54 protein-coding genes, 2 tRNA genes and 3 pseudogenes are annotated in these 56,437 nt (G+C 76.0%); 15 read left to right on the forward strand and 44 right to left on the reverse strand.

The genetic code is table 11. The features are described from left to right. Positions 1–72: 72 nt before the first annotated feature. Positions 73–146, reverse strand: a tRNA-Ile gene (locus WAA21_RS14715). A 161-nt stretch (positions 147–307) separates the two neighbouring features. Here WAA21_RS14715 and WAA21_RS14720 point away from each other — a divergent pair. Then, positions 308–505 (forward strand): hypothetical protein, encoded by a 198-nt coding sequence (locus WAA21_RS14720; RefSeq protein WP_336923585.1) that lies wholly within the window; start codon positions 308–310, stop codon positions 503–505. 20 nt (positions 506–525) lie between these two features. Here the strand turns inward: WAA21_RS14720 and WAA21_RS14725 are convergent. From WAA21_RS14725 to WAA21_RS14760, 8 genes are all read right to left on the reverse strand, one after another. Then, positions 526–598 (reverse strand) — tRNA-Asn (locus WAA21_RS14725). Between the two features lie 109 nt (positions 599–707). Then, a complete protein-coding gene (locus WAA21_RS14730) occupies positions 708–1,232 on the reverse strand; it encodes a hypothetical protein (RefSeq protein ID WP_336923586.1) in 525 nt (174 codons plus the stop codon). Then, positions 1,229–3,085, reverse strand: a complete 1,857-nt coding sequence (dnaG, locus tag WAA21_RS14735) for a DNA primase (RefSeq protein ID WP_336923587.1) — start codon at positions 3,083–3,085, stop codon at positions 1,229–1,231. Before dnaG ends, WAA21_RS14730 begins: the two co-directional genes overlap by 4 nt. Before the next feature lie 22 nt (positions 3,086–3,107). Beyond that, a complete protein-coding gene (locus tag WAA21_RS14740) occupies positions 3,108–4,358 on the reverse strand; it encodes an NAD(P)/FAD-dependent oxidoreductase (protein ID WP_336923588.1) in 1,251 nt (416 codons plus the stop codon). Between the two features lie 53 nt (positions 4,359–4,411). Beyond that, positions 4,412–5,704 carry a deoxyguanosinetriphosphate triphosphohydrolase gene (locus WAA21_RS14745; protein ID WP_336923589.1) on the reverse strand — a complete coding sequence of 431 codons (1,293 nt, stop codon included), beginning with the start codon at positions 5,702–5,704 and terminating at the stop codon, positions 4,412–4,414. Next, positions 5,701–6,321: a YdcF family protein gene (locus tag WAA21_RS14750; protein WP_336923590.1), complete on the reverse strand. Its 621-nt coding sequence runs from the start codon at positions 6,319–6,321 to the stop codon at positions 5,701–5,703. Before WAA21_RS14750 ends, WAA21_RS14745 begins: the two co-directional genes overlap by 4 nt. A 101-nt stretch (positions 6,322–6,422) precedes the next feature. Continuing rightward, the gene (gene dusB / locus WAA21_RS14755) at positions 6,423–7,622 is read right to left on the reverse strand and encodes a tRNA dihydrouridine synthase DusB (protein WP_442893296.1); all 1,200 of its coding nucleotides are present in this window, start codon (positions 7,620–7,622) and stop codon (positions 6,423–6,425) included. Positions 7,623–7,671: 49 nt separating this feature from the next. Then, positions 7,672–8,439 (reverse strand): SDR family NAD(P)-dependent oxidoreductase, encoded by a 768-nt coding sequence (locus WAA21_RS14760; RefSeq protein ID WP_336923591.1) that lies wholly within the window; start codon positions 8,437–8,439, stop codon positions 7,672–7,674. Between the two features lie 14 nt (positions 8,440–8,453). Between WAA21_RS14760 and WAA21_RS14765 the strand changes: the two genes are divergently transcribed. The 3 genes from WAA21_RS14765 (at position 8,454) to WAA21_RS14775 (ending at position 12,859) form a co-directional block, all read left to right on the forward strand. Continuing rightward, a complete protein-coding gene (locus tag WAA21_RS14765; protein WP_336923592.1) occupies positions 8,454–9,407 on the forward strand; it encodes an oxidoreductase in 954 nt (317 codons plus the stop codon). A 6-nt stretch (positions 9,408–9,413) separates the two neighbouring features. After that, a complete protein-coding gene (locus WAA21_RS14770; protein WP_336923593.1) occupies positions 9,414–10,361 on the forward strand; it encodes an MSMEG_6728 family protein in 948 nt (315 codons plus the stop codon). A gap of 155 nt (positions 10,362–10,516) precedes the next feature. Next, the gene (locus WAA21_RS14775) at positions 10,517–12,859 is read left to right on the forward strand and encodes a putative bifunctional diguanylate cyclase/phosphodiesterase (RefSeq protein WP_336923594.1); all 2,343 of its coding nucleotides are present in this window, start codon (positions 10,517–10,519) and stop codon (positions 12,857–12,859) included. Between the two features lie 280 nt (positions 12,860–13,139). Here the strand turns inward: WAA21_RS14775 and WAA21_RS14780 are convergent, their stop codons facing one another. Further along, positions 13,140–14,531, reverse strand: coding sequence for a glycine--tRNA ligase (locus WAA21_RS14780; RefSeq protein WP_336923595.1), 1,392 nt, complete (start codon positions 14,529–14,531; stop codon positions 13,140–13,142). 85 nt (positions 14,532–14,616) lie between these two features. Next, positions 14,617–14,982, reverse strand: a complete 366-nt coding sequence (locus WAA21_RS14785; protein ID WP_336923596.1) for an antibiotic biosynthesis monooxygenase family protein — start codon at positions 14,980–14,982, stop codon at positions 14,617–14,619. 90 nt (positions 14,983–15,072) lie between these two features. On the opposite strand from WAA21_RS14785, the gene WAA21_RS14790 reads away from it, so the two are divergent. The 5 genes from WAA21_RS14790 to WAA21_RS14810 are packed head-to-tail and all read left to right on the forward strand — an operon-like array spanning position 15,073 to position 18,779. Then, entirely contained in the window at positions 15,073–16,161 is a 1,089-nt protein-coding gene (locus tag WAA21_RS14790; RefSeq protein ID WP_336923597.1) for a metal ABC transporter substrate-binding protein, read from the forward strand. After that, a complete protein-coding gene (locus WAA21_RS14795; protein WP_336923598.1) occupies positions 16,152–16,907 on the forward strand; it encodes a metal ABC transporter ATP-binding protein in 756 nt (251 codons plus the stop codon). Before WAA21_RS14790 ends, WAA21_RS14795 begins: the two co-directional genes overlap by 10 nt. A 1-nt stretch (position 16,908) precedes the next feature. Continuing rightward, positions 16,909–17,919, forward strand: coding sequence for a metal ABC transporter permease (locus WAA21_RS14800; protein WP_336923599.1), 1,011 nt, complete (start codon positions 16,909–16,911; stop codon positions 17,917–17,919). Positions 17,920–17,934: 15 nt separating this feature from the next. Then, the gene (locus WAA21_RS14805) at positions 17,935–18,354 is read left to right on the forward strand and encodes an ArsR/SmtB family transcription factor (protein ID WP_336923600.1); all 420 of its coding nucleotides are present in this window, start codon (positions 17,935–17,937) and stop codon (positions 18,352–18,354) included. Then, positions 18,351–18,779, forward strand: coding sequence for a Fur family transcriptional regulator (locus WAA21_RS14810; RefSeq protein WP_336923601.1), 429 nt, complete (start codon positions 18,351–18,353; stop codon positions 18,777–18,779). Before WAA21_RS14805 ends, WAA21_RS14810 begins: the two co-directional genes overlap by 4 nt. A 19-nt stretch (positions 18,780–18,798) precedes the next feature. On the opposite strand, the gene WAA21_RS14815 is transcribed toward WAA21_RS14810, so the two are convergent. From WAA21_RS14815 to leuA, 5 genes are read right to left on the reverse strand one after another with little or no spacing between them, the layout of a single operon-like run. Continuing rightward, positions 18,799–19,563, reverse strand: coding sequence for a DUF1980 domain-containing protein (locus WAA21_RS14815; protein WP_336923602.1), 765 nt, complete (start codon positions 19,561–19,563; stop codon positions 18,799–18,801). After that, the gene (locus WAA21_RS14820) at positions 19,560–20,651 is read right to left on the reverse strand and encodes a permease (protein WP_336923603.1); all 1,092 of its coding nucleotides are present in this window, start codon (positions 20,649–20,651) and stop codon (positions 19,560–19,562) included. The genes WAA21_RS14815 and WAA21_RS14820 overlap by 4 nt, the downstream gene beginning before the upstream one ends. Before the next feature lie 10 nt (positions 20,652–20,661). Beyond that, positions 20,662–21,447: an isoprenyl transferase gene (locus WAA21_RS14825; protein ID WP_336923604.1), complete on the reverse strand. Its 786-nt coding sequence runs from the start codon at positions 21,445–21,447 to the stop codon at positions 20,662–20,664. Beyond that, entirely contained in the window at positions 21,444–22,175 is a 732-nt protein-coding gene (gene recO / locus WAA21_RS14830) for a DNA repair protein RecO (protein ID WP_336923605.1), read from the reverse strand. Before recO ends, WAA21_RS14825 begins: the two co-directional genes overlap by 4 nt. Before the next feature lie 43 nt (positions 22,176–22,218). After that, the gene (leuA, locus tag WAA21_RS14835; protein WP_336923638.1) at positions 22,219–23,919 is read right to left on the reverse strand and encodes a 2-isopropylmalate synthase; all 1,701 of its coding nucleotides are present in this window, start codon (positions 23,917–23,919) and stop codon (positions 22,219–22,221) included. Between the two features lie 289 nt (positions 23,920–24,208). Between leuA and WAA21_RS14840 the strand changes: the two genes are divergently transcribed. Next, positions 24,209–24,874: a DUF305 domain-containing protein gene (locus WAA21_RS14840; RefSeq protein WP_336923606.1), complete on the forward strand. Its 666-nt coding sequence runs from the start codon at positions 24,209–24,211 to the stop codon at positions 24,872–24,874. 92 nt (positions 24,875–24,966) lie between these two features. Here WAA21_RS14840 and WAA21_RS14845 read toward each other — a convergent pair whose 3' ends face one another. The 4 genes from WAA21_RS14845 to WAA21_RS14860 form a co-directional block, all read right to left on the reverse strand. Then, positions 24,967–25,518 (reverse strand): DUF3618 domain-containing protein, encoded by a 552-nt coding sequence (locus WAA21_RS14845; protein ID WP_336923607.1) that lies wholly within the window; start codon positions 25,516–25,518, stop codon positions 24,967–24,969. Further along, a complete protein-coding gene (locus WAA21_RS14850) occupies positions 25,482–25,964 on the reverse strand; it encodes a phage holin family protein (protein ID WP_336923608.1) in 483 nt (160 codons plus the stop codon). Before WAA21_RS14850 ends, WAA21_RS14845 begins: the two co-directional genes overlap by 37 nt. Then, positions 25,951–26,865: a hypothetical protein gene (locus WAA21_RS14855; RefSeq protein ID WP_336923609.1), complete on the reverse strand. Its 915-nt coding sequence runs from the start codon at positions 26,863–26,865 to the stop codon at positions 25,951–25,953. Before WAA21_RS14855 ends, WAA21_RS14850 begins: the two co-directional genes overlap by 14 nt. Before the next feature lie 108 nt (positions 26,866–26,973). Further along, the gene (locus tag WAA21_RS14860) at positions 26,974–28,011 is read right to left on the reverse strand and encodes an iron-containing redox enzyme family protein (RefSeq protein ID WP_336923610.1); all 1,038 of its coding nucleotides are present in this window, start codon (positions 28,009–28,011) and stop codon (positions 26,974–26,976) included. 92 nt (positions 28,012–28,103) lie between these two features. Between WAA21_RS14860 and WAA21_RS14865 the strand changes: the two genes are divergently transcribed. Next, positions 28,104–28,457, forward strand: coding sequence for a CDGSH iron-sulfur domain-containing protein (locus WAA21_RS14865; protein ID WP_336923611.1), 354 nt, complete (start codon positions 28,104–28,106; stop codon positions 28,455–28,457). A 60-nt stretch (positions 28,458–28,517) separates the two neighbouring features. Here WAA21_RS14865 and WAA21_RS14870 read toward each other — a convergent pair whose 3' ends face one another. The 10 genes and pseudogenes from WAA21_RS14870 to WAA21_RS14920 all read right to left on the reverse strand — a co-directional run bounded on the left by WAA21_RS14870 (position 28,518) and on the right by WAA21_RS14920 (position 36,438). Next, positions 28,518–29,051: a DUF6098 family protein gene (locus tag WAA21_RS14870; RefSeq protein WP_336923612.1), complete on the reverse strand. Its 534-nt coding sequence runs from the start codon at positions 29,049–29,051 to the stop codon at positions 28,518–28,520. Then, complete coding sequence (locus WAA21_RS14875; protein WP_336923613.1) at positions 29,051–29,311, reverse strand: DUF2795 domain-containing protein; 261 nt, start codon at positions 29,309–29,311, stop codon at positions 29,051–29,053. Before WAA21_RS14875 ends, WAA21_RS14870 begins: the two co-directional genes overlap by 1 nt. Positions 29,312–29,479: 168 nt before the next feature. Beyond that, positions 29,480–30,655, reverse strand: coding sequence for an alcohol dehydrogenase catalytic domain-containing protein (locus WAA21_RS14880; RefSeq protein WP_336923614.1), 1,176 nt, complete (start codon positions 30,653–30,655; stop codon positions 29,480–29,482). Between the two features lie 81 nt (positions 30,656–30,736). Then, positions 30,737–31,714, reverse strand: a complete 978-nt coding sequence (era, locus tag WAA21_RS14885; protein ID WP_336923615.1) for a GTPase Era — start codon at positions 31,712–31,714, stop codon at positions 30,737–30,739. Beyond that, on the reverse strand, positions 31,711–32,028 hold the full coding sequence (locus WAA21_RS14890; protein ID WP_336923616.1) for a cytidine deaminase: 318 nt from the start codon (positions 32,026–32,028) through the stop codon (positions 31,711–31,713). Before WAA21_RS14890 ends, era begins: the two co-directional genes overlap by 4 nt. Next, a complete protein-coding gene (locus WAA21_RS14895; RefSeq protein ID WP_336923617.1) occupies positions 32,021–33,418 on the reverse strand; it encodes a hemolysin family protein in 1,398 nt (465 codons plus the stop codon). The genes WAA21_RS14890 and WAA21_RS14895 overlap by 8 nt, the downstream gene beginning before the upstream one ends. Beyond that, positions 33,415–33,897, reverse strand: a complete 483-nt coding sequence (gene ybeY, locus WAA21_RS14900) for an rRNA maturation RNase YbeY (RefSeq protein ID WP_336923618.1) — start codon at positions 33,895–33,897, stop codon at positions 33,415–33,417. Before ybeY ends, WAA21_RS14895 begins: the two co-directional genes overlap by 4 nt. Then, a pseudogene (locus WAA21_RS14905) lies at positions 33,894–34,217 on the reverse strand (PhoH family protein); the annotation flags it as partial. The pseudogene WAA21_RS14905 and the gene ybeY, both read right to left, overlap by 4 nt. Before the next feature lie 258 nt (positions 34,218–34,475). Next, positions 34,476–36,026: pseudogene (locus tag WAA21_RS17975) on the reverse strand (PhoH family protein); the annotation flags it as partial. 58 nt (positions 36,027–36,084) lie between these two features. After that, on the reverse strand, positions 36,085–36,438 hold the full coding sequence (locus WAA21_RS14920; protein WP_336923619.1) for an HIT domain-containing protein: 354 nt from the start codon (positions 36,436–36,438) through the stop codon (positions 36,085–36,087). Between the two features lie 125 nt (positions 36,439–36,563). Between WAA21_RS14920 and WAA21_RS14925 the strand changes: the two genes are divergently transcribed. Then, on the forward strand, positions 36,564–37,619 hold the full coding sequence (locus WAA21_RS14925; protein ID WP_336923620.1) for a Gmad2 immunoglobulin-like domain-containing protein: 1,056 nt from the start codon (positions 36,564–36,566) through the stop codon (positions 37,617–37,619). 104 nt (positions 37,620–37,723) lie between these two features. On the opposite strand, the gene WAA21_RS14930 is transcribed toward WAA21_RS14925, so the two are convergent. The 4 genes from WAA21_RS14930 to WAA21_RS14945 form a co-directional block, all read right to left on the reverse strand. After that, complete coding sequence (locus WAA21_RS14930) at positions 37,724–38,785, reverse strand: zinc-binding dehydrogenase (protein ID WP_336923621.1); 1,062 nt, start codon at positions 38,783–38,785, stop codon at positions 37,724–37,726. 6 nt (positions 38,786–38,791) lie between these two features. Then, on the reverse strand, positions 38,792–39,910 hold the full coding sequence (gene dnaJ, locus WAA21_RS14935; RefSeq protein WP_336923622.1) for a molecular chaperone DnaJ: 1,119 nt from the start codon (positions 39,908–39,910) through the stop codon (positions 38,792–38,794). 55 nt (positions 39,911–39,965) lie between these two features. Beyond that, entirely contained in the window at positions 39,966–41,015 is a 1,050-nt protein-coding gene (gene hrcA / locus WAA21_RS14940; RefSeq protein ID WP_336923623.1) for a heat-inducible transcriptional repressor HrcA, read from the reverse strand. Positions 41,016–41,089: 74 nt separating this feature from the next. After that, positions 41,090–41,989, reverse strand: a complete 900-nt coding sequence (locus tag WAA21_RS14945) for an NAD-dependent epimerase/dehydratase family protein (protein ID WP_336923624.1) — start codon at positions 41,987–41,989, stop codon at positions 41,090–41,092. A 104-nt stretch (positions 41,990–42,093) separates the two neighbouring features. On the opposite strand from WAA21_RS14945, the gene WAA21_RS14950 reads away from it, so the two are divergent. Together WAA21_RS14950 and WAA21_RS14955 are read left to right on the forward strand one after the other, a co-directional pair. Continuing rightward, on the forward strand, positions 42,094–42,558 hold the full coding sequence (locus tag WAA21_RS14950) for a DUF4870 domain-containing protein (RefSeq protein WP_336923625.1): 465 nt from the start codon (positions 42,094–42,096) through the stop codon (positions 42,556–42,558). 115 nt (positions 42,559–42,673) lie between these two features. Then, positions 42,674–43,177 carry a DUF4870 domain-containing protein gene (locus WAA21_RS14955; protein WP_336923626.1) on the forward strand — a complete coding sequence of 168 codons (504 nt, stop codon included), beginning with the start codon at positions 42,674–42,676 and terminating at the stop codon, positions 43,175–43,177. A 12-nt stretch (positions 43,178–43,189) separates the two neighbouring features. Here the strand turns inward: WAA21_RS14955 and hemW are convergent, their stop codons facing one another. The 6 genes from hemW to WAA21_RS14985 form a co-directional block, all read right to left on the reverse strand. Beyond that, complete coding sequence (gene hemW, locus WAA21_RS14960; protein WP_336923627.1) at positions 43,190–44,422, reverse strand: radical SAM family heme chaperone HemW; 1,233 nt, start codon at positions 44,420–44,422, stop codon at positions 43,190–43,192. A 6-nt stretch (positions 44,423–44,428) separates the two neighbouring features. After that, positions 44,429–45,175, reverse strand: a complete 747-nt coding sequence (locus tag WAA21_RS14965) for an MOSC domain-containing protein (RefSeq protein WP_336923628.1) — start codon at positions 45,173–45,175, stop codon at positions 44,429–44,431. After that, positions 45,172–47,034: a translation elongation factor 4 gene (gene lepA, locus WAA21_RS14970; RefSeq protein WP_336923629.1), complete on the reverse strand. Its 1,863-nt coding sequence runs from the start codon at positions 47,032–47,034 to the stop codon at positions 45,172–45,174. Before lepA ends, WAA21_RS14965 begins: the two co-directional genes overlap by 4 nt. An 82-nt stretch (positions 47,035–47,116) precedes the next feature. Continuing rightward, on the reverse strand, positions 47,117–47,962 hold the full coding sequence (locus tag WAA21_RS14975; RefSeq protein ID WP_336923630.1) for a transglutaminase family protein: 846 nt from the start codon (positions 47,960–47,962) through the stop codon (positions 47,117–47,119). Between the two features lie 125 nt (positions 47,963–48,087). Next, positions 48,088–49,020: an alpha-E domain-containing protein gene (locus tag WAA21_RS14980; RefSeq protein ID WP_336923631.1), complete on the reverse strand. Its 933-nt coding sequence runs from the start codon at positions 49,018–49,020 to the stop codon at positions 48,088–48,090. After that, the gene (locus WAA21_RS14985; protein WP_336923632.1) at positions 49,014–50,681 is read right to left on the reverse strand and encodes a circularly permuted type 2 ATP-grasp protein; all 1,668 of its coding nucleotides are present in this window, start codon (positions 50,679–50,681) and stop codon (positions 49,014–49,016) included. The genes WAA21_RS14980 and WAA21_RS14985 overlap by 7 nt, the downstream gene beginning before the upstream one ends. Before the next feature lie 153 nt (positions 50,682–50,834). On the opposite strand from WAA21_RS14985, the gene rpsT reads away from it, so the two are divergent. After that, positions 50,835–51,095, forward strand: a complete 261-nt coding sequence (rpsT, locus tag WAA21_RS14990; RefSeq protein WP_336923633.1) for a 30S ribosomal protein S20 — start codon at positions 50,835–50,837, stop codon at positions 51,093–51,095. A gap of 97 nt (positions 51,096–51,192) precedes the next feature. Here the strand turns inward: rpsT and holA are convergent, their stop codons facing one another. From holA to WAA21_RS15010, 4 genes and pseudogenes are all read right to left on the reverse strand, one after another. After that, positions 51,193–52,233 carry a DNA polymerase III subunit delta gene (gene holA, locus WAA21_RS14995; protein WP_336923634.1) on the reverse strand — a complete coding sequence of 347 codons (1,041 nt, stop codon included), beginning with the start codon at positions 52,231–52,233 and terminating at the stop codon, positions 51,193–51,195. A 5-nt stretch (positions 52,234–52,238) separates the two neighbouring features. Further along, positions 52,239–54,785 (reverse strand): ComEC/Rec2 family competence protein, encoded by a 2,547-nt coding sequence (locus WAA21_RS15000; protein ID WP_336923635.1) that lies wholly within the window; start codon positions 54,783–54,785, stop codon positions 52,239–52,241. Then, a complete protein-coding gene (locus tag WAA21_RS15005) occupies positions 54,782–55,708 on the reverse strand; it encodes a helix-hairpin-helix domain-containing protein (protein ID WP_336923636.1) in 927 nt (308 codons plus the stop codon). The genes WAA21_RS15000 and WAA21_RS15005 overlap by 4 nt, the downstream gene beginning before the upstream one ends. A gap of 67 nt (positions 55,709–55,775) precedes the next feature. Next, positions 55,776–56,437 (reverse strand): annotated as a pseudogene (locus WAA21_RS15010) (hypothetical protein); the annotation flags it as partial.

Consider the following 56,437-nt stretch of genomic DNA (forward strand, 5'->3'; position numbering starts at 1 on the left):
CAGCCGAAACACCGTCAACCATCACCCGACGACGAAACGTCAAGGATGAGGCGAAGGTGCACAACCGCCCTGTAGGGCAGGTGGGGCTTGAACCCACGACCGACGGATTATGAGTCCGCTGCTCTGACCGACTGAGCTACTGCCCCGCGCGCCGGCGCCCCGACGGCCCGGTCACGCTACCGCGCGAGACCGCCGAGAGGCCGCCGCCCAGCACCGTCACGCAGCGCGACGGTCCCGCGACACTCCGATGTCCACATCCTGCGTCCGGTCCTCGACGGTGGGGGTCCGCAGCAGTAGCGTCGTGAGCGTGACGGAGTGCCCGGACTGCCGCTACTGCTCGCCGGACGAGCACGCGGCCCAGCGGCTGGGCTGGCCACGGCCGACGCAGTGGTTCGAGCAGCCCTGCCCCTCGTGCTTCCACCGCCTGCGCGCGCACGAGACCGGCGTCCCGCAGTGCGTCGACGTGGTCGGTGCGCTCGCCGGCGAGACGACCCGCACCGCCTGACGGCCCGGGCGCCCGAGGCGCTCCCGCAGTTGGACTCGAACCAACAACCTGCCGGTTAACAGCCGGCTGCTCTGCCAATTGAGCTATGCGGGACCGGGGCGCGCGGAGGAGTACCCCCGTCGGCAACCCGACGCCGACGAGGTTAGCACCCGCGCCGGCCCGTCCCCGCCGCCCCGCGGGGCGAGGCACCCGTCCGCGGGTGTCAGCCGCGCAGCCCCAGCTCGCGCTCCAGCCGCTCCCGCGTCTCGGCCACGAGCGCCGCGACCTCCGGGTCCGACAGGTCGACGCCGGCGTCGGCCATGACCTGCACGTGCACCTGCTCCTCCGGCGTCCGCCGGGCGGCCACGTGCACGTGCCGGCCGCGACGCACCTCGACCGGGTACGTCTGCACGACGCTGTTCTGCACGCGCTCCCGCACGGTCTCCGGCAGCCGCCGGGGCGCGGTCCCCACCGGCACGGCCCAGCGCGCCCCGTCGACCAGACGCACGTCGAGGACCCGCTCCTCCGGCACCGTCGTCGCGGTGCGCACGTCGACCCAGCGCACGGAGCGGGCCGTGTCCGGCTCGCCCTCCTCGCCGAGCGTCGTGACGACGTGGAGGGCGTGGGTGGTGGCGAAGGTCCACCCGCCCTCGACGGCCGCGACGGCGAGCACCCGCTCCCCCGGCACCAGCGACGCCGCGGTGACGACCGCAGCCGGCAGCCGCGGCCGGCGCCGGCCCCACCTCACGGCACACCACCGAGCGCCCGCTCGCGCAGCGAGCGCTGCCGTGCCTGCGCCTCCAGCAGCTCCTTCTGCGCCTGCTCGTACGCCTCGGCGTCGTGCGCCCGGTCGAGGCGGTTGAGCCGGCGCAGCGCGTCCATGACGACCCGGTTGGCCTCGATCTCGGCGACCTTCGCCACGGCCGAGGTCGCGAAGCGCGGCAGCTCCTTCTCCCCCGCCGGCAGGTCCATGACCGCGAGCCGGGTGAGCAGCGGCTGCACGGTCGACGGCGCGACCGAGCGGACGGCCTCCAGCACCTCCGCGCCGGTGCGGCCGGTGGCCCCACCGACCGCGAGCAGCGTCTCGTGGACGACCCGGTGCGCCGGCACGGTGAACGCCTCCTCGCCGAGCGCGTCGACCAGCGCCCCCACGTGGTCGGGCACCTGCAGGGCGCAGGCGAGCGCGAACCTCTCGGTCATGGCGACGGGGTCGTCGGCGTCGGAGCGCGCCGCGGGCCGCGGTGCCTCGGCGGGTCCGCCGCGCGCGGCGCGCGCCACCCGCTGCACGACGAAGCGCTCGTCGAGGAAACCGAGCCAGCGGTCCAGGCTGACCGCGTAGCGGTGACGCAGCTCGCGGTCCTTGATCGCCGCGACGATGGGCGCGGCCGCGTCGAGGCCCCGCAGGCGCCCCTCCTCGGTGTCGAGGTCGACGTCGCCGAAGGTCGAGCGGATGACGAACTCGAACATGGGGATGCGCCGCTCCACGAGCGCCCGCACCGCCGCGTCGCCCTCGCTCTGCCGCAGGTCGCACGGGTCCTTGCCGCTGGGCTCGACCGCCACGAAGGTCCGCGCGACGAACTGCTGGTCGCTGGCGAACGCGCGCATCGCCGCCTTCTGCCCGGCCGCGTCGCCGTCGAAGGTGAAGACGACCTCGCCCGTGGCGGTCACGTCGCCGATGAGCCGGCGCGCGAGGCGGGCGTGGTCGTCGCCGAACGCGGTGCCGCACGTGGCGACCGCCGTCGTGACGCCCGCGAGGTGGGCGGCCATGACGTCGGTGTACCCCTCGACCACCACGAGGCGCCGCTCGCGGGCGATGTCGCGCTTGGCGAGGTCGACCCCGTAGAGGACGGTCGACTTCTTGTACAGCGGCGTCTCGGGGGTGTTGAGGTACTTCGCCTCGATGCGGTCGTCGTCGTACAGCCGTCGGGCGCCGAAGCCCAGCGTGTCCCCGGTCACGTCACGGATCGGCCACAGCAGGCGGCCGCGGAAGCGGTCGTAGAGCCGGCCGGACTGGTTGCGCCCGGCGAGCCCGGCGGTCACGAGCTCGTCGTCGGTGAAGCCGCGCCCCCGCAGGTGCCGGACGAGCTCCTCCCCCGCCCGCGGGGCGTAGCCGACGCCGAAGTGCACGGCGGCGGCCCGGTCGAAGCCGCGCTCGGCGAGCAGGGTGCGCGCGGGCGCCGCCTCGGTGCCCATCAGCTGCTGGGCGTACCAGGCGCTCGCGGCGGCGTTGGCCTCGACGAGGCGCTGGCGCTGCCCGATCGGCGCCCGCGGCCCCGCGGGGCGACCGCCGGGGGTCTCCTCGTAGCGCAGCTGCACGCCCGCGCGGGCGGCGAGGCGCTCGACGGCGTCGGTGAAGCCGAGGTGGTCGATCCGCATGACGAAGGCGATGGCGTCGCCGCCCTCGTCGCAGCCGAAGCAGTGCCACACCCCCAGCTGGGGGCGCACCTGGAACGACGGCGTCTTCTCGTCGTGGAACGGGCAGAGGCCCTTCAGCGACCCCGACCCGGCGCGCCGCAGGGCGACGTGGTCGCCGACGAGCTCGTCGATGCGGGTGCGCTCCTTGACCGCGGCGACGTCCTCGTCCCTGATCCGCCCGGCCACCGTCCGAGTCTAGGTCGGCTGCTCACACCCTGACGTCGCCGAGGGGGACCTGGGGATCGGCGAGGCGTGCGACGTCGACCTCGGCGCGGCCCGTCACGAGGTCCTTGACGGTGTCGGCGTCGTCCCAGCCGTCCACGTGCAGCCCGGCCACCAGCCGGCCCGCCTCGTGCCAGAACGCGAACCACGGGGTGCCGACGTCCGAGGCCGGTGCGGCGGCCCGGACCACGACGTGGTGCCGCGTCGGGTCGGCGAGGCCCCGGTACTCCAGCCCCGCGCCGAACTGGTCGCTCCAGAAGAACGGTGCGGAGTCCCACCCCTCGCCCTCGCGCAGCGCCCCGGCCATCGACCGGCCGGCCAGCGGCCCGCCGTCGCTCGCGGCGGCGTAGTGCTCGAGGCGGACCTGCTCGCCGACCCACGTGTTGTGGGCGCGGGCGACGTCGCCCACGGCGAAGACGCGCGGGTCCTCGGTGCGGAACGCGGCGTCGACGAGGACACCGTCGTCGACCGCGAGGCCGGCCGCCTCGGCGAGCTCGGTGCGCGGCGTGATGCCTACCCCCACGACGACCGTGGCGGCGGGCAGCCGCGTGCCGTCGGCGAGCTCGACCTCGCCGACCGTGCCGTCGCCGTGCAGCCGGGCGACCTGCGTGCCGTCGACGAGCCGCACCCCGGCAGCGGTCGCGAGGTCGGCGAAGCGGTGCCCGACGACCTCGCCGAGGACGCGCTCCAGCGGCACCTTCGCGTTGTGGACGACGGTCACCTCGACACCGGCCCTCCGGGCGGCGCTCGCGACCTCCAGCCCGATCCAGCCGGCACCGACGACGACGAGCGGGCCGCCGGCGTCGATGGCCGCGCGGACGGCGTCGGAGTCCTCGCGCGTGCGCAGGGTGAGGACGCCGTCGAGGTCGGCACCGTCGACGGGCAGCGGGCGCGGCGCGGACCCGGTCGCGAGCAGGAGCCGGTCGTAGCCGAGCCGCTCGCCGTCGTCGAGGACGACCTCCGCGGCGTCGCGGTCGACCTCGCGGACCCGCGTGCCGGTCCGCAGGTCGACGTCGTGCTCCGCGTACCAGCCGCGGTCGTGGACGAGGAGGCCGTCGGCCCCGGACTGCCCCTGCAGGTAGTCCTTGCTCAGCCCCGGCCGCTCGTACGGCTCGTGCCGCTCCTCACCCAGGACGGTGACGGACGCGTCGGCGTCGGCCTCCCGGATCGCGGCCGCGGCACCCGCCCCGGCCAGACCGCCGCCCACGACCACGTGACGGGTGCGCTGCTCGCTCATGACGGGAGCAGAGCACGCCGCGGCCCGCTCCGCACCCGCGCCGGGCAGGCGGCCTAACGCGGCGAGCGGACGAGCGCCCGGTGCCAGGCGACGGCGCTGGTGTCGGTGAGCGCCGCGACCTGGTCGACGACGACCCGCAGCGCCGCGGCGTCGTCCGGCGCGTCGGCGAGGTCGGCGGCGTAGGCCGCCTGCAGCCGGGAGGGGTCCGCCACGAGCGCCGCGACCAGCTCGGCGAGGAGCTCGCGCTGGCGGGCGTAGAGCGGCGCCTGCTCGTCGGCGCTCATGACGAAGTGCGCGGCGACGGCCTTGAGCGACAGGATCTCCGCGCGGGTCGCCTCGGGCACGACGAGGTCGGCCCGGTGCCGGGCGAGCGGACCGGGGCCGTGGACCGCCTGGGTGGCGCCGTCGACCGCGGCCACGAAGCGCCCGACGAGGGTGCTCGTGAGGTCCTTGAGCGCGGCGAGGGCGCGCCGGGAGCCGTCGTGGTCGCCGACCCACTGCGGCAGGGCGCGGAGCCGGTCCAGCGCGTCGGGCACGACGTCATCGGCGAGGTCGGCGTCGTACCAGCGCCGTGCGGTCTCGGCCACCGCACGGCGGGTGCCGGGGTCGGCGAGCGCACCGAGGTCGAGCATGCCCGCGACGACGCCGTCCTCGACGTCGTGGACGCTGTAGGCGACGTCGTCGGCGAGGTCCATCACCTGCGCCTCGACGCTGCGCCGGCCGGCTCGGGCCCCCGCCCGCAGCCACGCGAACACGTCGAGGTCGTCGGCGTAGACGCCGAACTTGCCGGGCGACACCCACGCCGGGGCGTCGCCGCGCCGCCACGGGTACTTGGTCGCGGCGTCGAGGCTCGCGCGGGTGAGGTTGAGCCCGACGCTGCGCCCGTCCCCGCGCACGACCTTCGGCTCCAGCCGCGTGAGCACCCGCAACGTCTGGGCGTTGCCCTCGAACCCGCCCGCGGCCGCGGCCACCTCGTCGAGCAGGGCCTCGCCGTTGTGGCCGAACGGCGGGTGCCCGAGGTCGTGGGCGAGGCACGCGGTGTCGACGACGTCGGGGTCGCACCCGAGCCCGCCGCCGAGCTCACGGCCCACCTGGGCGACCTCGAGGCTGTGGGTGAGGCGGTTGCGCACGAAGTCGTCGCTGTCGGGACCGAGGACCTGCGTCTTCGCCGCGAGCCGCCGCAGCGCGGAGGAGTGCAGCAGCCGGGCACGGTCCCGGGCGAAGGCCGTGCGCCTCGAGCGTTTCGGGGCCTCCGGCACCCACCGCTCGCTGTCGTCCGGTCCGTACCCGTCGGACGGCGCGGGCCCGCCGTGGCCCGCCGCTGGCGGGGCGTCGGTGCTCGTCACCCGGTCACGCCCCTGACGAGGGCGAGCGCACGGTCGAGGGCGACCGCGCCCTGGTGGGCGAGCACCGCGACCGTCTCCCGCGCCACGTAGCTGGCGACGCGGGTCGCGACCTCGGTGCTCGGTCCGTCCCGCACCGGGCTCGCCCCGGCGACCGGGAGCCCGAGGGTGTCGGCCATGACACGGACCCGGTAGACGTGCCACGGGTCGCTCACGACGACGACACCCTCCCAGCCGCGGTCGGCCGCGAGCCGGGACACGGGCAGCAGGCTGTCGTAGGTGTTGCCGCCCTCGGTGACCGCGACGACCGCCTCGGCGGGCACGCCGCGGTCCACGAGCCAGGCCTCGCCGGCGCCGGCCTCGGTGAAGCGGTCGCCCTCCTGGTTCCCGCCGGTCGTGACGACGACCGGCGCGACGCCGGCCTCGTACAGGTCGAGCGCGTGCTGCAGGCGCGACTCGAGCACGGCGGCGGGCTCGCCGTCCAGCTGCGCGGCGCCGAGCACGACGACCGCGTCGGCCTGCGGCCGCTCGTCGCGCCCGGCGACCTGCACGACGCGGACCGCGACAACCGCGGGCACCACCAGGACGGCGAGCAGCGCGAGCGAGGTCGCGAGCGCCACGAGGCGGCGCAGGCGCCGACCCGCGACGCGGCGCCGGTCGGCCCACCGGCGGGAGGCCGGCGACCGTGTTGCCGTACTCCGGGTGTCCGGGACCGTGCGGCTCATCCGCCCGACACCGACGCCTCGGCGGCCGCCACCTCCGCCGCGCCGCTCGCGTCGAGGCTGCGGCTGCGCAGCCAGCCGTCGGGCAGGGCGACGGGTCGCGGGCTGCCGGCACGGCCGCGCTGGCCCTCGGCCGCCTCGCCCGGGTAGGCCGCGTCCAGCGGCATCTCGGCGGTGACGGCGTCGATGTCGGCGAGGCTGTCGACGAGCGCGAGCCGCACCCGGAGCTCGTGGCCCACCGGGTACCCCTTGAGGTACCAGGACACGTGCTTGCGGATGTCGCGGCACGCGCGCGCCTCGTCGGCCATGTTGTCGGCGAGCAGCTCGGCGTGGCGGCGGAACGCCGCCACCACCGTCCGCAGGTCGGGGCGGGTGCGGGCGGGGTCGCCGGCGAGGGCGGCGGCGATGTCGGCGAACAGCCACGGCCGTCCGAGACAGCCGCGCCCGACGACGACCCCGTCGCAGCCGGTCCGCTCGACCATCGCGACGGCGTCCTCGGCGGAGAACACGTCGCCGTTGCCGAGGACGGGCACCTCCGCGGGCAGAGCGTCGCGCAGCCGGGCGATGGCGTCCCAGTCCGCCGACGGCGCGTACAGCTGGGCGGCGGTGCGCCCGTGGAGGGCGACCCAGGCGGCGCCCTCGTCGACGGCGGCACGACCGGCGTCGAGGTACGTGAGGTGGTCGGCGTCGATGCCCTTCCGCATCTTCACCGTGACGGGCACGCCGGCGGGCTCGGCGGCGCGCACGACCGCCCGCACGACCGCCCGGAACAGGTCCGCCTTCCACGGCAGCGCGGCACCGCCGCCGCGGCGGGTGACCTTCGGGACGGGGCAGCCGAAGTTGAGGTCGACGTGCTCGGCCCGGTCGAGCTCGAGCAGCGTGTCGACCGCCCGGGCGGCCGTGGCGGGGTCGGTGGCGTACAGCTGGACCGACTTCACCGGCTCGTCCGGGTGGTGCTCGGTGAGGCGCAGCGACTCCGGGGTGCGCTCCACGAGCGCACGGCTCGTCACCATCTCGGACACGTACAGCCCCGCGCCGCCGCCGAGCTCGCGGCACAGCCGCCGGAACGCCGCGTTCGTGATGCCCGCCATCGGCGCGAGCACGACGGGCGCGCCGAGCACGCGGTCGCCGAGACGCAGCGCCCGGTCGCCCGCGGTCGCGGGCGCGCCGGTCTGCGGCGGCAGGGTCGTCGCGGTCACCGGACCAGGGTAGGTGCCGCGGGCGGGTGCCCCGCTGTACGAGCCCGCCTCAGCGCGGGGCCATCCGGATGGCGCCGTCGAGGCGGATGACCTCCCCGTTGAGCAGCGGGTTCTCGACGATGTGCGCCGCGAGCATCGCGTACTCCTCGGGACGGCCGAGCCGGGCCGGGTGCGGGACCTGCTGCGCGAGCGAGGCCCTCGCGTTCTCGGGCAGGCCCGCCATCATGGGCGTGTCCATGATCCCCGGCGCGATGGTCATGACGCGGATGTGGTGCTCGGCGAGGTCGCGCGCGACCGGCAGCGTCATGGCCGCGACGCCGCCCTTGGACGCGGAGTACGCGGCCTGGCCGACCTGGCCGTCGAAGGCCGCGACGCTCGCGGTGCCGATGAGCACGCCCCTGTCGCCGTCGACCTCCTCGTTGCCGACCATCGCCTCCGCGGCGAGGCGGAACAGGTTGAACGTGCCGACGAGGTTGACGGCGACGACCTGCTGGAAGCCGGCGAGCGGGGCGACGCCGCGCTTGCCGTACGTCTTGGTCGGCGGGGCGATGCCCGCGCACGCGACGGCCACCCGCAGCGGGCCGGCCCCGGTCGCGGTGGCGACGGCCGCCGCCAGCTGCTCCTCGTCGGTGACGTCGGCGGGCGCCGCGAGCACGCGACCGGCGCCGGCCAGCTCCGCCGCGGCGGCGTCGAGCCGCTCGCCGGGCAGGTCGACGAGCACGACCGTCGCGCCGTCGGCGGCGAGACGCTGGGCGGTGGCACGACCGAGGCCGGACGCGGCCCCGCTCACCATGACGACGCTGTCGGTGATCCTCACGGGCCGTCACCCTAGTGGCGCGGGGCCGACGCGCCCCGACGCGCCGGGCGTGTGAGGGTGCCGTCATGGACCTACGCGGACGCACGGTGCTGGTGACAGGTGCGAGCGACGGGCTCGGTCTCGAGTCCGCCGTCGCGCTGGAGCGCGCCGGGGCGCGCGTGCTCATGACGGCCCGGGACCCCGCCAAGGGGGCCCGTGCCGTCGCACGTGTGCAGCAGGAGGTGCCGGGCGCGACGGCGCAGGTCGTCGCGCTCGACCTCGCCGACCTCGCCTCGGTGCGCGACGCCGCCGAGGACGTGCACCGCCGCGTCGACGGCCTCGACGTCGTCATCGCCAACGCCGGCGTCATGATGCCGCCGGAGCGCCGCACGACCGCGGACGGCTTCGAGCTGCAGATCGGCACCAACCACCTCGGGCACTTCGCGCTCGTGGGCCTGCTCCTGCCGCTGCTGCGGCAGCAGCCGGGCTCACGCGTGGTGAGCGTGTCGAGCCTCGCGGCGCGCGGCGGCTACATGGACCTGCAGGACCTGCAGTGGGAGCGCCGCCCGTACGACCGGCAGCAGGCCTACGGCGCGAGCAAGCTCGCGAACCTGCTGTTCGCCTTCGAGCTGGAGCGGCGGCTGCGCGCCGCGGGCGCGGCCACCCTGAGCGTCGCCGCGCACCCCGGGGTGAGCGGCACGAACCTCATGTCGACGATGCGGGTCCCGTCGGTCCTGGAGCGTCTGAGCAAGCTCGTCATGGCCTCACCGCGGCAGGCGGCGCGGCCCCAGCTGCACGCCGCGACCGCACCCGGCGTGGTGGGTGGGGAGTTCTGGGGGCCGAAGGGGCTCGGCGAGGTCCGTGGCCGCGGCGTGGCGCACGCCACCGTCCCCTCCAACGCGCTCGACCAGCAGGTCGCGCGCGACCTGTGGACGGCTTCGGAGGAGCTGACGGGCGTGACGGTCGACCTGCCGTCGCCCACCTCCTGACCCGGCGTGCAGACCTTCCTGCCCTACCCCGACGACCGGGCGAGCGCCGCGGTCCTCGACGACAAGCGGCTCGGCAAGCAGCGGGTGGAGTGCCTGCAGGTGCTGCGCGCACTCACGTGGGTCGACTACGGCTGGCGCAACCACCCCGCGGTGCGGATGTGGCGCGGGTTCGTGCCCGCGCTCGTGGCGTACTCGGCGGCCGTCTGCGACGAGTGGGCGGCGCGGGGACGCGTGGACGCGGTGAAGGAGACGGTGCTGTCGTTCACCGGTGGGGTCGAGCCGGACCGCGACCGGCTGGTGGCCGACGGGCAGGTGCCGCCGTGGCTCGGGCTCGACGCCGTGCACCAGTCCCACCGCTCGGCGCTCGTGCGCAAGGACCCGGCGCACTACCGGCCGTTCTTCCCCGACGTGCCCGACGACCTGCCGTACGTGTGGCCGCGCGCGTCGTTCCCCCGCTGGCCGCTGCGGCGCGGGCACCACCACGCGCTGCCCCTGGCCGCGGCCCTCGACCTCGTCGGTGCCGAGACGGTGCCGGAGGACTGGGCCGCGGTGCTGGCCGACCTCGCCGCCGGCCGCTCCCGCGAGGTGGTCGGCGATGCCGACGCGCTGCCGCTGCTCGGCGTGCTCGCGGGCCTCGTGACGCCCGGCCGCACCGTGTGGCTGAGCCCGGGGGCACGCCTCGCCGCCTCCTCCCCCGCCCCGGCCCCGGGGCCGCCGCTGGAGGGCAGCGTGCGGTCCGCCTCGATCGCGCGGCAGCCGGGTGAGGCGGACCTGGTCCAGGTCGCGGCGGAGGCGGCCGCCCTCGACGACCCGGAGTTCCGCTTCCTGCGGCCGCACCAGGTCGCGCGGGGCCTGCCGGACGGCACGGGCCTCGTCGTGCTCGACCCCGACCTCGGTGCGGCGCCGACCGCGAGCGGCCACCCTGCGCCCGTGCTGAGGCTTCGCGCCGCCTGAGGGTTCGGGGCACCTCCGGGGTGCTGCGGGACGGCGCTCAGGTTCCGGCGCCGACGTGCCGATCAGGGGACGGGCGGACCCGCCCCGACCGGAGGCGTCGGGCCGAGCGCCCACCGACCGGGCGAGCCGGAGCCGAGCAGCCGGAGGAGCAGCACATGCCGCGAGCGACGCAGCACGTGGTGGCCGACGGCGTCGACCCCGCGGGAGCCGTCGACCCCGACGTCCCCGTCGCCGACCGGGCTGACGGCCTGCTCGCCCGCACCCGGCGCCTGTTCCTCGTCGCGGCGCTGGTCTCCCTCGGCTTCACCCTGCCGGCCCCCCTCGTCGGCGGCAGCGGCGCCGGCGTGGTGCTCGCGCTGGCGGGCGCAGCGGTCGTCGCCACCTCCTCCGTGCTGCGCTACCGGCGCCGACGCCCGTGGTGGGGCCACGACGCGGCGGAGGCGCTCGGCGTCGCGGCCTTCTCCGCCGCCTGCTCACAGCCCGCGGTCGGCTTCGGCTTCGCCTTCGCGCTGCTGTGGTTCCGCAGCGTGCACGGCAGCACCCGCGAGATGGTGGTGTACGCCGGCGGGCTGGCCGGCGGGCTGCTGGCCGCCGTCCCTCTGTGGTCCGCCGTGCCCGGTCACGAGGGGTCCACCCCGGCCGAGCCGATCCTCGGCGCGCTGCCGGTCATGCTCGTCACGGCCGGCGTGGCGCGCTACCTCGCCGTGGAGCTCATCGCGCGCGAGCAGGCACAGCGGCGGGACGCGGCCCTCGCCCGGCTGGGCGGCAACCTGCTGGGGGTCACCGAGCGCGAGGTGGTGTACGCCCACGCCTGGCGCGCGACCGAGGAGATCTGCCGCGCCTCACCCGGCCTGCGCGTGCTCGCGGTCGCCCGGGACGACGACGACCACCCGCACGTGCGCGGCCAGACGGCGGGCTGGCGGCACGAGCCCGTGCACCTGCCGGACACCGTGTCGCTGCCCCGGCGGGTCACGGACGTGCCCGCCGACCTCGCCGCCGCGCTCGACGAGGCCGCCGGCGTCCGTTGCGCGTGGGCCCTGGTGCCCCTGCCCGACCAGCCGGAGGGCGACCTCGTCGTCGGCGCCCCCGGCCAGGTGCCGCAGGACGTGCTGGTGGCGCTCCGCTCGATGACGTCGCAGGTCGCCCTCGCCTGCCGGGCCGGCGACGCCCACGCCGACCTCGCGCGGCAGGCCTCCACCGACGGGCTGACGGCGCTCGCGAACCGCACCTCCTTCACCGCCGCGCTGGCCCGGGCGCTGCAGGACGAGCCGGGTACCGCGCTGCTGTTCATCGACCTCGACGACTTCAAGGTCGTCAACGACGGCCGCGGCCACGTCGTCGGGGACGAGCTGCTCCGCGAGGTCGCGACCCGCCTGGCGGGTGCCGTCCGACCGGGCGACGCGTGCGCGCGCCTCGGCGGCGACGAGTTCGGCGTCCTGCTCACCGGTGTCGACGAGGCGGCCGCCCTCGAGGTCGCCCACGACGTCGTGGCGGCGCTGGGCCAGGGCTTCCGGCTGCGCGGGGCTTCGGTGTCGCTCGGCGCGAGCGTCGGCGTGGCCATGGCCGACGACGGCGTCGACGCGATCGGCCTCGTCCAGCGCGCCGACGTCGCGATGTACGCCGCGAAGGCGGCGGGCAAGGGGCGGGTCCAGCTGTTCGGGACCGACCTGCTCCGCCCGGACGCGGAGGCCCGGTTCCACGCCGAGCTCGCGGCGGCCGCACCGCTCGGCCAGGTGGTCGTGCACTACCAGCCGGTCCTCGACGCCCGGGACGGACGCTGCACCGCCGTGGAGGCGCTCGTCCGGTGGCAGCACCCCGAGCGGGGCCTCCTCGCCCCCGGGCACTTCGTGGCCGCCGCCGAGCGCAGCGGGGCCGTCGTCGCGATCGGGGCGGCGGTGCTGGAGGCCGCGTGCGACTTCGCGGGTGCCCTCGACGACGCAGGGCACGAGTCGGTCACCGTCCACGTCAACGTGTCGGCCGTCCAGCTCACGCACCCGGGCTTCTACGACCTCGTGGCCGACTGCCTCGTGCGGCACGGGATGGTCCCGGGACGGCTGTGCCTGGAGGTGACCGAGTCGATGGTCCTCGACGACCCGGGGATCGCCGACCGGCTGCACAGCCTGGTCGACCTCGGGGTCCGCGTCGCGATCGACGACTTCGGCACCGGCTACTCGGCCCTCACCACGCTCACGACGCTCCCGCTGCACACCGTGAAGATCGACCGCTCGTTCGTCACCGGGCTGCCGGACGACACCCGCGGGAGCACCGTCGTCGACGCCATCGTCGACCTCGCGCACCGACTCGGCCTGCGCGCGGTGGCGGAGGGCGTCGAGCGCCCCGAGCAGCAGGACGCGCTGCGCCGCGCCGGCGTCGACGCGGTGCAGGGGTTCCTGCACCGCCGCCCCGGCACCGACGCCGAGGTGCTGCGCTGGCTCGCGGCGCGCACGGCGGCCCCCGTCACCGCACCCCTCGCCCTCGTGCGGCAGCGGACCGGCTGACGGCCCCCGCGGGTCGGCGGCCACCGTCGCCTGCCCTCGCCCTCCCGCCTGGGAGGGGGTGGGGGGTGCGACCGCTCACGACGAGAGCTGGCTCCGGGGTGCCGGCGCGCGGCGTGTCGCCGTCAGGACCCAGCAGTCGTCGGCCGGCGACCGGTGCTGGGTCCACGACCCGCCCGTCGGCGTGTCGCGGTCCCCCACCCAGCCCTCGTCGTGAGCGCCCGGCACCCCACCCCGGTGCCGCCGGGCCCCTGAACTGCTGGGGCCGACGGTGCGCGGGAGCTCAGCAGCCGACGAGCCGGGCGGCCAGCCAGCCCTCGATGGCGTCGAGCCCGATGCGCTCCTGCGTCATCGTGTCGCGTTCGCGGACGGTGACGGCCTGGTCCTCGAGGGTGTCGAAGTCGACCGTCACGCAGAACGGCGTACCGATCTCGTCCTGGCGGCGGTAGCGCCGCCCGATCGCCCCGGCGTCGTCGAACTCGACGTTCCAGTGCTTCCGCAGGGCGGTCGCGAGGTCCTTCGCCTTGGGCGAGAGGTCTGCGTTGCGCGACAGCGGCAGGACGGCGACCTTGACCGGCGCGAGCCGGCGGTCGAGCCTGAGCACGACGCGCTGGTCGACGCCTCCCTTGGCGTTCGGCGCCTCGTCGACGGTGTACGCCTCGAGCAGGAACGCCATCATCGGCCGGCCGACACCCGCTGCGGGCTCGATGACGTACGGCACCCAGCGCTCGTTCGTGGTCTGGTCGAAGTACGACAGGTCCTGGCCCGAGTGCTGCGAGTGCGTCGTCAGGTCGAAGTCGGTGCGGTTCGCGACGCCCTCCAGCTCGCCCCACTCGCTGCCGCTGAAGCCGAAGCGGTACTCGATGTCGACGGTTCGCTTCGAGTAGTGCGACAGCTTCTCCTTCGGGTGCTCGTAGTGACGGAGGTTGTCGCGGTCGATGCCGAGGTCGACGTACCAGTCGGTCCGGTGGTCGATCCAGTACTGGTGCCACTCCTCGTCGGTGCCGGGGGCGACGAAGAACTCCATCTCCATCTGCTCGAACTCGCGGGTGCGGAAGATGAAGTTGCCGGGGGTGATCTCGTTGCGGAACGACTTGCCGACCTGGCCGATGCCGAACGGCGGCTTCTTGCGCGCCGAGCCCATGACGTTGGCGAAGTTGACGAAGATGCCCTGCGCGGTCTCGGGGCGCAGGTAGTGCAGCCCCGACTCGTCCTCGACCGGGCCGAGGTAGGTCCGCAGCAGGCCGTTGAAGTCGCGCGGCTCCGTCCACTGCCCGCGGGTGCCGCAGTTGGCGCACGCGATGTCGGCGAGGCCGTTCTCGGGCGCCCGGCCCTTCTTCTCCTCGAACTCCTCCAGCAGCTGGTCGGCGCGGAAGCGCTTGTGGCAGCTCTGGCACTCCGTGAGCGGGTCGGTGAAGGCGCCGACGTGGCCGGAGGCGACCCACACCTGGCGCGGCAGGATGACGGAGGAGTCGAGGCCGACGACGTCCTCGCGGCTCGTCACCATGTAGCGCCACCACTGGCGCTTCACGTTCTCCTTGAGCTCGACGCCGAGGGGGCCGTAGTCCCACGCGGAGCGGGTGCCGCCGTAGATCTCGCCGCTGGGGTAGACGAACCCCCGGCGCTTGCTGAGGCTGACGACGTCGTCGATGCGGCTGGATGCCTTCGCTGCCATGTCGGTTCTCCGTCCGGCTGGGGTGTCGGCGAGCACGGCAAGGCTAGGGGGTCGCGTGCGGGCCGCCGCACACGAGGACCGGTGCTCAGACCTTGTCGTCGCCCAGGCCGATGGTGTCGGCGTCGGCGGCCCGGTCGCTCCCCCGCTCCCGCAGCGCGCCGCCCGGTCCGGACTCCACGAGCGGCTCGAACGCCGACGGCTCGTCGACGGCGAGGTACATGAGCGGGTGCGCGTGCAGCTTGACCTCGTAGGAGCCCAGCGCCCGCCGGTAGGCGCCGACCGAGTCCCACCACGTCGTGAGGGTCCACAGGTCGGGCTCGTCGGTGGAGCGCCCGACGACACCGTGCACGTGGCCGGGCCGGGCGGCGAGCACGGCGAGGGCCGTGCGGGCGCGCTCGAGGAACTGCGGCGACTCGGAGTCCGGGACGCGGTAACGGGTGACGGCGAGCACGCCCCGACGCTACGCCGGGCGCGGGCACAGGTGGTCCGATGCGCACCCGCGCAGTTGTCCTCGTGGCGAACGATTCTCACAATCGGACGCATGCGCCTCTCCCGTCCGGTGACCCTGCTCGGCGGCGTCGCCGCGTCCGCTCTCGTCCTCGCCGCGTGCGGCGGGGCCGACGACGGCACCCAGGACGCCGCGCCGCTCGACGTCGCCGACGCGGTCGCCGCGGAGGAGGCCTCCCGGGCGGCGACCTCCACTGCGGCACCGGCCGGCGAGGCCGGCTCGTCGCTCGCGGTGACGGCCGCGTTCTACCCGCTGCAGTACGTCACCGAGCAGGTCGGCGGCGACCGGGTCGAGGTCACCGCGCTGACCCCGCCCGGGGTGGAGGCGCACGACCTCGAGCTGAGCCCGCAGTCGCTGGCGGGGCTGCAGGACACGGACCTGCTGGTCCTGCTCGGCGGCTTCCAGCCGGCGGTCGACGAGGCGGCGGGCAGCGCCGGGGTGCCGACGCTCGACCTCGCGCCGGTCGCCGACCGGCCCTACGGGGAGGACGCCGGGGAGCACGAGCACGCCGACGACGAGCACACCGACGACGAGCACACCGACGAGCACGCCGAGGACGAGCACGCCGAGGACGAGCACGCCGACGAGCACGACCACGGCGACACCGACCCGCACTTCTGGACCGACCCCACGCACGTGGCCGAGGCGGCGGGCCTCGTCGCGGCCGAGCTCACCGAGCTCGACCCGGCCGGTGAGGAGACGTACGCGACCAACCTCGCCGCCCTCCAGGACGAGCTGGCCGGCCTGGACGAGCGGATGCGCACGGCCCTCGCGGACTGCGAGGTTGAGGTGCTCGTCACCGCGCACGACGCCTTCGGGTACTTCGCCGACCGCTACGGCTTCGAGGTCAGGCCCATCAACGGCCTGACGCCCGACCAGGAGCCGGACGCGCGCACCCTCGGCGAGATCGCCGACTTCGTCGAGGACAGCGGCGTCTCGACGGTCTACACCGAGACGCTGGTCTCCTCGCGCGTCGCCGACACCGTCGCGGCGGAGGCGGGCGTGACGACGGCGGTCCTCGACCCCGTCGAGGGACTCACCGAGGAGTCCGCGGCACAGGACTACGTTGGCGTCATGGAGGCGAACACCGAGGCCGTTCGCGCGGGCCAGTCGTGCCGCTGACCAGCGCGTCGCGGTCGGCGGCCGTCCGGGTCGCGCGCGACGGCAGCGTCCCCGCGCTGTCGGTGCGGCACGCGACGGTCGGCTACGACCGTCGGCCCGTCGTCCGCGACGCCGACCTCGAGGTCGCCGACGGCGAGGCCGTGGCCCTGCTCGGGGCCAACGGCTCCGGCAAGTCGACGCTCGTGCGGGGCGTGCTCGGCCTCGCCGACGTGCTCGAGGGCCACGTCGACGTGCTCGGGGAGCACGTGGAGCACGGCGCGTCCGCCGCGGCGAGCCTCGTCGGCTACGTGCCGCAGCGCCACAGCGTCTCCGGCGCCGTGCCGAGCACGGCGGCGGAGGTCGTCGCCTCCGGGCTCCTCGCCTCGCGCGGGTTCTGGCGTTCGCCGCGGCGCGGCGACCGCGCTCGCGTGCTCGGCGCGCTCGACGAGGTGGGGCTCGCCGACCGCGCGCACGAGCGGCTGTCGCGGATGTCCGGCGGCCAGCAGCGGCGGGTGCTCATCGCGCGGGCGCTCGTGTCCGACCCCTGCCTGCTCGTGCTCGACGAGCCGACGGTCGGCGTGGACCGGGCGAGCACGGAGCAGCTCGTCGCCACGCTCGCCGGTGTCAAGGCGAGCGGGCGGGCGCTGCTCGTCGTCACCCACGACCTCGCGGAGCTGCAGGACGTGCCGGACCGTGCCGTCACCCTCGTCGGCGGCCGCGTGGTCGAGGACGTCCGGCTGCGGCGACCCGACCGGACGGCGGTGTGAGGTGCTGAGCCTCCTCGACTACGACTTCATGCGCCGGGCGCTCGTCGCCGCCGTGCTCGTGGGCGGCGTCGCCCCCACGGTCGGCGTCTTCGTCGTGCAGCGGCGCCTCAGCCTCATCGGTGACGGCATCGGTCACGTCGCTCTCGCCGGGGTCGCCGTGGCCCTGCTGACGGGGGGCTCACCCACCTGGGTCGCGCTCGTCGCGGCCGTGCTCGCCGCCGTCGCGCTCGAGCTCGTCCGCGCGACAGGGCGGACGAGCGGCGACCTCGCCCTCGCGATGCTCTTCTACGCCGGCATCGCCGCGGGCGTCGTGCTCGTGAGCCTGTCCCCCGACGGCAGCGCCGCGAACCTCGTCGCCTACCTGTTCGGGTCCATCACCACGACGACGACCGCGGACCTCGCGCTGTTCGCGGGGCTCGCGGCGGTCGTCGCCGTCGCGGTGCTCGTGCTGGGCCGGACGCTGTACGCCGTCAGCGACGACGAGGAGTTCGCGCGGGCGTCGGGCCTGCCGGTGCTCGCGGTCAACGTCGTGCTCGCGGTCCTCGTGGCGGCGACGGTCGTGCTCAGCATGCGCGTGGTCGGGCTGCTGCTCATCAGCGCCCTCATGGTCGTGCCGGTCGCGCTCGCCCAGCTCGTCGCCCGCAGCTTCGCCCAGACCGTCGTCGTGGCGGTCGCGACCGGGCTGCTCGCCTCCCTCACCGGCACGGCGGTGTCCTTCTACGCCGACACGCCCTCGGGCGGGACCATCGTGCTGCTCGCCGTCGGCGCCTTCGCCGTCGTCGCCCTGGTGACGGCCGGCACGGCGGCGGTGCGGGCCCGGGTGAACCGGGCCCGGCACGGCCGGGACGGTGCCGGCCACGACGACCACGTGCACCACGACGAGCACGTCCACGGCGGGCCGGGATGCGAGCACGAGGCGGTTCCGCACCGCGACCACGTCGACTACCTGCACGACGGGCACCGCCACGCGCCACGCCTCACCCACCACGGCGTCGGCTACGACGAGCACTGAGCGCGGAGGACGACGATGGACGACGGCACCGGTACCCCGACGGCCACCGCGGAGGTCCCCGCCGACCCGGAGGCGCCCCTGGGCCACCAGGGCGTCATCGAGCGCTACGAGGCCGTCAGCGAGCTGTTCCGCACCCTCAGCTCGCCGGTGCGGGTCGCGCTCGTCACCCTGCTCACCGACCGCGAGATGTGCGTGCACGAGCTCGTCGACTCCCTCGGCCTGCCGCAGCCGCTCGTGTCGCAGCACCTGCGGATCCTGCGCGACGCCGACCTCGTCGCCCGCACGCGGCGGGGCCGCGAGGTCGCCTACGTCCTCACCGACGACCACGTCGCCCACATCGTCGCCGACGCCCGCCAGCACTCCGGCGAGGGCGCGGACAGCGAGGGTGAGCCCGTCGAGCCGCACCCGGACGGCGTGCCAGGCTTGGCGCCGTGAGCAGCACGACCGCCCCGGCCGCCTCCCCCGCCCGCCGCAACACGCGGCAGCGTGCGGCCGTCGTCGCCGCGCTGCAGGCCACCGAGGAGTTCGTGAGCGCCCAGGACCTGCACGCCACGATGCGCGAGGGCGGCGAGCGCGTCGGCCTCGCGACCGTCTACCGCTCGCTGCAGCAGCTGAGCGACGACGAGCGCGTCGACGTCCGCCGCGGCGAGGACGGCGAGGCGCTCTACCGGCTGTGCAGCACCGGGCACCACCACCACCTCGTGTGCCGCGTGTGCGGCGCGACCGTCGAGGTCGAGTCCAGCGCGGTCGAGCGCTGGGCGTCACGGCTGGCCGCCGAGCACGGGTACACCGACGCCGCGCACACCGTCGAGGTGACCGGCACCTGCCCGCGGTGCTCGGCCCACCCCGGCACCGCCTGACCACCCGCGCCGGCGGTCGCTACTCGTAGACGTTCGCGGGCCGCTCCACCACCGTCACGCTGCTCGCGTCGAGCACCGGCACGGTGTACGGGTCGGGCTCGCCCTCGATCGGCACGAGCGTGCCGCGGACCTCCAGCCACGTGTCGGGCGCGGGCGCGGTGTCGGTGCCGGTGACGTCGACGGTGAAGGCGTAGCCGTCGGCCGCGCAGCAGAACATGCTGACGCGGGCGAGGGTGAACGCCGCGTCGGCACCGCCGACCGGCACCTCCTCCGCCGACGGCCCGCCCTGGGCCGCCTCCCCCGCGGGGACCGCGAAGCCGGTGAGCACGACCTCGCGGTCCTCGAGGGCGCCGGAGGTGTCGTAGACGGCGCGCTCGACGAACTCCCGGACCGTCAGGGCGACAGGCCCGTCCTCGGGCAGCGGGCCGTACGGGCTGAGCGGCTCGGCGACGCGCGCGGAGGAGCGGTCGATGCTGTCCGCGCCGAGGGCGGGCGGCGGCACGACGTAGACCGCGAGCACCGGCACCAGCAGCAGCCACGCCACACGCGGCTCGCCGTGCCCGTGGCCGTGCCCCGCGTGGCCGGCCGAGGCGAGGGCGGCGCGCCCGGGCGACGTCTCCCGCAGCAGCCCGACCGCCCCGAGCACGCTGAGCACGACACCGCTCAGCAGCAGCGGCCAGTACATGAGGTCCTTGACGTAGTCGACGTAGCCGCCCCCGACCACCAGGCGCAGGCACGCCCCGCCGAGCATCATCATGACGGCGGCCCCGATCGCCCGGGTCACAGCAGCACCACCCCGACCACGAGCGCCGCGAGGACCGCGACGACGAAGGTGAGCGGCGCGAAGCGCGCCGCGAAGCGGCGGCCGAACCAGCCCGCCTGCATGGCGACGAGCTTCACGTCGACGGCCGGGCCGACGACCATGAACGCCAGCAGCGCCGGCATGGGCAGCGGCGCGAAGCTCGCCGCCACGAAGGCGTCGGCCTCGGAGCAGATGGCGACGGCGACGGCGAGCAGCGCCATCGCGAGCACCGACAGCCACAGGTTGTCGGCGAGCGCGTCGATCCAGCGGGTGGGCACGGCCACGTTGACCGTCGCGGCGATGGCGGCGCCGAGCACGAGGAACCCGCCGGCGTGGAGCATGTCGTGCTGCAGGGCGCCCCGGAAGCGGGTGAAGCGCGGCTGGTCCTCGTCGTCGTCGCGCTCGGGCAGCCGCAGCAGGCCCGGCGTCCCGAAGCGGAGCCACACGAGCGCGACGACGACGGCCACCGTCAGCGAGGCGACGAAGCGCGCGAGCACGACCTCGGGCCGGCCGGGGAAGGCGACCGCGGTGGCGACGAGCACGACGGGGTTGATGGCGGGCGCCGACAGCAGGAACGCGAGCGCCGCGGCCTGGTGCACCCCGCGGCGCACGAGGCCCGCGGCCAGCGGCACCGACGCGCACTCGCACCCGGGCAGCACCGCCCCGGACAGCCCCGCGACCCCGATGGCGGGCACGCTGCGCCGAGGCACCGCCGCGGTGATCCACCGCTGCGGCACGTAGACGACGAGCAGCGCGGACAGCAGCACGCCGAAGACGAGGAAGGGCACGGCCTGCACGACGAGCGCGACGAAGACCGTCGACCACGTCGCGATGCCCGGCCGGTCCAGCAGCGCCGCGATCGGCTCGCGCAGCAGCAGCACCCCGACGAAGGCGGCCGTGATGAGGGCGGCCCCGACGATGCCGTCGTCGCCGAGCGACCAGCGCCCCGCCGGACGACCGCCGTCGTCACCGGCCCCGTCGTCGTGGTCGTGGTCGTGGTCGTGGTCCCGGCCGTGGTGACCCGCGTGCAGCGGCTCCGTCGCCGTGGCCGCCGGTTCCTGCGTGCTCACGCCGTCCGCCTCATGTCCGGGCCTCCCCCACCGCGTCGACCGCTCCGCCCCACCGGCGGTCGCGGCGCGCGTACAGCTCGCACGCCCGCCACAGGCTGCGACGGTCGACGTCGGGCCACAGCTCGTCGGTGAACACGAGCTCAGCGTAGGCCGACTGCCAGAGCAAGAAGTTACTCGTTCTCATTTCCCCGGACACGCGCCAGAACAGGTCGACGTCCGGCAGGTCCGGCTCGTCGAGGTGGGCGGCGAGGGCGGCCTCGTCGACGTCCTTCGGGTCCAGGCGCCCGTCGCGGACCTCGCGGGCCAGGGCCGCGGCGGCGTCGGCGATCTCCGCACGGCCGCCGTAGTTCACGCACATGGTGAGCGTGCAGACGTCGTTGTCGCGCGTGAGCTCCTCCGCGCGCTCCAGCTCGGTGACGACGCTGCGCCACAGGCGCGGGCGGCGCCCGGCCCACCGCACCCGCACCCCCCAGGAGTGCATCTGGTCGCGGCGCCGGCGGATGACGTCGCGGTTGAAGCCCATGAGGAAGGCGACCTCGTCGGGCGAGCGCTTCCAGTTCTCGGTGCTGAACGCGTAGGCCGACACGTGGCGGACGCCGAGCTCGATCGCCCCGGCGACGACGTCGAGCAGCGCCGCCTCCCCCGCCTCGTGGCCCTTCGTGCGCGGCAGCCCGCGCGCGTTGGCCCAGCGGCCGTTGCCGTCCATGACGACCGCGACGTGGCCGGGGACGAGCGCGGGCGGGATGGCCGGCGGCCGCTCGCCGCTCGGGTGCGGCGGGGGTGCGGTGGGGCTCACGCGCGCTCCACCAGCCGCAGGCTCCGGACGCCGGTCTCCAGGTGCCACTGCAGGAGCGCCGTCACGACACCGCTCGCCCGCCGCCGCGCCCACGTCTCGGTGGCCTCCGCACCGTCCCAGTCCCCGCTCAGCAGGGCACCGAGCAGCAGCATCGACTCCGGCGGCACCTGCGCGGAGCCCGGCGGACGGCACAGCGGGCACACCGCGCCGCCCGCGTCGACCGCGACGGCGGTGTGCGGGCCCTCGGCGCCGCAGCGGGTGCACGCGTCGAACCCGGGCGCGTAGCCGGCGGTCGCCAGCGCGCGCAGGGCGAACGCGTCGAGCACGAGGACGGGGTCGCGGCGGGTCACCGTGAGCGCGTGCAGGGCGCCGACGAGCAGCTGGTACAGCTGCGGGGACGGCTCCCGCTCCACCGGCAGCAGCCGCAGCGCCGTCTCCAGCACGGCCGTGCCCGCGGTGTAGCGGGCGTAGTCCGAGGCGACGTGCTGGCCGAAGGCGTGCAGCGTCTCCACCTGCGTGACGACGTCGAGCGAGCGGCCGGTGTGCAGCTGCAGGTCGACGTGCGACATGGGCTCCAGGCGCGCGCCGAACTTCGAGCGGGTGCGGCGCACGCCCTTGGCCACGGCCCGCACGAGGCCGTTGCCGTGGGTGAGGACGGTGAGGATCTTGTCGGCCTCACCGAGGAGGTGGCTGCGCAGCACGACGCCGCTGTCCCGGTACAGACCCACGGGGCACAGTGTGCCCCGTGGGCCGGGACGCGAGGCGCAGGACCTAGCGCAGGGCGCGGTTGACCGCCGACACGACGGCCTTGAGCGAGGCCGTCACGATGTTGGGGTCGATGCCGACGCCCCACAGCACCTGCCCGCCGACCGCGCACTCGACGTACGCGGCCGCGGTCGCGTCGCCCCCGGCGCTCATCGCGTGCTCGGCGTAGTCGAGCACGCGCACGTCGACGCCGACCTGCGCGAGCGCGGTGGTGAAAGCGGCGATCGGGCCGTTGCCCGTGCCGTCGAGGGCGACCTCGCGCTGCTCGTCGCGCAGCACGACCCGCAGCGAGTCGGTGTCGCCGACCCCGCCGCGCACCTCGGAGGACCGCAGCTCGAACCGGCCCCAGCGGGGGCGCGCCTCCCCCGCGGGCAGGTACTCGTCGACGAAGACGTCCCACAGCTCCGACGGGGTGATCTCGCCGCCGCCGAGGTCGGCGCGCAGCTGCACGGCGTGCGACAGCTCGATCTGCAGCCGCCGGGGCAGGTCGAGGTGGTGCTCGGACTTCATGAGGTAGGCGACGCCGCCCTTGCCGGACTGGCTGTTGACGCGGATCACGGCCTCGTAACTGCGACCGACGTCCTTGGGGTCGACCGGCAGGTACGGCACGGCCCACGTGAACTGCTCGACGGGCGTGCCCGCCTCCCGCGCGTCGCGCTCGAGGTGGTCGAAGCCCTTCTTGATGGCGTCCTGGTGGGAGCCGGAGAAGGCCGTGAAGACGAGGTCGCCGCCGTACGGGTGCCGCTCGTGCACCGGCAGCTGGTTGCAGTGCTCGACGGTCCGGCGGATGTCGTCGATGTCGGAGAAGTCGATCTCCGGGTCGACGCCCTGGCTGAACAGGTTGAGCCCGAGCGTGACGAGGTCGACGTTGCCGGTGCGCTCGCCGTTGCCGAACAGGCAGCCCTCGACGCGGTCGGCCCCGGCCATGAGGCCGAGCTCGGCCGCGGCGACGCCCGTCCCCCGGTCGTTGTGCGGGTGCAGGCTCAGCACGAGGGCGTCGCGACCGGCGAGGTTGCGGTGCATCCACTCGATGGAGTCCGCGTACACGTTGGGCGTCGACATCTCGACCGTCGCGGGGAGGTTGACGATGAGCGGGTCCTCGGGCGTCGGCTCGATGACCTCGGCCACCTCGTTGCACACCCGGGCGGCGAACTCCAGCTCCGTGCCGGTGTAGGACTCCGGGGAGTACTCGAAGCGGATGTGGGTGTCGCCCATCTCCTCGGCGTACTTCTTGCACAGCCGCGCGGCGGAGGTCGCGATGTCGGCGATGCCGTCCATGTCGAGGCCGAACACGACGCGCCGCTGCAGCGTCGACGTCGAGTTGTAGAAGTGCACGATCGCCTGCTTCGCGCCGCGCAGGGACTCGTAGGTGCGGGCGATGAGGTGGTCGCGCGCCTGCGTGAGCACCTGGATGGTGACGTCGTCGGGGATCCGCCCCGTCTCCACGAGGGCGCGGACGAAGTCGAAGTCGGTCTGGCTCGCCGAGGGGAACCCGACCTCGATCTCCTTGTAGCCCATGCGCACGAGCAGGTCGAACATGCGCATCTTGCGCTCGACGTTCATCGGGTCGATGAGGGCCTGGTTGCCGTCGCGCAGGTCGACCGCGCACCAGCGCGGCGCCTGCTCGATGCGCTGCTGCGGCCACGTGCGGTCCGGCAGCTCGACGCGCAGCTGCTCGTGGAACGGCAGGTAGCGGTGGGCCGGCATGCCCGAGGGCTGCTGGGGGTGGATGTGCGCGCGGGTGCGCGGGGTCGTGCTCGTCACGGTGCTCTCCTCGGCTGTGTCACTGCTGACGGCCGGCAGGGGGCATCCTCCGCGACGGGGCGGCCGACCTGTCAGTGGGCCCCGGCGCGGCAGCGAAGGAGGAGGGCTGCCCGGCGCACGCTTCGACCGTACACCGGGCCGTCGCCCCGGGCGCGGTCGTCTCGCCGTGTCCTGCGCCCGACCGCGGGTAGGGGTCGAGCACCACCCCCTACCCCCGAGGAGGCGACGAGCCGTGGACGAGCACACGGACGAGCACACGGACGAGCACGCCGACCGGCACACCGACCGGCGGACGCACGAGGAGCAGGCGCCCGGCGACCGACCGGGTCGGGACGACGACGACGGCGGCGGCGGCGGACAGACGCGCACGTACCTGCGTTTCGCCGCGATGATCCTCACCGGCATGGTCGTGATGTACGCGACCATGTACGCCGCGACCTACGAGTGGTCGCACGTGCGCTGGAGCGAGAGCCGGCTGTTCATGGCGCTCACCATGGGCGGCACGATGGGCCTGGTCATGCTCGCGTGGATGCACTCCATGTACCGCAGCGCCAAGGGCAACGTCGCGCTCGTCGTGGCGAGCCTCCTGCTGCTCGGCGGCGGCGTCGCGCTGGACCGCAGCCAGGCGACGGTCGACGGCACGAGCTGGATGAGCGCGATGATCCCCCACCACTCCCTCGCCATCACGCGCTCGGAGCGGGCGGACATCGTCGACGTCCGGGTCTGCGAGCTCGCGGTGGAGATCAGCGAGGCGCAGCGTCGCGAGATCGACGAGATGGACTGGCTCATCGAGGACGTGCGGGAGAACGGCCCGGCCACCACCGCGGCGCAGGCCGCCGCCCGGCCCGTCCCCGACTTCCCAGCCGAGGCGGTGCGCGACTGCCCGGCGGGCGGCTGAGCCACCAGGCCCGCCGACGGCACACCGGACGACGACGGCCGCCGACCCGCTGGGGTCGGCGGCCGTCGTGGGACCGGCTCCGGCTCGGTCCGTCAGGACGAGCCGGAGGAGACCTCCTCCTTGACCGCGTCCTCCGCGGCGTGCGCCGCGGAGCGGGCGCGGTCGGTGGCCTCCTGGCCGACCTCCTGCGCCTTCTCGCGCAGCGTGTCGGCGGCCTGGCCGAGGTGCTCGTGCTCGAACCGGCTGACGGGGACGAGGAGCCCGGCGATGAACCCTGCAGCCACCGCACCGAGGGCCAGGCCGATCGGGTTGGACTCCGCGAGCCCCTTCGCGCGCTGTGCGCCGTCACCGACGCGGTGGCCCGCGTCGTGGGCGCGGTCGCGTGCCCCGCCCGCGAGGTCGTGGGCCCGGTCGCCGACGGCGTGGGCCCGGTCGCCGACCGAGCCGGCGGCCGAGGACGTGGAGTCGCTCGCGCTGTGCGTCATGCCTGTCACCTTCTCCTTGATGCGCTCGGTCACGTCGTGGACCTTCTCCCGGCTTCGGGCGGGGACGTCGGCCTTGTAGGCCAGGGCGTCGGCCCGCTCGCCCATCCGGGCACGGGTCTCCTCTATGTCCGCGCGGATCTCGTCGGGTTCTTCGCCCACTGCACGTCCTCCTTCACTGTCTCGACGGTCTGCTCCGGTACGGGGGGTGCGGCCTCCTTGAGCGCCTTGCGGCCGGCCGCGGCCAGCACGGCCGCGACCACCGCCCACAGCACGACCGCGACGAGGACGGCCACCCACAGCGGGGCGAACGCGTCCACGACCACGACCAGCAGGGCGGTCACGCTCATGAGGAGGAGCAGGCCCGCGACGCCGGCGCCGGCGAGCATGCCCGCGCCCTTGCCCGCCCGCTTCGCCTTGGCCGAGGTCTCGACCTTGGCCAGCTCGATCTCCTGCTTGACGAGGGTCGAGACGTCGGTGGCCAGGCCGCTCAGCAGCTGTCCGAACGACTCGTGCCGCAGCTCCTCGCGGGTGTGGCCGGTCGCGCCGGTGGGCCCGTCGGAGACGGACCCGGCGTACGCGCCGGTCGTGCGGTCAGCGCCCGACACGGCCCGCCTCCGGGTCGCCCTCGGGGTCCGTGCTCGGCGGGCCGTTGGGGCCGGGGTCGCCCAGCGGCGCCGGGTCGGAGGACGGCACGCCGGGGGTGCTGCCGGGGCCGGTCTCGCGCGAGGGCGCGTCGTGCCCGGGCGGGTCGGGGGCGACGGAGCCCGCGGCGGTCCCGGCGGAGCCGTACGCCCCCGTCGTGCCGGTCGTGCCCGTCGTACCGGTGACCCCGTAGCCCGTCGTCGAGCCGTAGCCCGAGCCGTAGCCCGTCGAGCCGAGCGACGCGCCGGTCGTGTAGCCGGTCGAGTCGGGCGCGTCGCCCCCGCTCGTGCCGTAGCGGCGGGTGAGGTCGATCTCGTCGCGGCCGGCCTCGCCGTACGCGCTCCCGGCGCGGTACCCGCTGCCGGTGCCGTACCCGCTGCCGGTGCCGTACCCGGTACCGGTGCGGTAGCCGTCGCCTGTGCCGTAGCCGCTGCCGTAGCCGTTCCCGCCCAGCTCGGGGCGGTTGCCCGAGCGGCGCTCCGCCGCCGCCCGCACGATGCGCGAGGCCGCGAAGCCGACGACGAGACCGCCGGCCGCCACGGCCCACGGCTGCCGGCGCGCGAAGTGCTCGGCGTCGCCGATGATGCGGTCGGAGTCGGCGTCCCGCAGGTAGCGCGCCGCCTGCTCGCTGTAGGAGGCGAGCCGGTCGACCACCTGGGCGATGGTGTCGTCGCCCCGCTCGCGCATCTGGTCGCCCACGTCGTGGAGCGCGTCCGCGCGGTCCTGCATCTGCTCGCCCGCCTGGGTGGAGCGGCTGTCCACCTGCTCGCGTGCGGCGCCCCCCGCCTGGGAGGACACCTCACGCACCTTGTCCTTCGCGGTGTCCGCGGCGCCGTGCGCCGTGTCCTGCACCGACTGGTTCACGGGATACCTCCTGCTGCTCGGTGCTCGGGTCCTTCGGTCAGGGGGGCACTACCCCGAACGGCCGCCCGTTATGCGCCTGTTACGTCCGAGATGTCGATCTCGCGCCCGTCAGGCGACGAGCTCGGGCACCCGCAGGGCGCTGCGCCCCTGCTCCCAGCAGCTGAGCGCGCCCGTGCCCACGAGGTCGTCGAGGCCGAGGCACACCGCCGCGCCTAGCAGCACGTCGGCGTGCGCGAGCGGGTCGTCCTCGACCAGCGCCCCGCACAGGTCGTGGGCCGCGACCTGCTCGTGGACGGCGTCGGCCTCGACGTGCTCGTCGAAGAAGACGACCGCCTCCGCCGGCACCTGCAGCCGCTGCAGGCCGGTCACCCAGCGGCGGGCCGGCAGCGACGACGTCATCTCGAAGGCGGCGAGGTGGCCGCACAGCGCCCCGACGAGCCGCCGGTGCAGGCCGAACAGCGAGATGGCGTTCACCCCGGCCAGCACGGGGGCCGGGACGGCGTCGAGGTAGGCGTTGGGCGTGTCGTCCAGCCCGAGCCCTCGCATCGTGGTGGCGAACAGCACCTGGTGCATGCGCTCGGGGTCCCCGCCGCCGTACTCGTCGCACTGGATGTCGACGAGCGCGGCCTTGGCGCGTCCCCGCAGCCGCGGCAGGGCCCACGTGTGGGGGTCGGCCTCCTTGAGCTGGTACACCGACCGCAGGACGAGCAGCTCCCGCACCTCCTCGCGCGTGGCCCGGCGCGCGACGTGCGCGGCGAGGCTGCCCCGGCCCGGCCGCGCCGCCTCGGCGGTCATCTCGAACAGCACGTCCGCCACGGGCCGGTCCGGCACCGGCTGCGCCCAGCGCCGCCTCAGGTCCGCCTCGAAGGCGTCCTCGAGCACGGCCCGCGCCGCGAGCACGTCGGCTGCCCACTCCCAGCGCGGGTCGGCGTCGGGCAGGCCGTAGTGCAGCTCGTACAGCAGGTAGAGGGCGAGCTGGACGTCCTCGTCGACGACCGTGTCGGCGCCCGTGCCGCCGCCGGTCCGCCCGGCCGTCCCGCTGACGGCGTCCGCGGCGAGCCGGGGCAGGTGGGGCAGGGGGTGCAGGGGGGCCGCCAGCGCCGGCAGCAGGGCGGCCGTGAGAGGCCCGCGTGGTGTCAGGTCCATGCCAGGGCTCCTGCCCCTCCGGCGGGGGCGCCAAACCGCGCGCGCGTGCGTGGCCGGGTGTGGGGGCCCGCGCGCCCGGGTAGGGCACGACGGTGACCGACACCACCGCCCGCTGCACGCCCCGCGACGCCGCCGTCACCGCCGACCGCGCGACCGAGGCCGTCGACGCCGACGACACCGACGACGCCGACGAGGTCTCCCTCGACGCCGTGCCCGTCGAGGCCGCGCCCGTCGACGTCGTGCCCGCCGACGGGGCGCGGCTGCGGGTGCGGGTGTGCCCGGACGGCCCGGTGCTGGTGAGCGGCGCGGCGGGCGTCGTGACGCCGGACGGCACGCACGTCCCGACCAGCCGCCGGACGGTCGCGGTGTGCCGCTGCGAGCGCAGCACGCGCGCCCCCTGGTGCGACGGCACGCACAAGCTCCTGCCGCCGGGCACCCTGCCGTGAGGTGAGGCGGGGACATGAGGGTGTCCCGCGCCGGTCAGGCCGGCGACCAGACCGTCACAGTCAGGCCAGCACGATCCAGTCGACGTCGCCCTGCGGCGCCGGCCAGCACCCGCTCGACGCGCGGGCGTGGTGGCGGCGGGCCCCGGCCACGACCTCCGGGGACAGCAGCGCCACGACCTCGACGCCCGCGAGCAGCGGCTCGCCGTCCCATCCCCGGCCCGCGACGGACCCGCGCACGACGGCCGTGCCGCCACCGGGGCCGGCCGCGGGCGCGGGGCGCGGCGCGGGCTGAGGTACCGCGTGCGGCTCGGGGCCGCCTGCGGGCTCGGGGCGGTGCGCGACCTGGCGCGCGACCCAGTCCACGACCGCACCGGGCCACCACGGCTCGGGCGTGAGCCGCAGAGCGGGCACCCCGGGCAGCACGCAGCCGGAGACGTCGTCGTGGACCCCGCCCCCGCGGGCGGGCCGGAGCCGGCCGCGCGGCACGTGCAGCCCGGGCGTCGCCGCCACCAGGCGCACCAGCTCCGCCAGGTCCGTCAACGTCGGCGGCTCGGCGAGCACCTGCAGGTCCGCGCGGTCGCGCGTGGTGGACATCAGTCCGCCCCGGCGCCCTCCGGGTCGCTGCTCGCGACCCCGGCCGCCACCGCGACCTCCTGGACGTTGTCGAAGACGCGGCCCTCGGGCAGCCCCCTCAGGAGGTCGAGCACCCGGTCGGACGCGTCGTGGCCGGTGGCGACCGCCACCAGCCGGTCGCGGTCGGCCGGGTACACCTCCTTGCCCAGCGCCTGGGCGATCTCGCTCCTCGTCCCCACGTCGGTCGAGGTGGGCCGGTCCGCTCCGCTGGCAGTCGACATGCGTGTGGTCTACCCCGTCCGCGGCGGCTCACACCCGGCGCCGGGGCGGCGTCGTCGGCTGCTGCGTCGCCGCCTGGCCCGGCCCTGCGGCCGGACGCGCCCCCGCGGGGTCAGGCGACCGGCCGCCGGGCGGGCGCCGGCCGCGCCAGGGGCGCGCCGGCGCGCTCGTCAGGGCTGGAAGAGCACCTTGACGGTGCCCTCCTCCTTCTTCTGGAACTGGGCGTAGGCGTCCGGGGCGTGCGACAGGGGCAGCCGGTGCGTCGCGAAGTCGTCGACGCCCAGCGGGTCCTCGTCGGTCAGCAGCGGGAGGATGTCCGGCACCCACCGGTGGACGTTCGCCTGGCCCATCCGCAGCGTCACCTGCTTGTCGAACAGCGTGAACATGGGCAGCGGGTCCGCCGCCCCCGCGTACACGCCGGACAGCGAGATCGTGCCGCCACGTCGCACGAGCTCGATGGCGAGGTGGAGCGCGTGGAGGCGGTCGACACCCGCCTTGCGCATGAACTTCGACGCGAGGGCGTCCGGCAGCAGGCGCGTCGCGGTGTGGGCGGCCTGCGCACCCGGCGAGCCGTGCGCCTCCAGGCCGACCGCGTCGATGACCGCGTGCGGGCCGCGCCCGTCCGTCATGGCCTGCACCGCCTCGACGACGTCGTCGTCCAGGGCGAGCGCGGTGACACCCCGGCGCCGCGCGCGCTCGAGGCGCTCCGGCACGAGGTCGATGCCGATGACCTGGCCGGCGCCGCGGTGGATCGCGATGCGCGCGGCCATGTCGCCGATCGGCCCGAGGCCGAGGACGACGACCGTCGACCCGGGCTCGACGCCGGCGTACTCGACGGCCTGCCACGCGGTCGGCAGCACGTCGGACAGGTAGACGAAGCGGTCGTCGGGCGGGCCGTCGGGCACCGGGACCGGCAGGGTGTCGGCGAACGGCACCCGCAGGTACTCCGCCTGCCCGCCGGGGACCTGCCCGTACAGCTTGGTGTAGCCGAAGAGGGACGCACCGGTCCCGTCCTCGCGGTTCTGCGTGGTCTCGCACTGGGAGTGCAGGCCGACGTCGCACATGTGGCACGTGCCGCACGAGACGTTGAACGGGACGACGACGCGCTGCCCGGGCCGCAGCGACGTGACGCCCGGGCCGACCTCCTCCACCACGCCCATGGGCTCGTGACCGAGGACGTCGCCGACGTCGAGGAACGGTCCGAGCACCTCGTACAGGTGCAGGTCGGAGCCGCACAGGCCGGTGCTCGTGATGCGGACGACCGCGTCGGTGGGCTCGAGGATCGCGGGGTCGGGGACCTCGTCGACGCGGACGTCGCGGGTGCCGTGCCAGGTGAGTGCCTTCATGCCCTCCCCGTGCCCCGTGCGGCACGGTGCATGAGCCGCTGCCCCGGGCCGCGTCAGCGGCGGCGCGTCAGCGGCGGCGCCTCAGAAGCCGAGGCGGCGCAGCTGCTTGGGGTCGCGCTGCCAGTCCTTGGCCACCTTGACCCGCAGGTCGAGGTGCACCCGGGTGCCGAGGACGCCCTCGATGCCGCGGCGGGCGCGCGTGCCGACGTCCTTGAGCCGGCTGCCGCCGCGTCCGATGACGATCGCCTTCTGCGAGTCCCGCTCCACGAAGACGTGGACGAACACGTCGGTCAGGGGCCGGTCGGCGTCGCGGTCCTCGCGCGGCACGACCTCCTCGGTGACGACGGCGAGGGAGTGCGGCAGCTCGTCGCGCACCCCGTCGAGCGCGGCCTCGCGGACGAGCTCGGCGATGAGGACGTCGACGGGCACGTCGTGGGTCTGCTCCTCGGGGAACAGCGGCGGGCCCTCGGGCAGGTGCGAGACGAGCACGTCGGACAGCGTCGCGACGCCGTCGCCCCGCGCCCCGGAGGTCGGGACGAAGTCGGCGACGTCGAGGCCGGTCTCCGCCGCGAGCTGCTGCGCCTGCAGCAGCCGCTGCGGGACGTCGTCGCCCCCGGCGAGGTCCGTGCGGGTGACTGCCACGACGACCTTCGTGCGCCGCCGACCCTCCACGGCGGCCGCCACCTGCTCCGCGAGCCGGCGGTCGCCGGGGCCGACGGGACCGTCGGCGGGCAGGCACAGCGCGACGACGTCGACCTCGGCGATGCTGTCGCGGACGAGGTCGTTGAGCCGCTCCCCCAGCAGCGTGCGCGGGCGGTGCACCCCGGGGGTGTCGACGAGGACCAGCTCGGCGGGCGCGCCGTCGGGGGTGAACCGGCGGACCACGCCGCGGATGGCGCGACGCGTCGTCTGCGGCTTCGCGCTCGTGATCGCGACCTTCTCCCCCACGAGGGCGTTGAGCAGCGTCGACTTGCCGACGTTCGGGCGTCCGACGAGGCAGGCGAAACCGGAGCGGTAGCCCTCGGGCCACGCGCTGCCGTCGGCCGTGCCCGCGCTCACGTCGCGCCCCCGGCCGCGTCGTCGAGCACGACGGGGTGACCGAGGGCCGCGAGCAGCTCCGCGGTCGCCTCGCCGTCGGCGCGCTCGCCGACGAGGGCGACCGCCTCCAGCCGGGTGACGCCGCTGCCGACGGCCTGCGCGACGGCGGCCTGCAGCGCGCTGAGCCGGAGCGAGGCCACGGCGACGGTCCCGGCGAGGTACGTCCGGCCGATGTCGTCGCGGACGGCGGCGCCCGCACCGCCCGTCCGCGCGGCCGCCGACCGGGCCAGGACGAGGAGCTTCGCGTCCTCCGGGCCGGGTGCCGCCTCAGCCACGCTCGGCCCCCGTCCGCTCCTCGCGGCGGCGCCCGCCGCCGCGGGCCTCCTCCGGCTCGTCGTCGCCGCCGTCGTCGTCCTGCGGCTCGGGCAGCCGCTCGACGATGACCGTGAGCAGGCGGTTGCGCCGGCCGCGCCGGTCGGCCGTGATCCGCAGCCCGGCGACCTCCGCGCTGCTGCCGCGGATCGGCACCCGGCCGAGGTGCTTGGTCAGCAGGCCCGCGACGGTGTCGACCTCGTCGTCCTCCACGTCGCGCCCGGTCGTCTCCGACAGCGCCATGAGGTGCGTGCGGGCGCTGAGCCGCCACCGGTCCTCGGCGAGCTGCTCGGTCTCGCGCTGCTCGACGTCGTACTCGTCGGAGATCTGCCCGACGATCTCCTCGAGCAGGTCCTCGATCGTCACGAGCCCCGCCACGCCGCCGTACTCGTCGATGACGACGGCGAGGTGGACCGAGCCGGCCTGCATCTCGCGCAGCAGGTCGTCGGCCGGCTTGGACTCCGGCACGAAGACCGCGGCGCGCATGACGTCGTCGGCGACGGTCGCCGCGCCGTCGACGTCCGGCCCGACGCCCCCGTTGCGGGCCGCGAGGCGGCGCTGCTCCTGCAGCCGGGCGGCGACGTCCTTGAGGTAGGAGACACCCACGACGTCGTCGGCGTCCCGGCCGACGACCGGCACGCGGCTGAAGCCGGAGCGCAGGTGCAGCCGCAGCGCCCGCTCGAGGTCCGTCCCGGTCTCCAGGGTCACCATGTCGGGCCGGGGCACCATGACCTCCCGCGCGACGGTGTCGCCGAGGTGCACGACCCGCTGCAGCATGAGGCTCTCGCCGCGCTCGATGACGGCGTCGGCCTCGGCCTGCTCGACGAACTCCAGCAGCTCCGCCTCGGTGGCGAACGGTCCCGACGGCAGGCCGCGGCCGGGCACGACGACCCGCGCGAGCCCGACGAGCAGGCGCACGAGCGGCCCCGCGACGAGCTGTGTGCGCGCGAGCAGCCCGGCGCCGGCGAGGGCGACCGCCTCCGCGTGCTGGTGCCCGACCGTCCGCCCGGCGGCACCGACGAGCACGAACGTGAGGGCGGCGACGGCCGTCCCGCCGAGCACCACGGCGAGCCAGTCCGGGCCCACCCGGGTGAGGGCGACGACGAGCGCGGACACGGCCGCGGTCTCCAGGACCACCCGCACGAACGTGGCCGTGTTGACGGTGCCGGGGGTGTCCTCGAGCAGCCGCTCGAGGCGGTCCGCACCGCGGCGGCCGGCGAGGCGCAGGTCCTCGGCTCGCCCGCGGGTCACCCGGGCGAGCGAGGACTCCAGCGCCGAGGCGTACGCGGCGAGCAGCACGAGCAGCGCGCCCACCACGAGGAGCACGACGGTGTCGGTCGCGGCGTCGCTCACGCCCCGCCCCCCGGTGCCGCTCCCGGCCGGGCGAGGAACTCCAGCAGGAGCCGGCGCTGCAGCGCGAACATCTCCCGCTCCTCCTCCGGCTCGGCGTGGTCGTAGCCGAGCAGGTGCAGCGTGCCGTGGACGGTGAGCAGCAGCGCCTCCTGCGAGGCGGGGTGGCCGGCGGCCTCCGCCTGCCGGGCCGCGACCTGCGGGCACAGCACGACGTCGCCGACCATGCCGGGCCCGGCCGGCGCGCCCGCACGACCCGGGCGCAGCTCGTCCATCGGGAAGCTCATGACGTCGGTCGGGCCGGGCAGGTCCAGCCACCGCTCGTGCAGGGCGGCCATCGCCGCCTCGTCGACGAGGACCACCGACATCTCCGCCTGCGGGTGCACGTGCATGGCGTCGAGCACGAAGCGGGCGCACTCGGCGAGCTCGTGCTCGTCGAGGTCCTCGATCACGGTCCCGGACTCGTTGGCGACGTCGATCACGCGCGGCGCTCCCGCCGGGACGGGGCCTCCGAGCCGCTCGACCGGTCGAAGCGGTCGTAGGCGTCGACGATCTCACCGATCAGCCGGTGCCGGACCACGTCGGTCTTGTCGAGGTAGGAGAAGTGGATGTCGTCGACGTCGCCGAGGATGTCGCGGACCACCCGCAGGCCCGAGGCCGTCCCGCTCGGCAGGTCGACCTGCGTGATGTCGCCGGTGACGACCATCTTGGAGTCGAAGCCGAGGCGGGTGAGGAACATCTTCATCTGCTCCGGCGAGGTGTTCTGCGCCTCGTCGAGGATGATGAACGAGTCGTTGAGCGTGTTGTGGGTGACGAGGTGGTCGTCCGTCACGTACAGCGAGTCCGCCGCTGCGACCTGGATGCAGACGGTGTCCCGGACGCCGGCCGGCTCGATGGAGTCGACGAAGCGCATGGGACGGCCGCCGGTGTCCGCGTCGTAGGCCGCGCGCTTGCGGGCCAGCCGGAACGGCTCCGTGCCCGCGGGCAGGCGGATGTCGAGGACGAACGCGTCACGGCGGTAGGCGACCGGCCGACCCTTCGCCAGGCCCGGGCGACGGCCCTCGGCCCGTCGGGTGCGCACGTAGGCGGTGCCGCCGAGCGAGCGGACGAGCTGCACGACGTCGTCGCGCAGCCGCTCGGAGGTCGTGCAGTACTGCACCCGGCACGTGCGGCCGCGCTGGCGCACGGGCCCGCCGTCGGTGTCGAGCAGGCCCTGCAGCACCGCGAGGCGCACCTCGACGCTGTTGTGGAGGTAGACCGACGGCACGGCCTTCGTGTGGGAGCGGGTCCCGGCCAGGCCGAGGTCGCGCAGCACCTCGGTGACGGGGTTGGCGGTGACGACACCACCGCGTCCCCCACCCCGGCGCCGCAGCACGTAGTCGTAGCGGTCCTTGTGCACCACGTCGACGTCCGGCAGCGCCTGGTCGAGCGCCTCGGCCAGCTCGGCGTCGGCCGTGGAGAACGACGGCGTGGTCGACGTCGTGAGGCACCCGTCGCCCAGCAACAACCCGAGCGCGTAGGGGTCGAGCGGCACCTGCTGCGGCTCCATCTGCACGGGGCCGGTGAGCGGGAGCTCGAAGCGACGGGCGTGGGCGGCCCGCAGCCGTCCGAGCATCTCGTCGGTCCGCACGACGCGGCAGCGGCCGCGCCGCTTGTCGCCGGCGGTCCGCACCTGCCACAGGTGCTCCCCGCACGCGAGCGTCGAGGCGCCGTCCTGCGTGGTGACGCGGTAGACGGGCCGCTCGCCCTGCGGGAAGACGCCGAGGACCGGGGTCGGCCGGCCGTCGGAGCCGATGACGAGGTCCCCGACCCGCAGCCGGCCGATGAGCTGGTACCCCGTCGGCGTCATGACCTTCGCGTCGGTGGGCTGGGCGCGGCCACGCATGTAGGCCAGGGGCGCGACCTCGATGGTGCCGGCCGTGATGAGCCGCGGGATGGAGTCCGGGTCGACCATGTCGTGCAGCGCGTCGTACAGCGGGCGCAGGTACGGGTCGATCTTGTCCGTCAGCGTGCCGGGCAGGAAGCCGAGCCGCTCGCCGGCCTCGACCGCGGGCCGGGTCAGCACGATCCGGTTGACGAGCTTCGCCTGCAGCGCCTGGACGGCCTTCGCCATCGCGAGGTACGTCTTGCCGGTACCGGCCGGGCCGATGCCGAACACGACGGTGTTGGTGTCGATCGCGTCGACGTAGCGCTTCTGGTTGAGCGTCTTGGGCCGGATCGTGCGGCCGCGGTTGGACAGGATGTTCGCGGTGAGCACGTGCGCGGGGCGGACGCCGCCGTCGGTGTCGCGCAGGATCGCGAGCGAGCGCTCCACCGCGTCGGCCGTCAGCGGCTGGCCAGCCTGCAGCACGCCGCCCATCTCCTCCAGCAGCCGCAGCGCGAGGGCGACGTCGGAGGCGGGTCCGGTGACGGTCACCTCGTTGCCGCGCGGCAGCACGTCCAGGCGCGGCAGCCCGCGCTCGAGGGTGCGCAGGTGCTCGTCGTGGGGGCCGAGCAGGGAGACGGTGTCGGTGCCGTGGGGGACGACGTAGGTCCGGGTCACGGTGCCGCGCGTGCCACCCGGCGGCTCGGGGGTGAGGTCCTCGGCGGGAGCGCCGGTGGTGTCTGCCATGGGCGAGCTGCCCTGGTCCTTCCTGTCGGTGACGGTCCAGGGTAGCCCCGGGCAGGCGCTACAGCCCCACGGCGGCCGCGCCCCGGCCCGCCAGGACGTGCGCGTGGGCGTGGAAGACGGTCTGGCCGGCACCGGCGCCGGTGTTGAACACGAGCCGGAAGTCGCCGTCGGCGAAGTCCTCCGCCACCTCCCCGGCCGTCCGGACGAGCGCCGCGAGCAGCGCCGGGTCGTCGACCAGGTCGGTGACGTCGGTGACGTGCGCCCGCGGCACGACGAGGACGTGCACCTCCGCCTTGGGCGAGGAGTCGCGGAAGGCCACGACGTCGTCGTCGGAGTGGACGACGTCGGCCGGGATCTCCCCGTCGACGATGCGGCAGAAGACGCAGGGCTGGTCACCGGTGGCCTCGCTCATGGGCACGACGCTACCGGCGCCCGTCGATCCGTGACCTGATCGCAACGCGTCCGAGATCGACCGCCGCGCCGGTGCGGCCGTTGTGTCCAGCACAGTGGGAGGAGACCCACGACAGGAGGCACACCATGTCCACGTCCCCCGTCACCACGCAGGGCCGCGGTGGCCCCCGCTGGGTCGTCGTCGCCGCCGTCACCGTGGCCGTCGTCGCCGTCGCCGTCGTCGTGTGGCTGCTCGTCGGCGGCTCGGGCGACGACGCCGCCGCGCCCGAGCCGTCGCCGGCGTCCGGCACGTCGGCGCCCCCGTCGCCGGCGCCGCCCTCGCCGGCCCCCGACACGGCCGGCGCGAGCCCGGTGCCGTCCCCGGACACCGTCAGCACCGTCGCGACCGACGCGGCGACGGCGGCGCCGACGGTCACCGCGACCGTGACCGCGGGCGTGCCGCTCGTGGTGTGGCACCAGCGGGAGCAGGACTCCCCCGACGGGGTGCGCCTCGTGCTCGTCGCCGACCGGGCCCTCGCGGAGGTCGCCGGCGACGGTCCCCTCGCCGCGGTGCGCGCGGCGCTGGACACGCTGCTGTCGACGCCGGCGGCCGACCCCGACCACGCCAACCCGTGGGCCGCCGGGGACGGCGGCGGCGCCGTGCTCGACGTCCGCGAGGCCGAGTCCGGCGGCACGGTCGTCGACCTGCCCGTCGAGGCCTTCGACGGCTCCGTCGGCAGCGAGGGCGCCGCCCTGGCCGTCGCCGCCCTCGTCCGGACCGTCGTGTCCAACGGCGGCGAGGCACCCGTGACCGTCCTCGTCGACGGCGAGCAGGGCGCCGAGGCGTGGGGCGTGCTGTCGCTCGACGAGCCCCTCGAGCCCGACACCGCGGACCTCGCGGGCGGCTGGGTGCTCGACCCGTACGAGGGCCAGCGCGTCCCGGCCGGGCTGCTCACGGTGTCCGGGACCGCCACCGCGTTCGAGGCGAACGTCCTGTGGGAGGTCCTCGACGAGGCGGGGGACCAGGTCGACGCCGGCTTCACGACGGCCGGCGCGAACGGCGAGTACGGCCCGTTCACCTTCGACACGACGCTGCGGCCCGGCTCCTACACGGTCCGCGTGTACGAGGAGTCGATGGCGGGCCCGGACGAGGGCGTGCCGGTCGTGTGGGAGGACACCACCCGCGTCGAGGTCGTCGGCTGACCCGGCGGCCACAGCGAAGGAACGGTGGGCCCGCGAGGCACCCTCGACCCGGCCGGACGCGCCGCGGCTCCTTCGCTGTGGCCGGTCCGCTCGGTCGACGGGCCTCAGGGCCGGACGAGTGTGACGCCCGCGCCGGGCGCGTCGCCCATGGCCGCGAGCGCGGCGGCTCCGCCGTCGAGGTCGACGGTCCGCGTCACCAGGACCGTGGGGTCGAGGCGGCCCGAGGCGACGAGGGCCAGCAGCGGCGGGTAGGCGTGCGCGGCCATGCCGTGGCTGCCGAGGAGCTCGAGCTCCCCGGCGACCACGAGCCGCAGCGGCACCTGCGGGTCGCCGAGCGCCTCGGGGAGCAGCCCGACCTGCACGTGCCGGCCGCGGGGGCGCAGCCCTGCGAGCGACGCCGCGCACGTGGCCTCGCTGCCGAGCGCGTCGAGCGACACGTCGAGGCCGCCGCCCGCGGCGTCGCGCACCGCGCCGGCGACCTCGGCCCACGCGAGCCCCGTCGGGTCGACCGCGGCCGCGGCACCGAGCCGTCCCGCGAGGGTCCGCGCGGCCGGCGACGGGTCGACCGCGACCACGCGGGCACCGGCGGCCACGGCGAGCTGCACGGCGGACAGCCCCACCCCGCCGCAGCCGTGCACGGCCACGGTCTCCCCCGCCGCGAGCCGCCCCACGGCGACGAGCGCGCGGAACGCGGTCGTGTAGCGGCAGCCGAGCAGCGCCGCGGCGTCGTCACCGACCTCGTCCGGCAGCCGCACGAGGTTCGTCGCCGCCCTGGGCACGACGACGCGCTCGGCGAAGGAGCCCCAGTAGGTGAAGCCGGGCTGCTCCTGCCGCTCGCAGACCTGCTGGTCGCCGGCGCGGCAGCGTGCGCACGTGCCGCAGCCGAGCACGAAGGGGGCCGTCACCCGGTCCCCCACGGCCGGGCCGTCGGGGCCGTCCGCGCCGTCGAGGCCGGCGCCCAGGGACTCGACGGTGCCGGCGAGCTCGTGGCCGGGCACGTGCGGCAGCACGACGTCGGGGTCGTGACCGGCCCACGCGTGCCAGTCGCTGCGGCACAGCCCGGTGGCGTCCACCCGGACGACGACGCCCCCGGGCGGCGCGACCGGGTCCGGCACGTCCTCGACGACCGGACGGTCGCCGAAGGCGCGGACGACGACGGCGCGCACGGTCCGTCAGCCGTTGACGAGCCGGTCCCGCAGCCGCCCGAACAGCCCCTGCGGGGCGCCGTTCGTCACGCGGCCGGTGGGCTGCTCCTCCCCGCGCAGCGTCGCCAGGCGCCGCAGCAGGTCGCGCTGCTCGTCGTCCAGGCGCGTCGGCACCTGCACGTCGAGGTGGACGTGGAGGTCGCCGCGGCCGGGACGCCGCAGGTGCGTCGCACCTAGGCCGGCGAGGGTGATGCTCTCGCCGTGCTGCGTGCCCGGGGCGAGCTCGATGTCGCGGTCGCCGTCCAGCGTCGGCACGGTGACGTTCGCCCCGAGGGCGGCCGCGGTCATCGGCACCTCCAGCACCGTGTGGAGGTCGTCGCCCTCGCGCCGCAGCCGCGGGTGGCGCCGCTCCTGCACCTCGACGTAGAGGTCGCCGGCGGGACCGCCGCCCGGCCCGACCTCGCCCTGGCCCGCGAGCTGGATGCGGGTGCCCGTGTCGACGCCCGGCGGGACCTTGATGGTGAGCGTGCGGCGCGTGCGGACCCGGCCCTCGCCGGAGCACTCGTGGCACGGGGCGGGCAGCACTGTGCCGTAGCCGCCGCAGCGCGGGCACGGACTCGTCGTCATGACCTGGCCGAGGAACGACCGGGCGACGCGCTGCACCTGGCCGCGGCCGCCGCAGACGTCGCACGGCTCGGGGCCCGTGCCGGGCTCGCAGCAGGTGCCCTGGCAGCGGGTGCACACGTCGGCGGACTCCACGCGAATCTCCCGCGTGCCGCCGAAGACGGCCTCCTCGAGGTCGACCTCCAGGCGCACGAGGGCGTCCTGGCCGCGCTGGGTGCGCGAGGCGGGACCGCGCTGCGCGCCGGCGCCCGCGCCACCGAAGAACGTCTCGAAGATGTCGGAGAAGCCGAAGCCGGGCCCCTGGCCGCCGAAGGGGGAGTCGCCGCCGGCGTCGTAGGCCGCGCGCTTCTCCGGGCTGCTCAGCACCTCGTAGGCGCGCGACACCTCCTTGAACCGCTCCTCGGCGTCCGGACCGGTGTTGACGTCGGGGTGCAGCTCGCGGGCGAGGCGGCGGTACGCCTTCTTGATCGTGTCGGCGGAGGCGTCCCTCGGCACGCCGAGGGTCTGGTAGTGGTCGCTCACGGGAGCCTTTCGACGGGGCTGCGGGTGCAGGTCGGGCAGGAACCGGGTGCGTCGCTCACTGCTCGAGCGCGCGCGAGGCGTAGCGCGCCACGGCCCTCACCGCGGCGATCGTCGTGGGGTAGTCCATGCGGGTGGGGCCGAGAACGCCGAGCCGGGCGACGACGTCGCCGCTGCCGTAGCCGGTGGTGACGACCGCGGTCTGGGCGAGGCTCTCGTGCGCGGTCTCGCGGCCGATGCGCACCGCGACGTCGACCTGCTCCTCGGCCATGTCGTGCATGAGGCGCAGCAGCACGACCTGCTCCTCCAGCGCCTCCAGCACCGACGACAGCTCGCCGGGGAACTCGGTGCCGCGGCGGACGAGGTGGCTGGTGCCGGCCACGACGATGCGCTCCTCGCGCTCCTCGACCAGCGCCTCGGCGAGGGCGTCGACGACCGCGCGCGCCACGGTCGTGCTGTCGGGGTCGGCCGTGCTGTCGGGCCCGACCCCCTCCAGGACGCTGCGCACCGTCTCGGCCGCCGCCGCGAGCCGCAGCCCGGCGACGACCCCGTTGACGCGGTTGCGCAGCTCCTCCAGCCCCGGCAGCGGGGAGCCGTCGGACCTCACGAGGTCGGGCACCTCGACGAGCCGCTGCTCGACGCGGCCGGAGGACAGGATCAGCACGAGCAGCACGCGCCCGCCGCCGAGCGGCACGAGGTCGACGTGGCGCACGGTCGACAGCGACACCGACGGGTACTGCACGACCGCGGTCTGGCGGGTCACCTGGCTGAGCAGGCGGACGGTGCGGTCGACGACGTCGTCGAGACCGACCGCCCCCTCGAGGAACAGCCGGATGGCGCGGCGCTCGGGCTGGCTCATGGGCCGGACCTCGCTGAGCCGGTCGACGAACAGCCGGTAGCCCTTGTCGGTGGGCACCCGCCCGGCGCTCGTGTGCGGCTGCGCGATGTAGCCCTGCTCCTCCAGGACGGCCATGTCGTTGCGGATGGTCGCGGGGCTCACGCCGAGGCGGTGCCGCTCGACGAGCGCGCGGGAGCCGACGGGCTCCCGCGTCGTCACGAAGTCCTCGACGATGGCGCGGAGGACCTCCAGTCGGCGGTCGTCGGCCACGGAGAACACCTCCCGGGGTCGCTGGCACTGTCGGGGTCCGACTGCCAATCGTAACCCTCCGGGCGGACCGGGGCTCAGGCGCGCGCGTCGCGCCAGGAGTGCTGCGGGTCGTAGCCGAGCACGCGCCGGGCCCGGTCGATCGACAGCAGGGTCTCGTGCTCGCCCAGCTCCCGCGTGAGCGGCACGCCGGGGAACTCCAGCGCCATGAGCTCCGCGGACGGCGTCCGCATGACCGTGTCGGCGTTGGCGACGACGCACACCTCGACCCCGTCCACGGCGTCGTCGGGGACCGACAGCGCCCGTCGGACGGCCTGGGCGCCGTCGCGGGCGTCGATGTAGCCCCACAGGTTCCACCGCCGCCGCGCCGGGTCGTCCTGCCACGCCTCGAAGCCGGGGTAGTCCGCCGGGGTGGTGACGTTGGAGAAGCGCAGCCCGACGAAGCGCGCGTCGGCGCGCCAGCGCGCGTGCTGGCGCGCCAGCTCCTCCTCCAGCACCTTGCCGAGGCTGTACGTGCTCTCCGGACGGGGCGCGTAGTCCTCGTCGACGGGGGCGTAGGGCGGCGGGGTGTCGAAGGGCAGGCCGAGGACGGTCTCGCTGCTCGCCCACACGACGCGACGGACCCCGAGGGCCCGGGCCGCCTCGAGGACGTTGAAGGTGCTCGGGACGTTGTTGGCGAACAGCGCGGCGTTCGGCACGAGCCCGGGGGCCGGGACCGCGGCGAGGTGGACCACGGCCTCGACGCCGTCGTGCCGGTCGTCGACCGCGCCGAGGGCGCCGACGACCTGCCCGTAGTCGGTGAGGTCGGTCCGCACCGCGAGCAGGCGGCCCCGCTCCGGCGGAGGCTCCGGGTCCCCGGGGGCAGGCGGGGCCGGGACCTGCCGGTCGAGGAGCAGGACGTCGGTCCCCTCCCCGAGCAGGTGCTCGACCACCGCCGCGCCGAGCCGTCCGCTGCCTCCGGTGACCGCCACGACCACGGGCTGCTCCTGTCCTCCGGTGGCCCGCCGTCCGGGCCGCACGAGGCCCGATTCTGCAGGCAGCACCACTGCCGCGCCCGCGGGCGAGGCCTAGCGTCGTCGGCATGACGCAGCAGCCCGCCGCCCCGGTCCCGAACGCGCTGTCCGACGCCCCCGCGCCCGCGGCGGGCACCTACCCCGGCGGGCGCGGCCCCGCCCCCCTCACGCCCGCCGACGAGACGACGTGGTCGACCGTCGGGCACCTGTCGTGGCTCGCCGGCTCCCTCGTCGGCCTGCCCGTGCTCGGCCCCCTCGTGCTGTGGCTCGTGCTCCGCGAGCGCGGCCCCTTCGTGCGCCACCACCTCACCGACGCCCTCAACTTCCAGCTGTCCCTCATGGTGTACGCCCTCGGGCTCGCGGTCGTCGGTGGCCTCGGCACGCTGCTGACCGTCGGCCTGCTCCTGCCCGCGCTCGTGGTGGCGGTGCTCGCGGTCGCGGTGCTCGGGGTCGTGCTCACGGTCGTCGCGGCGGTGGCCGCCGCCCGGGGCGAGTGGTACCGCTACCCGCTCACGCTGCGGGTCGTCCGGTGAGCCGGCTCCGGGCGACCGGCCCGGGCGGGCGACGGGTATCACGACAGGCTCCCGGGCCACCTGCTCGGAGGACTACCGTCGACGTCTCCCACCCTGACCCGGAGGACACCCGCTCATGAGCGACCCGAACACCCCGGCCGAGCCCGGCCCCCGGCCCGCCGACCAGCAGCCGCAGCCCGGCTCGTACCAGCCCGGCTACCAGCAGCCGCCGCCCGGGTACTCCCAGCCCGGCTACCAGCAGCCGCCGCCCGGGTACTCCCAGCCCGGGTACGCCCAGCCGCAGCAGCCGGGTGGCGTCACCCAGCAGGACGAGAAGACGTGGGCGATGCTCGGCCACATCGGCGGCATCCTCATCAGCTTCGTGGCCGGCCTCATCGTCTACCTCGTCTACAAGGACCGCTCCGCGTACCTCAAGCAGCAGGGCGCCGAGGCGCTCAACTTCCAGATCACGGTCGCGATCGCCTACGTCGCCGCCTCGGTTCTCAGCGTCATCGGCATCGGGCTGCTGCTGATCCCGGTCGTCTGGATCGTCGCGATCGTCTTCGGCATCATCGCCGGGCTCGCGGCCAACCGGCACGAGAACTACCGCTACCCCATCGCCATCCGGTTCGTGAAGTGACGCCTCGCGCGCTCACCCGGTGAGCGCGCGCGCCACCACGTCCGACAGCAGCCGCCCGCGCAGGGTCGGGACCACCCGGCCGGCGCGGGCGGCTGCGTCGTCCAGCAGCCCGTCGGCGGCGAGGCCGTCGACGGCGTCGCGGGCCCCCGCCGGGACCCGGTCCAGCGGGAGGCCCTCGGCGAGCCGGCTGCGCAGCAGCACGTCCTCCACGGCCCGCTCGTCGGGGCCGAGCACCTCACGCCCCTGCGCGGGGCTGCGGCCGGCCTCGACCGCGGCGGCCCAGGCGGCCGGGTGCCGCACGTTCCACCAGCGCACGCCGCCGACGTGGCTGTGGGCGCCCGGCCCGACCCCCCACCAGTCGTCGCCGCGCCAGTACCCGAGGTTGTGACGGCACGCGGCCGCCGGCGTCCGCGCCCAGTTGCTCACCTCGTACCAGCCGAGCCCGGCCGCGCCGAGCAGCTCGTCGGCCAGCTCGTACTTGTCGGCGAGGTCGTCGTCGTCCGGTGCCGCCAGCTCGCCGCGGCGGACCTGCACCGCGAGCCGGGTGCCCTGCTCCACGACGAGCGCGTAGGCGGACACGTGGTCCGGCTCGAGCGCGACGGCGGCCTCGAGGCTGCGCCGCCAGTCCGCGAGCGACTCCCCCGGGGTGCCGTAGATGAGGTCGACGCTCACCTGCAGCCCCGCCGCGCGGGCGGCCGCGACGACCTCCGGCACCCGCGCCGGGTCGTGGGTGCGGTCCAGCGTCGCGAGCACGTGCGGCACGGCCGACTGCACCCCGAACGACACGCGCGTGAACCCCGCCCCCGCGAGCGCGGCCAGGTACCCGGCGTCGACGGAGTCCGGGTTCGCCTCCGTCGTGACCTCCGCGCCGGCGGCGAGCCCGAACCGGTCCCGGACGGACCCGAGCACGCCGGCGAGGTCGGCCGCCGGCAGCAGCGTCGGCGTGCCGCCGCCGAGGAACACCGTCGACACCGCCCGACGCGGCAGCCCGGCGCCGTCGAGCACCCGCACCGCGAGGTCGAGCTCGGCGGAGACCCCGCCCGGGTAGCCGCGCCGGCTCGCCGCGGCCTGCGGCCCGAGCTCATCGGCGGTGTACGTCGTGAAGTCGCAGTACCCGCAGCGGACCCGGCAGAACGGGACGTGCACGTAGACACCGAGGCGGCGCCGCTCGGCGCCGTCACGGACCTGCGCCGGCAGGGAGCCGTCGTCCGGCGCCGGCAGGCCCTCGGGGGCGGGACCCGGCACGCGACCTCAGCCGCGACCGGCGGCGGCGCGGACGTGGGCGAGGAGCGACGGCGCGATTTCGAGCCCCGCGGCCAGCAGCGCCCGGGCGTCGGCCGGGTCCTGCAGCGTCACCCACCGCCCGAGCCCCACCCCGTGCGCGGGCCGGTGCTCGACGACCACCGGGTCCCCGGCGCGCACGGTGCCGGTCGCGTGGACCCGCAGGTACGCCCCCGGCCGCCCGGCGGTGAGGAACCGCTTCTGCCAGCCGCGCTCGCCCGTGCGGTGCTGGAACGTCGCGCAGGGGGTGCGGGGCTGCGTGACCTCCACGACCACGTCGCGACCGAGGCGCCACCGCTCCCCCACGCGCGCCGCGGACACGTCGACGCCGCGCAGCAGCAGGTTCTCCCCGAACCAGCCCGCGGCGACGTCGTCGCGGCCGAGCCGCTCCGCCCACCACTCGGCGTCCTCGGCGGCGTAGGCGTACACGGCCTTGTCGCGGCCGCCGTGGTGGCGCGTGTCGAGGACCCGGTCGTCGAGGACGCCGTCCGCGCCGACGACGACCGCGTCGACCGCGCGCTTGTCGATGCCGGTCGGCTCGCCCTTGTGGTCGGGTGCGACCGCCCACGTGCGGCACACCGCCGCGACCACGCCGACGGCGTCCGGCTCCACCGGGCGGCGCGCGGCCGGCACGAGGTCGAGTCCGGCGGCCGTCGCGCTCGACGTCCCGGCCGTGCCGGCGACGGGCGGTGCCGCCGCACCGAGGACCTCGCTCACCGCTTCGCCTCGGCCTTGGCCTTGTCCCCCACCTCGGAGGACAGGGCGGCGATGAAGGCCTCCTGGGGGACCTCGACCCTGCCCACCATCTTCATGCGCTTCTTGCCCTCCTTCTGCTTCTCCAGCAGCTTGCGCTTGCGGCTGATGTCGCCGCCGTAGCACTTGGCGAGCACGTCCTTGCGGATCGCGCGGATCGTCTCGCGCGCGATGACGCGCGAGCCGATCGCGGCCTGGATCGGGACCTCGTACTGCTGGCGCGGGATGAGCTCCTTGAGCCGCTCCGTCATCTTCACGCCGTAGGCGTACGCCTTGTCGCGGTGGACGATCGCGGAGAACGCGTCGACGACCTCGCCCTGCAGGAGCACGTCGACCTTGACGAGGTCGGCGTCCTGCTCCCCGGCGAGGTCGTAGTCGAGGGAGGCGTAGCCGCGCGTGCGGGACTTAAGCGCGTCGAAGAAGTCGAAGACGATCTCCGCGAGCGGCAGCGTGTAGCGCATCTCCACGCGGTCCTCGGACAGGTAGTCCATGCCGAGCAGGGTGCCGCGCCGTGACTGGCACAGCTCCATGATCGTCCCGATGTACTCGCTCGGGGCGATGATCGTCGCCTTGATGACCGGCTCGACGATCTCGGCGATCTTGCCCGCGGGGAACTCGCTCGGGTTCATGACGACCTGCTCCGTGCCGTCCTCCATGCGCACCCGGTACACGACGTTCGGGGCGGTGGAGATGAGGTCGAGGTCGAACTCGCGCCGCAGCCGCTCGGCCACGATCTCGAGGTGCAGCAGGCCGAGGAAGCCGATCCGGAAGCCGAACCCGAGCGCCGCCGAGGTCTCCGGCTCGTAGACGAGGGCGGCGTCGTTGAGCTTGAGCTTGTCGAGGGCGTCACGCAGGTCCGGGTAGTCGCCCCCGTCGATCGGGTACAGCCCCGAGAACACCATGGGCTTGGGGTCCTCGTAGCCGCCGAGGGCGTCGACCGCGCCGGCCGACGCGCTGGTGACGGTGTCGCCGACCTTCGACTGGCGGACGTCCTTCACGCCGGTGATGAGGTAGCCGACCTCGCCGACGCCGAGGCCCTCGCTCGGCAGCGGCTCGGGCGAGATGACGCCGATCTCGAGCAGGTCGTGCGTCGCGCGGGTCGACATCATCTGGATGCGCTCGCGCGGGCTGAGGCGGCCGTCGACGACGCGCACGTACGTGACGACGCCGCGGTAGGTGTCGTAGACCGAGTCGAAGATCATCGCCCGGGCCGGCGCGTCGACGTCGCCGACGGGTGCGGGCACGACGTCGACGATGCGGTCGAGCAGGGCCTCGACGCCCTCACCGGTCTTGCCCGAGACGCGGAGCACGTCGTCGGGGTCGATGCCGACGAGCCCGCCGATCTCCTCGGCGTACTTGTCCGGCAGGGCGGCCGGCAGGTCGATCTTGTTGAGGACGGGGACGATCTCGAGGTCGTTCTCCATCGCCATGTAGAGGTTGGCGAGGGTCTGCGCCTCGATGCCCTGCGCGGCGTCGACGAGGAGCACGGCGCCCTCGCACGCGGCGAGGGAGCGCGAGACCTCGTAGGAGAAGTCGACGTGGCCCGGCGTGTCGATCATGTTGAGGGCGTAGGCGGCGTCACCGACCTGCCACGGCATGCGGACGGCCTGGCTCTTGATCGTGATGCCGCGTTCGCGCTCGATGTCCATGCGGTCGAGGTACTGCGCGCGGGCCTGCCGGGCCTGCACGACCCCGGTGAGCTGCAGCATGCGGTCGGCCAGCGTCGACTTGCCGTGGTCGATGTGGGCGATGATGCAGAAGTTGCGCAGCTGCGAGGGCGGCGTGGCCGCCACGGGCAGCGGCTCGGCGGGGATGGGGGGCACTCGACCTACCTGCTCCGGGCGTCTCGTCGTGCGGGCGTGGGCGCGTCCAGTTTCCCACGCTCCGCCCGGCCGTCCGCGCGGATCACCGCAGGCGCGTGATCTCCACCGTCACCGACAGCCGCGACCCGGACCCGCCGGAGATGATGCCGCGCAGCGGCGACACGTCGCCGTAGTCGCGGCCGGTCGCGACGACCACGTGGTCGAGCCCCGCCGGGCGGTTGTTCGTCGGGTCGAACGCCGTCCACTCCCCCGCCCACCACTCCAGCCACGCGTGGCTCTGCCCGGTGACGGCCTGCCCGAGCGGCGCGCTGCGGTCCGGGTGCAGGTAGCCCGAGACGTACCGGGCGGGCACGCCCATCGCGCGCAGCGCCCCGAGGCCGACGTGGACGAAGTCCTGGCAGACGCCGCGCCCCTCCTCCCACGCCTGGGCGGCGGAGGTGTGGACCCCGGTCGAGCCCGGCACGTACTGCAGGTGCTGGCCGAGCCACGAGCAGACGGCGAGGGCGGCCTCGTGCGGCGGCAGGTCGCCGGCCACCTCCTGGCTGCGGGCGAGCAGGTCCGGACCGGGCACCGTCACCGGTCGCGGCGCGAGCCACTCCACGAAGCGGTCCCGCAGGTCCGGTGCCGCGAGGTCCTCCCACGAGGCGCGCCCGGGCTCGGGCCCGGCGGCGGGCACCTCGACCTCGACCAGGCTCGAGGTGACGACGTCCAGTCGCGTGTGCGGCAGCTGCGTGTCGAAGGCGACGACCTGCGTGCCCCAGTAGTCGGTGTAGCGCGAGGCGGCCGCCCGCGGCGACACCTCGACCCGCGCCTCCAGCACGTGCTGGCCGGGCAGCGAGGCCGGGGTCTGGCGCACCTCGTTGTACGACGTCCGGACCGGCGAGGCGTACTCGATCGCGGTCGAGTGCACGACGCGCAGCCGGCTCACGCCGGTCTCCCTCGGCCTGGGCGGCTGCACCTGGACCTGTGCCCGGCCCTGCCCCTGGCCCTGCGTCCGGCCCTGCCCCTGGGTCCGGCCCTGGGTCTGCTCGTCCGTCCCGTCGGGGGTCGTCGTCACATCGCCTCCGCGGTCCAGGCCGTGCCGGTGCCCACGAGGAAGTAGCGCCGGCTGACGGCGTCGGACACCTGCGAGGCCGCCTTCTGCACCCGCTTCATCTCCACGGCGAGGTCGGTCAGCAGCTCGTCGGGCGAGCGGAACTCCAGCGAGCTGCGGGTCGCGGCCAGGGTGCGACGGGCCTCGTCGGTGTACCCCACGCGCCCGGCGTCCGGGTCGAGGTCCTCCAGGCAGCGCTCCGCGGTGGCGAGCGCGTGCACGACCGAGCGCGGGAACAACCGGTCCAGCAGCAGGAACTCCGCGGCGTGGGCGTCGGAGCGGGCACCCGGGCGCCCGCCGCGGTAGGTGCGCAGGAAGGCCTCGTAGGCCCCGCAGCCGTGCAGCACCGTCTGCCAGCCCGGCCCGCCCTCCAGCACCGTGGTCGCGAGCAGCCGGGCGGTCATGTCGGCGCGCTCGAGGCTGCGCCCGAGCACGAGGAACTGGTACCCGGCGTCGCGGCTCATCGTGGTGTCGGCGATCCCGGTGACGACCGCCGCGCGCTCGCGGACCCACGCGGCGAACCGGTGCGCCGAGGCCGCGCGCACCCGCGTCGGTATGGCGTAGTACGTCGTGTTGAGCGCCTCCCACATCTCGCTGGAGACGACCTCGCGGGCGCGGCGCGCGTTCTCGCGGGCCGCGGCGAGCGCCCCGGCGATGCTCGCCGCACCGACCGGGTCGTAGGCGAGGGTGTCGAGCAGGCGCCGGCGGTCCACGGGACCGTCCCCCGCGGGGGCGCCCATGACGGCCAGCAGCGACGCGCACGCCTCCGCCTCGTCGAGCCACGGGTCCTCGAGGATGCGCTGGACCTGCACGTCGACGATGCGGGCGGTGTCGTCGGCGCGCTCCACGTAGCGGCCGATCCAGAACAGGGACTCCGCGATCCGGCTCAGCACGTCGGCCTCCTCACCTGCTGCTGCTGCTCGGCCTGCCGGCCCTGGTCGTCGCCGGCCGGGCCGCTGTCGGGGGGTGCGGATCGCACGAGCTCCAGCTCGGTCGTGCCGCGCTCGGGCAGCTCCGCGGCCGCGCCGCGCTCGGCGATGCGGTCGGTACGGTCCGTGCGGTCCGACAGCACCCACGTGTCCTTCGAGCCGCCGCCCTGGCTGGAGTTCACGACGAGGGTCGCCTCCCCCAGCGCCACCCGGGTGAGGCCGCCCGGCAGGACCCACACGTCCTCGCCGTCGTTGACGGCGAACGGCCGCAGGTCGACGTGGCGTGGGGCGAGCTCGTCGCCCACGAGGGTGGGGACGGTGGACAGCGACACCACCGGCTGCGCGATCCAGCCCCGCGGGTCGGAGCTGAGCCGCTCGCGCATGGCGTCCAGCTGCGTCGTGGTCGCCTGCGGGCCGATGACGATGCCCTTGCCGCCGGAGCCGTCGACGGGCTTGACGACGAGCTCGTCGAGGCGGTCGAGGACCTCCTCCAGGTGCGCGGGGTCGTCGCAGCGCCACGTGTCGACGTTGTCGAGAACCGGGTCCTCGCCGAGGTAGTACCGGGTGAGGTCGGGCAGGTACGTGTAGAGCAGCTTGTCGTCGGCGACGCCGTTCCCGACGGCGTTGGCGATCGTCACCGAGCCGGCCCGCGCGGCGTTGAGCAGGCCCGCGCAGCCGAGGACGGAGTCGCGGCGGAACTGCACCGGGTCGAGGTACTCGTCGTCGACGCGGCGGTAGACGACGTCGACCCGGCGCTCGCCGGACGTGGTGAGCATGCGGACGCGGTTGCCCGAGCACACGAGGTCGCGGCCCTCGACGAGCTCCACGCCCATGGACCGGGCGAGCAGCGCGTGCTCGAAGTAGGCGCTGTTGTAGACGCCGGGGGTGAGGACGACGACCGTCGGGTCGTCGACCCCGGGCGGGGCGGCCGCCTGCAGCGCGGCGAGCAGCCGCTCGGGGTAGTCCGACACCGGCCGCACCCGGGAGGCGCCGAACAGGTCGGGCAGCACCTGGGTCATCGCGCGCCGGTTCTCCAGCACGTAGGAGACGCCGCTCGGCACGCGGACGTTGTCCTCGAGGACGCGGAAGCGGCCCTGCTCGTCGCGGACGAGGTCGATGCCGGACACGTGCACGCGCACGCCGTTGGCCGGTTCGATGCCGGCCGCCTCGCGGTGGAAGTGCGAGCTCGACACGACGACGGAGCGCGGCACCACGCCGTCCGAGACGGCGTTCATGGGCCCGTAGACGTCGGCGAGGAAGCGCTCGAGCACCTGCACGCGCTGCTTGACGCCCCGCTCGACCTGCGCCCACTCGTGCGCGGCGATGACGCGCGGCACGACGTCGATGGGGAACGGCCGCTCCTCGCCGGCGAAGTCGAAGGTGACGCCGCGGTCGAGGAACGTCGAGGCGAGGGCGTCGGAGCGGGCACGCAGCTCGTCGACGCTGAGGGCGGACACGGCGCGGTGGACGGCCCGGGCGGCCGGGCGCACCCCGTGCGGGGCGAGCACCTCGTCCCACGCCGGGCCGGCGGTCCGCTTGTCCAGGTACCCCGCGAAGACGTCGCCCTCGTCGGAGGTCGGGGCCGCGGGCGCCGGTGCGGTCGTGTCCGGGCTCGCCTCCTGCATGCGCCCGACCCTAGTGGCGCCTCTGCGGATTACCACCGGGCCGGTCCCGTGGCGTACCCTCGGCGGTTGGTCTTGGGCGGTGCACCTGCCCCGAGGCACCAGGCGTCGCGCCGTCGACGACGCACCCACCTGACGAGCACGGAGAGAGCACGCGTGGCGAACATCAAGTCCCAGATCAAGCGGAACACCCAGAACGAGAAGGCGCGCCTTCGCAACAAGGCCGTCAAGTCCGAGCTGCGCACCCTCGTGCGCCAGTTCCGCGAGGCCGCCGCGTCGGGTGACAAGGACGCCACCCAGACGGCCCTCCGTCGGGCGTCCCGCGGGCTGGACAAGGCCGCCTCCAAGGGCGTCATCCACAAGAACCAGGCCGCCAACCGCAAGTCGGCGATGGCGACCCGCGCCGCGTCCGTCTGACGCACCCGCGCGGCGCCGCCGCGCACCGCGAGCCCCCGCGCACCTCCCGGTGCCGGGGGCTCCGTCGTCCCCGGGTGCAGGGCGCGGGAGGCGGCCGTCAGCGGCCGCGGGCGTCCGTGACGGCGACGACGGCGCGCTCCAGCGCGTAGGCCGCGGCGACGCCCGGCACCTCCCCCTTGACGGCGGCGTCGGCGTCGGCGACCGCGACGACGGCGCGGCGCAGGCCGTCGGGGTGCCAGCCCTGCAGGTCCCGCCGCGCGCGGTCCACCTGCCACGGCGCCATCGACAGCTCGCGCGCGAGCGCCGCCGCGGGGCCCCGGCCCGCTCCCGCGACGCGGGCCATGGCGCGCAGCTTGCTGGCCAGCGCGCCGACGACGAGGACGGGCTCGACGCGCTGGGCGAGGGCGTGGCGCAGCAGCGACAGCGCCCGGCCCGCCTCCCCCGCGACGCACGCGTCCGCGATGTCGAAGCCGCGGGCCTCCCGCCGCCCGCCGACGAGCGCGCGGACGTCGTCGACGGCGACGGCACCCTCGGGGACGGTGTCCGCGAGCTGGCCGGTCACGGCGAGCAGCTCCGCGAGGTCCCCGCCGACGGACTCCACGAGCAGGTCGACGGCGTCCGGCTCGGCGCGGCGACCCGCGGCACGCAGCCGCCGCACGACGAGGTCGGCCCGGTCGCGCTCCGCGGTGACGGGCGCGCAGGAGACCCGGACCGCACCGGGCACCTTCTCCAGCGCCGCGAGCACCTGCTTGCCGCCGTTGCCGCCCACGTGGCGGCCGACCACGACGAGGTCGGGGTCGGGGACGGCCGCGAGCTCCGCCGCGACCGCGGTCACCTCGTCGGAGTACGGGCCCGCGGCGGCCTCGAGCCCGGAGAGCACGACGAGGCGCCGCCCTCCGAACAGCGACGGCGCGACGGCGGCGCTCACGTCGCCCGGGGAGTGCCCGGACGGGCCGAGCTCGTGCCGCTCGACGTCGGGGTCGGCCTCGCGCGCGGTGGCGAGGAGGCGCCGCCAGGCCGCGTCGGCCAGCGCGGTCTCGCTGCCGACGAGCAGGACGACGGGGGCGGGTTCGACGTCGAACGGGCCGGGACCGCTCGGGGCGGCCGCACGGCCGCGGGACCGGGCGGGACGGGGCACGCGGCTCATGCTGGCACGCCCGTCGGACCCCGCCGTCGCCGGCCGGGCGGCGCGGCGGGCCGGCGGGCGGTGCGGACCGCGACCCGTCCCGGCGCGGCGAGGCGCACGGCGACGGCACCCGCCGTCGGGGTGGCGAGGACGTGGCTGCCGGCCGAGGCGACGACGTCCAGACCGCGCGGGGACGGGTGGCCGTAGTCGTTGTCGCGTCCGGCCGACGCGACGGCCACGCGGGCGCCGGCTCGCCGGTAGAACGCGGGCAGCTGGTCGGCGGACCCGTGGTGGGCCACGGTCGTGACGTCGGTCGTGACGTCGGCGCCGGAGCGCAGCAGCCGCTCCTGCGCCCGCGCGCCGAGGTCGCCGACCGCGAGGACCCGCAGCCCGTCACGGGCACGCAGCCGGACGACGAGACCGGCGTCGTTGACGTCCTGCGACGTGCCCTCCCTGCCCGCGGCCGCCTCACCGGTCGGGGTGGTCGCGGACGGTGTGGTGCCGGCCGGGGCGAGGACGTCGACACCCGTGCCGCCGCCGGACCACGTCGTCCCCGCGGCCGGGGTGCGAAGCGGCGCCCCGGCGGCCTCCGCCCACGCCCGCAGGTCGGCGAGGGCGTCCTGGGGCTGTCCCACGACAGGGGCCCACACCTCGCCGACGCGTCGACCGCGGCCGAGGCCGGCGAGCCCGCCGACGTGGTCGGCGTGCAGGTGAGTGAGGACGAGCAGCGGCACGTGCTCGACCCCGGCCGCGCGCAGGCACCGGTCGACGCCGGCGGCGTCGGGGCCGGCGTCGACGACGACGGCGGACGCCGGGCCGGCGCGCACGAGCAGGCTGTCGCCCTGGCCCACGTCGCACACCACGGCCGACCAGCCCTCTCCCGGCCACCCGGAGCCACCCGGCCACCCCGACCCGGCGGGCAGGACGCGCGCGAGCGCCCCGCCGACCGGGCCCGCTCCAGGCAGCCCGGGGACCAGCAGCACCACGCCGAGCACGAGGGCGACTGCCCCGCGCAGCGCAGGACCGCGTGCGGGCCACGGCGCCCACCCGTCGCGGGGCGGTCGCCGGTCGGGCAGCAGCCGCGCCACACCGACGCCGGCCCCGCAGGCGGCCGCGACCACCACCCCGCCGAGGACGGCGCCGCCCGGGCCGGCGGGCCACGGCAGCGCCGCGGAGGGCAGGTCGGCCACCGTGCGCGCCGTCCCCGCGACCCACGCGGCGGACCAGCGCGCGGGCACCGCGAGCAGGGCCGCGGGCGCCGGGTGCACGGCGGACGCCAGGGCCGCCAGCACCCCGAGCACGGTGGCCGGCGCGACGGCGGGGGCGACGAGGACGTTGGCGGGCAGGGCGTACAGCGGCACGACCGGTTCCAGGCCGAGCAGGAGCGGGGTGACGGACACCTGCGCGACGGCCGGCACCGCGACGGCGACGGCGGGACCGCGGGGCAGGCTGCGCCCGAGCACGCGCGCCACGGGTCCGGCCGCGACGACGAGGGCGCCGGTCGCGACGACGCTGAGCCGGAAGCCGGGCGCACGGGCGAGCCAGGGGTCGGCGACGACGACCGTGGCGACCGCGACCGCGAGCGCCGCCAGGCCACCGCCCCGGCGGCCGAGCAGCAGGCCCAGCAGACCGACGACGCCCATGACCGCCGCCCGCAGGACGCTCGGGTCGGGCCGGGCGACCACGACGAGCCCGACGAGCACGCCGGCCGCGAGCACCGCCCCGGTGCGCTTCCCCGCACCGAGGACGACCGCGAGCAGCAGGGTGCCGCCGCACACGATCGTCACGTTGGACCCGGACACCGCAGTGAGGTGGGTGAGGCCGGCGGTCCGCATGTCCTCCACGAGGTCCGGCTCGAGCCGGCTGGTGTCGCCGACGACGAGCCCGGGCAGCAGGCCGGCCCCGTCGGAGTCGCCGTCGGCGTGCGCCGCGGTGACGAGGCCTGCGCGCACGTCCTCCGCGGCCCGCCACGGCCATGCGGCCTGGTGCACGAGGTCGGGCGGGCCGGTGGCGTCGGCGAGCACGGCGACCGGCGCACCGGGCGGCGCCGGGTCACCGGAGACGACCGTCCGGACGCGCTGCCCCCAGCGGACGGCGTCCCAGCCCTCCGCTCCGGTCACGCTCACCGGCACGCCCGCCACCGGCGCCCCGTCGACCTGTTCGAGCACGGCCCGCACGCGCACCTGCCCCTGCCGCCACACCGGCCCGGCCACGGCGACCGGGTCCCCTCGGACCCGCAGAACCACCCCGGCCTGCCCACCGGTCGTGAGCGCCGTGACCGCCGGCGCCTCGCGCCGCGCGAGCCCGTGCGCGGCGACGGCTGCCACCGTCCCCGCCAGTGCGGCCGTCGCCGCGAGCGTGAGGAGCACGGCCGCGACCCGCGCCGCACGGCGACGGACCACCAGCACCGCGACCACGAGCACCACGGCGACGCCGACCGCCCCCACGGCGACGACCGAGACCGCCGTCGACGACGACCCCGTCGCCCACCACGCGACCGCCCACGCCCCCGCCGCCACCGGCACCAGCCGCACGTCGTGGACGGTGCCGGCCGCGGTGCTCACACGGTCACGAGGTCGCGGACCTGCTCGAGGACGGCGGGCCCGATCCCGGAGACCGACGTCAGCTCCTCGACGCTGGTGAACGGCCCCACCTCGTCCCGCCACGCGACGATCCGCCCGGCGAGCACCGGCCCGATGCCCGGCAGCTCCTGCAGGGCCGTCGCGTCGGCGGTGTTGAGGGACACCAGGCCGCCCGGGTCCGTCCCGCCGGGTGGCGGCTGGGGCCCCGCGGTGGCGGGCGGGTCGCCAGGGCCCGGCACCGGCACGGCCTGCTCCCCCTCGGCCGGCACGACGACGAGCTCGCCGTCGACCACGGGCCGGGCGAGGTTGACGAGCCGCGTGTCGGCCTCGGGGAGCACGCCCCCGGCGGCCTCGACGGCGTCGGACACCCGGTCCCCGGGCAGCAGCCGCACGACGCCGGGGTGCTCGACGGCACCGTCGACGTGGACGAGGAGGACGGGCGCCGGGGTCGGGGGGGACGTCACCGCGGCGGTCGACTTCGACGCCGCGGGTGGCGGCGCAGCGGCGCCCGCTCCCGCGCTCGGCACGGGAGCCGGTGCCGCCACGGCGCCCGGAGCGGGCGCGGCCGAGGCACCGGGCACGGGCAGCGCACCCACGGCGGTCACGGGGGCGGTCACGGGGGCGGTCGCGACGCCGCCCGGGCCGACGACGTACCCCTCCGGCCCGCTCCGGCCGAGAGCCAGCCCCGCGACGACGACGCCCGCCACGAGCACGCCGACGGCGACGACCCCGACGGGCAGCCCGCCGACGCGCCACCGGGTGGCCTCGCGAACGCGTGGGCGGACCGGCTCGACCGCCGGGTCGTCCCCGGCACCGGCCTCGGGCCGCGACCCGGCTGGCTCCGCCCCGCGCCGGCCCACCACCCGCTGGACCCGCTCGAAGGGGTCGGTCGCCTGCGTGTCCATCCCGCGACGCTAGGGAGCAAGAGGTCCCGCCCGAGCAGGCCCGGACGCAGGCTGGGGACGGTGCGGCTCAGCCGGGCCTGTGGGGACGTCGCGCCCACGGCACGACCGACACCCCGACGGCGCCGGGCCCGACGTGGGAGGCGAGGACGGGACCGAGCTCGCGGACGAGCACGAGCGGGCCGTCGCCCGACCGCGCCCCGACCGGACCGGCCGCGGCCCACGCGGCCGCCCCGAGCCCGGGGGCGTCGCGACCACCGCCGGTCACCTCCACCAGCCGCTCGGCGAGCGCCTCCGCGACCTCGGGCGCCCCGACGTGCTGCACGACGCACGCCGCGCCCGCGAGCGACACCCCGGCCGCGTCGGCGGCCTCGAGCATCGCCGCGCGGCCGCGGCCCGCGAGGCGCCGGGCGTCCAGCGGTCCCTCGCCGCGGGCGAGGGCCGCGAGGTGGGCGTCGGTGAGCTGGACGAGCCGCTCGAGCAGCCGGCCGGTGCTGCGGACCCGCTCCGAGGGCGTGAGCCGACCGTCGACGAGCTCCAGCAGCGGCCGGGCGAGCTGTGCGACCGCGGCGAGGGCCTGCGGGCCGCGGCCCCCGGCGAGCAGGTGGGCCGCGGTGGGCGGCGACACCCACGTCGCGCTCGCGGCGGCCACGCCCTCGGCGACGGCGGCGGCGGGGCGGTCGTCCGCCGCGCCGACCGTGCGGGTGTCGACGACCTCGACGCCGACCGGCC

Origin of the sequence: Aquipuribacter sp. SD81 (assembly GCF_037153975.1) — a bacterium.
Lineage (GTDB): Bacteria > Actinomycetota > Actinomycetes > Actinomycetales > JBBAYJ01 > Aquipuribacter.

What these genes read in the sequence shown, in the direction of transcription:
- WAA21_RS14740 (WP_336923588.1), bottom strand. Translation starts at nt 4,358, where the DNA reads ATGAGCGAGCAGCGCACCCGTCACGTGGTCGTGGGCGGCGGTCTGGCC.
- WAA21_RS14775 (WP_336923594.1), top strand. Translation starts at nt 10,517, where the DNA reads ATGCCGCGAGCGACGCAGCACGTGGTGGCCGACGGCGTCGACCCCGCG.
- WAA21_RS14780 (WP_336923595.1), bottom strand. Translation starts at nt 14,531, where the DNA reads ATGGCAGCGAAGGCATCCAGCCGCATCGACGACGTCGTCAGCCTCAGC.
- WAA21_RS14790 (WP_336923597.1), top strand. Translation starts at nt 15,073, where the DNA reads ATGCGCCTCTCCCGTCCGGTGACCCTGCTCGGCGGCGTCGCCGCGTCC.
- WAA21_RS14805 (WP_336923600.1), top strand. Translation starts at nt 17,935, where the DNA reads ATGGACGACGGCACCGGTACCCCGACGGCCACCGCGGAGGTCCCCGCC.
- leuA (WP_336923638.1), bottom strand. Translation starts at nt 23,919, where the DNA reads ATGCCGGCCCACCGCTACCTGCCGTTCCACGAGCAGCTGCGCGTCGAG.
- WAA21_RS14860 (WP_336923610.1), bottom strand. Translation starts at nt 28,011, where the DNA reads ATGGACCTGACACCACGCGGGCCTCTCACGGCCGCCCTGCTGCCGGCG.
- WAA21_RS14870 (WP_336923612.1), bottom strand. Translation starts at nt 29,051, where the DNA reads ATGTCCACCACGCGCGACCGCGCGGACCTGCAGGTGCTCGCCGAGCCG.
- WAA21_RS14875 (WP_336923613.1), bottom strand. Translation starts at nt 29,311, where the DNA reads ATGTCGACTGCCAGCGGAGCGGACCGGCCCACCTCGACCGACGTGGGG.
- WAA21_RS14880 (WP_336923614.1), bottom strand. Translation starts at nt 30,655, where the DNA reads ATGAAGGCACTCACCTGGCACGGCACCCGCGACGTCCGCGTCGACGAG.
- WAA21_RS14920 (WP_336923619.1), bottom strand. Translation starts at nt 36,438, where the DNA reads ATGAGCGAGGCCACCGGTGACCAGCCCTGCGTCTTCTGCCGCATCGTC.
- WAA21_RS14925 (WP_336923620.1), top strand. Translation starts at nt 36,564, where the DNA reads ATGTCCACGTCCCCCGTCACCACGCAGGGCCGCGGTGGCCCCCGCTGG.
- WAA21_RS14950 (WP_336923625.1), top strand. Translation starts at nt 42,094, where the DNA reads ATGACGCAGCAGCCCGCCGCCCCGGTCCCGAACGCGCTGTCCGACGCC.
- WAA21_RS14955 (WP_336923626.1), top strand. Translation starts at nt 42,674, where the DNA reads ATGAGCGACCCGAACACCCCGGCCGAGCCCGGCCCCCGGCCCGCCGAC.
- WAA21_RS14985 (WP_336923632.1), bottom strand. Translation starts at nt 50,681, where the DNA reads ATGCAGGAGGCGAGCCCGGACACGACCGCACCGGCGCCCGCGGCCCCG.
- WAA21_RS15005 (WP_336923636.1), bottom strand. Translation starts at nt 55,708, where the DNA reads ATGGACACGCAGGCGACCGACCCCTTCGAGCGGGTCCAGCGGGTGGTG.